The organism is Amycolatopsis sp. lyj-84, assembly GCF_046549075.1.
Lineage (GTDB): Bacteria > Actinomycetota > Actinomycetes > Mycobacteriales > Pseudonocardiaceae > Amycolatopsis.
This window is the reverse complement of record NZ_JAJPWO010000010.1, coordinates 1-57,357: the sequence shown is the minus strand read 5'-3', so window position 1 is coordinate 57,357 and position 57,357 is coordinate 1. Positions and strand designations below refer to the sequence as shown.

The 57,357-nt window shown below is 68.9% G+C and carries 49 protein-coding genes (1 of these 49 only partly in view); 20 read left to right on the top strand and 29 right to left on the bottom strand.

Translation table 11 applies throughout. The annotated features are described in order from the left end of the window. Positions 1-129: the 5' portion of a CbtB domain-containing protein gene (locus ACLJRM_RS28325; RefSeq protein WP_101605752.1), read on the bottom strand. It extends 78 nt beyond the left edge of the window; only the first 129 of its 207 coding nucleotides appear in the window; the start codon lies at positions 127-129; the stop codon falls past the left edge of the window. 286 nt (positions 130-415) lie between these two features. Between ACLJRM_RS28325 and ACLJRM_RS28320 the strand changes: the two genes are divergently transcribed. Further along, positions 416-1,309, top strand: coding sequence for an ROK family protein (locus tag ACLJRM_RS28320; protein WP_101605753.1), 894 nt, complete (start codon positions 416-418; stop codon positions 1,307-1,309). On the opposite strand, the gene ACLJRM_RS28315 is transcribed toward ACLJRM_RS28320, so the two are convergent. The 4 genes from ACLJRM_RS28315 to gltB all read right to left on the bottom strand — a co-directional run bounded on the left by ACLJRM_RS28315 (position 1,299) and on the right by gltB (position 10,030). Continuing rightward, positions 1,299-2,084, bottom strand: coding sequence for a DeoR/GlpR family DNA-binding transcription regulator (locus tag ACLJRM_RS28315; protein ID WP_101605754.1), 786 nt, complete (start codon positions 2,082-2,084; stop codon positions 1,299-1,301). The two genes, ACLJRM_RS28320 and ACLJRM_RS28315, sit on opposite strands and share 11 nt — an antisense overlap. Positions 2,085-2,381: 297 nt before the next feature. Further along, positions 2,382-3,794 (bottom strand): Dyp-type peroxidase, encoded by a 1,413-nt coding sequence (locus ACLJRM_RS28310; RefSeq protein WP_101605755.1) that lies wholly within the window; start codon positions 3,792-3,794, stop codon positions 2,382-2,384. 250 nt (positions 3,795-4,044) lie between these two features. Further along, entirely contained in the window at positions 4,045-5,496 is a 1,452-nt protein-coding gene (locus ACLJRM_RS28305) for a glutamate synthase subunit beta (protein WP_101605756.1), read from the bottom strand. After that, positions 5,489-10,030 (bottom strand): glutamate synthase large subunit, encoded by a 4,542-nt coding sequence (gltB, locus tag ACLJRM_RS28300; RefSeq protein WP_410664770.1) that lies wholly within the window; start codon positions 10,028-10,030, stop codon positions 5,489-5,491. Before gltB ends, ACLJRM_RS28305 begins: the two co-directional genes overlap by 8 nt. A 559-nt stretch (positions 10,031-10,589) precedes the next feature. Between gltB and ACLJRM_RS28295 the strand changes: the two genes are divergently transcribed. Further along, positions 10,590-11,264, top strand: a complete 675-nt coding sequence (locus ACLJRM_RS28295; protein ID WP_410664769.1) for a YigZ family protein — start codon at positions 10,590-10,592, stop codon at positions 11,262-11,264. A 239-nt stretch (positions 11,265-11,503) separates the two neighbouring features. On the opposite strand, the gene ACLJRM_RS28290 is transcribed toward ACLJRM_RS28295, so the two are convergent. From ACLJRM_RS28290 to ACLJRM_RS28280, 3 genes are all read right to left on the bottom strand, one after another. Beyond that, complete coding sequence (locus ACLJRM_RS28290) at positions 11,504-12,076, bottom strand: GNAT family N-acetyltransferase (protein ID WP_410603959.1); 573 nt, start codon at positions 12,074-12,076, stop codon at positions 11,504-11,506. Positions 12,077-12,116: 40 nt separating this feature from the next. Further along, positions 12,117-12,386 carry a hypothetical protein gene (locus ACLJRM_RS28285; RefSeq protein WP_410664768.1) on the bottom strand — a complete coding sequence of 90 codons (270 nt, stop codon included), beginning with the start codon at positions 12,384-12,386 and terminating at the stop codon, positions 12,117-12,119. Positions 12,387-12,517: 131 nt separating this feature from the next. Next, entirely contained in the window at positions 12,518-12,997 is a 480-nt protein-coding gene (locus ACLJRM_RS28280; protein WP_076164758.1) for an Lrp/AsnC family transcriptional regulator, read from the bottom strand. Positions 12,998-13,108: 111 nt separating this feature from the next. Here ACLJRM_RS28280 and ACLJRM_RS28275 point away from each other — a divergent pair, with 111 nt between their 5' ends. Next, positions 13,109-14,167: a Glu/Leu/Phe/Val dehydrogenase dimerization domain-containing protein gene (locus ACLJRM_RS28275; RefSeq protein WP_410664767.1), complete on the top strand. Its 1,059-nt coding sequence runs from the start codon at positions 13,109-13,111 to the stop codon at positions 14,165-14,167. Here ACLJRM_RS28275 and ACLJRM_RS28270 read toward each other — a convergent pair. From ACLJRM_RS28270 to ACLJRM_RS28240, 7 genes are all read right to left on the bottom strand, one after another. Next, positions 14,109-15,359 carry an ABC transporter substrate-binding protein gene (locus ACLJRM_RS28270; RefSeq protein ID WP_410603963.1) on the bottom strand — a complete coding sequence of 417 codons (1,251 nt, stop codon included), beginning with the start codon at positions 15,357-15,359 and terminating at the stop codon, positions 14,109-14,111. The two genes, ACLJRM_RS28275 and ACLJRM_RS28270, sit on opposite strands and share 59 nt — an antisense overlap. Further along, entirely contained in the window at positions 15,356-16,513 is a 1,158-nt protein-coding gene (locus ACLJRM_RS28265; protein ID WP_410664766.1) for a branched-chain amino acid ABC transporter permease, read from the bottom strand. Before ACLJRM_RS28265 ends, ACLJRM_RS28270 begins: the two co-directional genes overlap by 4 nt. Then, entirely contained in the window at positions 16,506-17,384 is an 879-nt protein-coding gene (locus tag ACLJRM_RS28260; protein ID WP_101605764.1) for a branched-chain amino acid ABC transporter permease, read from the bottom strand. The genes ACLJRM_RS28265 and ACLJRM_RS28260 overlap by 8 nt, the downstream gene beginning before the upstream one ends. Further along, on the bottom strand, positions 17,381-18,157 hold the full coding sequence (locus ACLJRM_RS28255; protein ID WP_410664765.1) for an ABC transporter ATP-binding protein: 777 nt from the start codon (positions 18,155-18,157) through the stop codon (positions 17,381-17,383). The genes ACLJRM_RS28260 and ACLJRM_RS28255 overlap by 4 nt, the downstream gene beginning before the upstream one ends. Beyond that, positions 18,154-18,963, bottom strand: a complete 810-nt coding sequence (locus ACLJRM_RS28250; protein ID WP_101612982.1) for an ABC transporter ATP-binding protein — start codon at positions 18,961-18,963, stop codon at positions 18,154-18,156. The genes ACLJRM_RS28255 and ACLJRM_RS28250 overlap by 4 nt, the downstream gene beginning before the upstream one ends. Before the next feature lie 179 nt (positions 18,964-19,142). Beyond that, positions 19,143-19,784, bottom strand: a complete 642-nt coding sequence (locus ACLJRM_RS28245) for a response regulator (protein ID WP_174720380.1) — start codon at positions 19,782-19,784, stop codon at positions 19,143-19,145. Continuing rightward, the gene (locus ACLJRM_RS28240) at positions 19,754-20,923 is read right to left on the bottom strand and encodes a GAF domain-containing protein (protein ID WP_101605767.1); all 1,170 of its coding nucleotides are present in this window, start codon (positions 20,921-20,923) and stop codon (positions 19,754-19,756) included. Before ACLJRM_RS28240 ends, ACLJRM_RS28245 begins: the two co-directional genes overlap by 31 nt. Before the next feature lie 86 nt (positions 20,924-21,009). On the opposite strand from ACLJRM_RS28240, the gene ACLJRM_RS28235 reads away from it, so the two are divergent. Beyond that, complete coding sequence (locus ACLJRM_RS28235) at positions 21,010-23,784, top strand: FAD-binding and (Fe-S)-binding domain-containing protein (RefSeq protein WP_410664764.1); 2,775 nt, start codon at positions 21,010-21,012, stop codon at positions 23,782-23,784. 268 nt (positions 23,785-24,052) lie between these two features. Here ACLJRM_RS28235 and ACLJRM_RS28230 read toward each other — a convergent pair whose 3' ends face one another. Continuing rightward, on the bottom strand, positions 24,053-24,598 hold the full coding sequence (locus ACLJRM_RS28230) for a hypothetical protein (RefSeq protein ID WP_410664763.1): 546 nt from the start codon (positions 24,596-24,598) through the stop codon (positions 24,053-24,055). Positions 24,599-24,648: 50 nt separating this feature from the next. Between ACLJRM_RS28230 and ACLJRM_RS28225 the strand changes: the two genes are divergently transcribed. Together ACLJRM_RS28225 and ACLJRM_RS28220 are read left to right on the top strand one after the other, a co-directional pair. After that, positions 24,649-25,209, top strand: coding sequence for a TetR/AcrR family transcriptional regulator (locus tag ACLJRM_RS28225; RefSeq protein ID WP_410664762.1), 561 nt, complete (start codon positions 24,649-24,651; stop codon positions 25,207-25,209). Between the two features lie 76 nt (positions 25,210-25,285). After that, a complete protein-coding gene (locus tag ACLJRM_RS28220) occupies positions 25,286-26,488 on the top strand; it encodes a cytochrome P450 (protein ID WP_410664761.1) in 1,203 nt (400 codons plus the stop codon). On the opposite strand, the gene ACLJRM_RS28215 is transcribed toward ACLJRM_RS28220, so the two are convergent. Then, a complete protein-coding gene (locus ACLJRM_RS28215) occupies positions 26,469-27,383 on the bottom strand; it encodes a phosphotransferase family protein (protein WP_410664760.1) in 915 nt (304 codons plus the stop codon). The genes ACLJRM_RS28220 and ACLJRM_RS28215 overlap by 20 nt on opposite strands. Positions 27,384-27,424: 41 nt before the next feature. Next, entirely contained in the window at positions 27,425-27,991 is a 567-nt protein-coding gene (locus tag ACLJRM_RS28210) for a TetR family transcriptional regulator (protein ID WP_410664759.1), read from the bottom strand. Between the two features lie 113 nt (positions 27,992-28,104). On the opposite strand from ACLJRM_RS28210, the gene ACLJRM_RS28205 reads away from it, so the two are divergent. The 4 genes from ACLJRM_RS28205 to ACLJRM_RS28190 all read left to right on the top strand — a co-directional run bounded on the left by ACLJRM_RS28205 (position 28,105) and on the right by ACLJRM_RS28190 (position 31,760). Then, positions 28,105-29,295 carry a cytochrome P450 gene (locus ACLJRM_RS28205; RefSeq protein ID WP_410664758.1) on the top strand — a complete coding sequence of 397 codons (1,191 nt, stop codon included), beginning with the start codon at positions 28,105-28,107 and terminating at the stop codon, positions 29,293-29,295. A 2-nt stretch (positions 29,296-29,297) separates the two neighbouring features. Further along, positions 29,298-29,513, top strand: a complete 216-nt coding sequence (locus ACLJRM_RS28200) for a ferredoxin (RefSeq protein WP_101605774.1) — start codon at positions 29,298-29,300, stop codon at positions 29,511-29,513. A gap of 53 nt (positions 29,514-29,566) precedes the next feature. Then, positions 29,567-30,787: a GNAT family N-acetyltransferase gene (locus ACLJRM_RS28195; protein ID WP_410664757.1), complete on the top strand. Its 1,221-nt coding sequence runs from the start codon at positions 29,567-29,569 to the stop codon at positions 30,785-30,787. A gap of 67 nt (positions 30,788-30,854) precedes the next feature. Continuing rightward, on the top strand, positions 30,855-31,760 hold the full coding sequence (locus ACLJRM_RS28190; RefSeq protein ID WP_410664756.1) for a nuclear transport factor 2 family protein: 906 nt from the start codon (positions 30,855-30,857) through the stop codon (positions 31,758-31,760). On the opposite strand, the gene mtnA is transcribed toward ACLJRM_RS28190, so the two are convergent. Next, on the bottom strand, positions 31,732-32,697 hold the full coding sequence (mtnA, locus tag ACLJRM_RS28185; protein WP_410664755.1) for an S-methyl-5-thioribose-1-phosphate isomerase: 966 nt from the start codon (positions 32,695-32,697) through the stop codon (positions 31,732-31,734). The genes ACLJRM_RS28190 and mtnA overlap by 29 nt on opposite strands. Before the next feature lie 57 nt (positions 32,698-32,754). Between mtnA and ACLJRM_RS28180 the strand changes: the two genes are divergently transcribed. Continuing rightward, complete coding sequence (locus ACLJRM_RS28180) at positions 32,755-33,153, top strand: RidA family protein (protein WP_410664754.1); 399 nt, start codon at positions 32,755-32,757, stop codon at positions 33,151-33,153. A gap of 478 nt (positions 33,154-33,631) precedes the next feature. On the opposite strand, the gene ACLJRM_RS28175 is transcribed toward ACLJRM_RS28180, so the two are convergent. The 4 genes from ACLJRM_RS28175 to ACLJRM_RS28160 form a co-directional block, all read right to left on the bottom strand. Continuing rightward, positions 33,632-34,096, bottom strand: a complete 465-nt coding sequence (locus ACLJRM_RS28175) for a YfbM family protein (protein ID WP_410664753.1) — start codon at positions 34,094-34,096, stop codon at positions 33,632-33,634. A 3-nt stretch (positions 34,097-34,099) separates the two neighbouring features. Continuing rightward, on the bottom strand, positions 34,100-34,894 hold the full coding sequence (locus tag ACLJRM_RS28170) for a PIG-L family deacetylase (RefSeq protein WP_101605779.1): 795 nt from the start codon (positions 34,892-34,894) through the stop codon (positions 34,100-34,102). A 943-nt stretch (positions 34,895-35,837) separates the two neighbouring features. Beyond that, on the bottom strand, positions 35,838-36,533 hold the full coding sequence (locus ACLJRM_RS28165) for a dienelactone hydrolase family protein (protein WP_410664752.1): 696 nt from the start codon (positions 36,531-36,533) through the stop codon (positions 35,838-35,840). After that, the gene (locus ACLJRM_RS28160) at positions 36,530-37,414 is read right to left on the bottom strand and encodes an arginase family protein (RefSeq protein ID WP_410664751.1); all 885 of its coding nucleotides are present in this window, start codon (positions 37,412-37,414) and stop codon (positions 36,530-36,532) included. The genes ACLJRM_RS28165 and ACLJRM_RS28160 overlap by 4 nt, the downstream gene beginning before the upstream one ends. A gap of 74 nt (positions 37,415-37,488) precedes the next feature. Between ACLJRM_RS28160 and ACLJRM_RS28155 the strand changes: the two genes are divergently transcribed. Beyond that, a complete protein-coding gene (locus ACLJRM_RS28155) occupies positions 37,489-38,841 on the top strand; it encodes a TrpB-like pyridoxal phosphate-dependent enzyme (protein ID WP_410664750.1) in 1,353 nt (450 codons plus the stop codon). Positions 38,842-38,921: 80 nt separating this feature from the next. On the opposite strand, the gene ACLJRM_RS28150 is transcribed toward ACLJRM_RS28155, so the two are convergent. From ACLJRM_RS28150 to ACLJRM_RS28140, 3 genes are all read right to left on the bottom strand, one after another. After that, positions 38,922-40,136 carry a GGDEF domain-containing protein gene (locus ACLJRM_RS28150; protein ID WP_410664749.1) on the bottom strand — a complete coding sequence of 405 codons (1,215 nt, stop codon included), beginning with the start codon at positions 40,134-40,136 and terminating at the stop codon, positions 38,922-38,924. A gap of 139 nt (positions 40,137-40,275) precedes the next feature. After that, positions 40,276-41,487 (bottom strand): MFS transporter, encoded by a 1,212-nt coding sequence (locus tag ACLJRM_RS28145; RefSeq protein WP_410664748.1) that lies wholly within the window; start codon positions 41,485-41,487, stop codon positions 40,276-40,278. An 81-nt stretch (positions 41,488-41,568) separates the two neighbouring features. Beyond that, a complete protein-coding gene (locus ACLJRM_RS28140) occupies positions 41,569-43,422 on the bottom strand; it encodes a VanW family protein (protein ID WP_410664747.1) in 1,854 nt (617 codons plus the stop codon). 288 nt (positions 43,423-43,710) lie between these two features. Here ACLJRM_RS28140 and ACLJRM_RS28135 point away from each other — a divergent pair, with 288 nt between their 5' ends. Continuing rightward, complete coding sequence (locus ACLJRM_RS28135; RefSeq protein ID WP_410664746.1) at positions 43,711-44,214, top strand: metallophosphoesterase family protein; 504 nt, start codon at positions 43,711-43,713, stop codon at positions 44,212-44,214. A gap of 18 nt (positions 44,215-44,232) precedes the next feature. Continuing rightward, positions 44,233-45,225 carry a PHP domain-containing protein gene (locus tag ACLJRM_RS28130; protein ID WP_410603986.1) on the top strand — a complete coding sequence of 331 codons (993 nt, stop codon included), beginning with the start codon at positions 44,233-44,235 and terminating at the stop codon, positions 45,223-45,225. Positions 45,226-45,653: 428 nt separating this feature from the next. Here ACLJRM_RS28130 and ACLJRM_RS28125 read toward each other — a convergent pair whose 3' ends face one another. Then, a complete protein-coding gene (locus ACLJRM_RS28125; RefSeq protein WP_410664745.1) occupies positions 45,654-46,835 on the bottom strand; it encodes a saccharopine dehydrogenase family protein in 1,182 nt (393 codons plus the stop codon). A 19-nt stretch (positions 46,836-46,854) separates the two neighbouring features. Then, complete coding sequence (locus tag ACLJRM_RS28120) at positions 46,855-47,496, bottom strand: GOLPH3/VPS74 family protein (protein WP_101605788.1); 642 nt, start codon at positions 47,494-47,496, stop codon at positions 46,855-46,857. Positions 47,497-47,698: 202 nt separating this feature from the next. On the opposite strand from ACLJRM_RS28120, the gene ACLJRM_RS28115 reads away from it, so the two are divergent. The 6 genes from ACLJRM_RS28115 (at position 47,699) to hrpA (ending at position 56,476) form a co-directional block, all read left to right on the top strand. Continuing rightward, positions 47,699-49,171 carry an APC family permease gene (locus ACLJRM_RS28115; protein ID WP_101605789.1) on the top strand — a complete coding sequence of 491 codons (1,473 nt, stop codon included), beginning with the start codon at positions 47,699-47,701 and terminating at the stop codon, positions 49,169-49,171. After that, the gene (locus ACLJRM_RS28110) at positions 49,168-49,728 is read left to right on the top strand and encodes a GNAT family N-acetyltransferase (protein ID WP_410603992.1); all 561 of its coding nucleotides are present in this window, start codon (positions 49,168-49,170) and stop codon (positions 49,726-49,728) included. Before ACLJRM_RS28115 ends, ACLJRM_RS28110 begins: the two co-directional genes overlap by 4 nt. 49 nt (positions 49,729-49,777) lie before the next feature. After that, complete coding sequence (locus ACLJRM_RS28105; RefSeq protein ID WP_410664744.1) at positions 49,778-50,089, top strand: hypothetical protein; 312 nt, start codon at positions 49,778-49,780, stop codon at positions 50,087-50,089. Positions 50,090-50,130: 41 nt separating this feature from the next. Continuing rightward, the gene (locus tag ACLJRM_RS28100) at positions 50,131-51,348 is read left to right on the top strand and encodes a cation:proton antiporter (protein ID WP_101605792.1); all 1,218 of its coding nucleotides are present in this window, start codon (positions 50,131-50,133) and stop codon (positions 51,346-51,348) included. Between the two features lie 13 nt (positions 51,349-51,361). Continuing rightward, positions 51,362-52,525 carry a lactate 2-monooxygenase gene (locus ACLJRM_RS28095; RefSeq protein ID WP_410664743.1) on the top strand — a complete coding sequence of 388 codons (1,164 nt, stop codon included), beginning with the start codon at positions 51,362-51,364 and terminating at the stop codon, positions 52,523-52,525. Positions 52,526-52,594: 69 nt separating this feature from the next. Beyond that, complete coding sequence (gene hrpA / locus ACLJRM_RS28090) at positions 52,595-56,476, top strand: ATP-dependent RNA helicase HrpA (RefSeq protein WP_410664742.1); 3,882 nt, start codon at positions 52,595-52,597, stop codon at positions 56,474-56,476. Positions 56,477-56,566: 90 nt separating this feature from the next. On the opposite strand, the gene ACLJRM_RS28085 is transcribed toward hrpA, so the two are convergent. After that, on the bottom strand, positions 56,567-56,965 hold the full coding sequence (locus ACLJRM_RS28085) for a hypothetical protein (protein WP_410664741.1): 399 nt from the start codon (positions 56,963-56,965) through the stop codon (positions 56,567-56,569). Between the last annotated feature and the right edge of the window lie 392 nt (positions 56,966-57,357).

Here is a 57,357-nt window from a genome sequence, read left to right as displayed (position 1 = left end):
CGCACCCTGCTCGGCGCTGATGAAGTACAGCGTGATCAGCGAAAGGAGGATGACGAGCACCGCCCAGGGCAGGATCTCGCGGACGGGGATCCGGATCGGGACGGGTACTGCGGCTACCGCTTGGGACATGGCGGTGGGACCTCCTCGGGCTAGCGCGGCCTCTTCAGGGGTGACACGACGGCTCCGGGTCTGGCTTCCCCGAACCGGCTGGTTCGAGGTCACAGTGGCGCGACCGCGCGGAATCTCACCGCGTTCCGGGTGCCGTCGTCTGGCCGGTCGAGAGTAGGTCGCCGCGAAGCGTCCGGTCAATGTGACCGAACCCAATCGGCGCAGGCTTGTTACGGCGACCCGTTACGGCCGGAATCCCTGCCGCCCGCGGCGGGGGGCATGCCAAAATCCAGCCATGACACCTGCGGTGGCGGCACTCGATGTCGGCGGAACGTCCATCAAGGCGGCCTTGTACGACGCCGAGCTGAAAGACCTGGCCAGCTTGCGCGAGCCGACGGCGCGCGGAGCGGACGGAGAGGCGCTCGCGGACCAGGTCGCGCGGATCGTGGAAACGCTGGGCGAGAAGGCGGGCACCGGTACACCGGACGCCGTCGGCGTGGTCATCCCGGGCATCGTCGACGACGTCGAGCGCGTGGCCAGGTTCTCGGCGAACCTCGACTTCCGGAACGTGCCGTTCGGCGAGATGCTCGACAGCAGGCTGGGGCTGCCGTTCGCGTTCGGGCACGACGTCCGCGCGGGCGGGCTGGCGGAGTTCCGCGTCGGCGCGGGCAAGGGCTGCACCGACGCCGCCTTCATCCCGGTCGGCACCGGGATCGCGGCCGCGCTCCAGCTCGACGGGAAGCTGTACGCCGCGGGCGGCCAAGGCGGCGAAATCGGCCATATCGACGTCGGTCACCGGCTGCCGTGCGGCTGCGGCGCGACGGGGTGCCTCGAGGCGATCTCCTCCGCGTCGGCCATCGCCCGCCGCTACAGCGAGCACACCGGGCGTCCCGCCGAAGGTGCCGAGCAGGTGGTCGACGCCGCCCGGCACGGCGACGAGGCCGCGATCTCCGTGGTCAACGACGCGCTCGAGGGGCTCGGCCACGGCATCAAGACCCTGGTCACCTTGCTGGCGCCCGAGGTCGTGGTCCTCGGCGGCGGCCTGTTCACCGCGGGCGACTACGTCCTCGAACCGGTGCGGGCCTGGCTGGCGGCGAACCTGCAGTTCCAGCGGATGCCCGAACTGCGGATCGCGCAGCTCGGCGACGAGGCCGGCAGGCTCGGCGCGGCCCTGCTCGCGCTGGACCGGCTCAAGCCTTGACCACCCGCACGCCTTCCTCCTCGAAGGCGTGCACTCGCTCGGGATCCGCGCGGCCGTCGGTGACGAGCACGTCGACGTCGGTGGTCGCGCAGATCTTCGCGAAGGCGTGACCACCGAGTTTCCCGCTGTCGGCGAGCACGACGACCTGCCGGGCGCGGGCCGCCATCAGCCGGTTCGTGCTCGCGTCGCCTTCGTGGTGCGCCTGCGCGCCGTGCACCGGGTCGAACGCGTCCACCCCCAGGAACACCAGATCCAGCGAGATCTGGTCGAGGAACAGGTGCGACAGCGGTCCGGACAGGTCGAACGACTGCTGCCGGGCGACCCCGCCGGTCACCACGATCTTGATATTGGGCCGCACGGCGAGTTCGTGGGCGATGTTGAGCGCGTTCGTCACCACGGTGAGCAGCGGGCCGCCGCTGGGCTCGCCCATGTCCGGCCGGGTGGCGAGCGCGCGGCCCACTTCGGTGCTCGCCGTGCCGCCGTTGAGGCCGACCACCATGCCCGGGTCGACCATTTTCGCCGCGGCCGCGGAAATCCGTTGCTGCTCCGGGGCGTTGCGCGCGGCCTTGTGCCGTAACGGAAGGTCGTAGGCGACGTTGCTGGCGACGGCCCCGCCGCGGGTGCGGACCACGAGGTTTCGGCCCGCCAGATGATCGAGGTCCCGGCGGATCGTCGCGGGGGAGACCCCGAGTTCGCCCGCCGAGACTTCGACGTCGACTTTCTCCCGCTCTCCGACCATGTCCAATAAAGCCGTCAGCCGTTCATGCCGATTCATCCGAGCTCCCTCCCCGAAGCGCGGCATCGCTTACCGCACCGGACAAAGTACTACGCGTCGCGATACGTGCGGAGAGAAGCGGCAGGTTTGGGAAGCCAGGGAGAAACGGTAAGAGCGGGCGCCGGCCACCCCCAGTGTGACCGGCGCCCGTCCGATGGCCGGTACGCCCAGGACCGGCCCGCCTTGAACGCTATCGTCGCCGACTCCGGACTGATATCCGGTTTGCGTCCATTCCGGTGACGTTTACCGGATAATTCGCCACTCGATCACCGGAATCGGCCACGGTGCGTGAGAAAATCAGCCCTTCCCGCCCAGCCCCCGCAGGAATGCGAGTGACGGCATGAAGAAGTAGTCGCCACCCTTCAGCGTGACCGCCTGCGGGAACGGATCCGCGGTCACCGTCCGCGTGCCCGCCCATTCCTGGGTGTAGGCGGATTCCGGGCGCGGGCCCTGACCGATGACCGGATCGAGGCCGGGCGGCTTGACCCCGTCGGGCGGCACCGGGAACCCCGGGTTGTTCGCCCAGATCGCTTGGGTGAACTCGAACTGGTCGCGCAGTTCCGCGTTGAACGCCATGAACAACAGCCCGACCCCGCCGCTCGGCCGGGCCGACGGCGGCAGGTCGGCGTTCGGGTCGTCGGCTCGTTCGCCGTAGGGCACACCCCGCCGCACCATCAGATGCCGTCGCTCCTGAGGGGGTGGCTCCGCGCCGCCGCTGCCCCGCGGATTCGTCTTCCGGATGTGCGCCTGGAAGGGGCATTTCGCGCCGGCGACGTCACTTTCGTAGTCGAAGTTGTTCGGTACCGGGCTTTCCACACCGTCCTCCCGTTGCGCGGTCAGCGGCGTGCCGTCCTCGAACCGGCCGACGACCATCGCGCCCGCGCGCTCCCGATCTTCTCCGGTGAGGCCCAATTGATCCGCCAAGGCCTCCTCGGCCTGCTTGAATCTCCGCACGTTCTGTTCCAATTTACGGAAAACGAGGTAGCTGCCGAAATGGACGGCGGGATCGGGAGCGGCGTGATCCGGGACGAGTACCCGGTCCAAGGGCGCCGACGGATCCCAAGTGGTGATGCCATCCGTTCCGGATTTCTCCGCGCGAATGTCTTCGACCAGGAAAAGCGGCTGACTTCGGCCGTCGACGTACCCGAAATGTTCGATCCCTTCGCCGTGGGTATTCACCCTGCCGAGTCCGATTTCCTCGGCGACGACGGAAATGGTCGACGGAATCAGCGCGAGAACCTCGTTCCGGCGCAGGGTCATCGGAGCGTCGGCGGCGTCGGCGATGATGACGACGGCGTGGATCTCGTCGTGGTATCCGCTGTCGAAGGTGGAGCGAGGCGGGTCGTTCAGCCTCTCGCGCGTGTCCTGCGAGCGCATGCCGAGGCGGAAGGAATCATCTTGGGGCACATCGATTTTCAGGAACCGGTAGCCCGCCGCCGTCAGTCCGGCGCCGACGTAGGGCGACCCCTTCGCGCCCTCGGCCTTGAAGCGCTCGACCTCGGTCAGATGGGTCTTCGCGGACTTCATCAGCGGGACGAGTGCCGCGAGGAACTTTTTCGCGCTCGCGGACTCCGAAAAACGCAGGAAAAGGGCGGAAAAGTGATCGCGGGCGTGTGCTTTCAGGATGTTCGGCTGTAGCTGGTCGAGCATCTTCGCGGCTTCGCCGGTCGCGGCCTTCCATTCCAAAGGCACGCTCAAGTCAATCGTCATATCAAGGAATCCCCTCGTCGGGAAACCCGTCCGGCGGCCCCGGCAGGTCTTGCCGGTCCCCACCGCCGTGCGGGGTCTTACCCTTGATATAACCGATACCGAAATCGCGCCGACATCACCCGCAAGTACCCTCTTTTGGCGGTTTTATCACCCAAAAGAACCAACGGCACGACTACACCCCGCATTTAGTCCTCTACTTGCGATAGTTGCACGCGCAACCACCGCATCGAGAGGACTAAATGCGGGAGAGTCAGGAGAGGGGCCGGTCGGTCGGGGCGATCGGAGCGGGCAGGACGTCCCGTCCGGTGAGGAACGCGTCGACCCCGGCCGCGGCGGAGCGGCCTTCGGCGATCGCCCACACGATGAGCGACTGGCCGCGGCCCATGTCGCCCGCCACGAACACGTTGTCGACGCTGGTCTTGAACGCCTTGTCACGGGCGACGTTGCCGCGCTGGTCCAGCTCGACGTCGAGCGCCTCCAGCAGGCCTTCCTTCTCAGGGCCGACGAAGCCCATCGCGAGCAGCACCAGCTGCGCGGGCAGTTCCTTCTCGGTGCCCTCGACCGGGACGAACTTGCCGCCCTCGTTGCGCACCTCGACCAGCTTCAGCGCGCGCACCCGGCCGTCGGCGTCGGCGGCGAACTCCTGGGTGTTGACCGAGTACAGCCGCTCGCCGCCCTCTTCGTGCGCGGACGAGACGCGGTAGATCATCGGGTACGTCGGCCACGGGTGCGCGTCGGCGCGCGAAAGCGGCGGCTTCGGCATGATCTCCAGCTGCGTCACCGACTTCGCGCCCTGGCGGTGCGAGGTCCCGACGCAGTCCGCGCCGGTGTCGCCGCCGCCGATGACGACGACGTCGAGGCCCTCGGCGCTGATCGGCGAGACGTCCAGCTCGCCCGCCGCGACGCGGTTGGCGTGCGGCAGGAACTCCATCGCCTGGTAGATGCCCTGATGCTCGCGGCCCTCGATCGGCAGGTCCCGCCACGCCGTCGCGCCACCGGCGAGGACCACGGCGTCGTACGACGACTTCAGTTCCTCGACGGTGAGATCGACGCCGACGTTCACCGAGGTCCGGAACTCCGTGCCTTCGGCCCGCATCTGGTCGAGGCGGCGGTCGAGCCGGTGCTTCTCCATCTTGAATTCGGGGATGCCGTAGCGCAGCAGCCCGCCGATCTTGTCGGCCCGCTCGAAGACCACGACACTGTGGCCCGCGCGCGTGAGCTGCTGCGCCGCGGCGAGTCCCGACGGGCCGGACCCGACCACGGCCACCTTCTTGCCGGTGCGTGCCACCGGCTCCTGCGGCGTGACCCAGCCTTCCTCGAAGGCCCGGTCGATGATCGAGATCTCGACCCGCTTGATGGTGACGGGATCGTCGTTGATCCCGAGCACACACGCCGTCTCGCACGGCGCCGGGCAGAGGGTCCCGGTGAACTCCGGGAAATTGTTGGTCGCGTGCAGCCGCTCGGCCGCCTCGCGCCAGTCGTCGCGCCAGGTCAGGGTGTTCCACTCGGGGATGAGGTTCCCGAGCGGGCAGCCCTGATGACAGAACGGGATGCCGCAGTCCATGCAGCGTCCGGCCTGCTTCTGCAGTTTCGTCGTCGCGAAGTCCTCGTACACCTCGCGCCAGTCCATCAGGCGCAGGTCGACGGGACGGCTCTTCGGCGTCTCGCGAGTGGTGGTCAGAAAGCCCTTGGGGTCAGCCATGTGCGGCCTCCATGATCGCCTCGTTCACGTCGCGCCCATCGCGCTCGGCCTTCGCCTGCGCCGCGAGCACCCGCTTGTAGTCCTTCGGCATGACCTTGCCGAACCGGTCGACGGCGGCGTCCCAGTCGGCGAGCAGCGCACGCGCGACTGCGGACTCCGTTTCGTTGTAGTGCTTTTCGAGTGCCTCGCGCAGGAAGTCCACATCGGACGAATCCAGTGGGTCGATGTCGACCATCTCCGGGTTCGTCCGGTGCGCCGGCAGGTCGAGCACGTAGGCGATGCCGCCCGACATCCCGGCCGCGAAGTTGCGGCCCACCCCGCCGAGCACGACCACCTTGCCACCGGTCATGTACTCGCAACCGTGGTCGCCGACGCCTTCGACGACGGCCAGCGCGCCCGAGTTGCGCACGCAGAACCGCTCGCCGACCTTGCCGCGGATGAAGATCTCGCCGCTGGTCGCGCCGTAGCCGATCACGTTGCCCGCGATGATGTGCTCTTCGGCGTCGTACCGCGCCACCTCGGGCGGCCGCACGACGAGCCGTCCGCCGGAGAGGCCCTTGCCGACGTAGTCGTTGCCGTCGCCGTAGAGCCGCAGGGTGATGCCCTTGGGCACGAACGCGCCGAACGACTGGCCCGCGGTCCCGGTGAAGGTGACGTCGATCGTGTTGTCCGGCAGGCCTTCGCCGCCCCACCGCTTGGTGAGCTCGTGGCCGAGCATGGTGCCGACGGTCCGGTTCACGTTGCGGACCGGCAGTTCCAGCCGGACCTTGTCCCCGGACGACAGCGCGCCCTCGGCGAGCTGGATCAGCGTGTTGTCGAGCGCCTTCTCCAGCCCGTGGTCCTGCACCGTCTGCTGGTGCCGCCGTCCGGCGGGAGCCATGTCGGGCACGTGGAAGATCGGCGTCAGGTCGAGCCCGGCGGCCTTCCAGTGATCGATCGCCTTGCGCTTGTCGAGCATCTCGGCGTGGCCGACGGCCTCGGCGATGGACCGGAAACCCAGCTCCGCCAGGTACTCCCGGACCTCCTGCGCGATGAACTCGAAGAAGTTCACGACGTACTCGGCCTTGCCGCTGAACTTCTCACGCAGCTTGGGGTTCTGCGTCGCGACGCCGACCGGGCAGGTGTCGAGGTGGCACACGCGCATCATGACGCAGCCCGAGACCACCAGCGGCGCGGTCGCGAAACCGAACTCCTCGGCACCGAGCAGCGCGGCGATGACGACGTCGCGCCCGGTCTTGAGCTGACCGTCGGTCTGCACCACGATCCGGTCGCGCAACCGGTTGACCAGCAACGTCTGCTGGGTCTCCGCGAGCCCGAGTTCCCACGGTCCGCCCGCGTGCTTGATGGACGACAGAGGGGAAGCGCCCGTGCCGCCGTCGTGCCCGGAGATCAGCACGACGTCGGCGTGTGCCTTGGACACGCCCGCCGCGACCGTGCCGACGCCGACCTCGGACACGAGCTTCACGTGGATGCGCGCGGCCGGGTTGGCGTTCTTGAGGTCGTGGATCAGTTGCGCGAGATCCTCGATCGAGTAGATGTCGTGGTGCGGCGGCGGCGAGATCAGCCCGACGCCGGGCGTGGAGTGTCGCGTCTTCGCGATCCACGGGTACACCTTCGCGCCGGGCAGCTGGCCGCCCTCACCGGGCTTCGCGCCCTGCGCCATCTTGATCTGGATGTCGTCGGCGTTCACCAGGTACTCGCTGGTGACGCCGAACCGGCCGCTCGCGACCTGCTTGACCGCGCTGCGGCGCTCGGGGTCGTAGAGCCGGTCCGGGTCTTCGCCGCCCTCACCGGTGTTCGACTTGCCGCCGAGCCGGTTCATCGCGATGGCCAGGGTTTCGTGCATCTCCGCGGAGATCGACCCGTACGAGATCGCGCCGGTGGCGAACCGCTTGACGATCTCGGAGACCGGTTCGACCTCTTCGATCGGCACCGCGGGCCGCCGGCCGATCTTGAAGTCGAACAGCCCGCGCAGCGTGTACAGCTTCTGCGCCTGGTCGTCGACGGACTTCGTGTACTCCTTGAAGACCTCGTACTTCCCGGCGCGGGTGGAGTGCTGCAGCTTGAACACCGTCTGCGGGTTGAACAGGTGCGGCTCGCCCTCGCGGCGCCACTGGTAGTCCGCGCCGGTCTCCAGCTCGCGGTGGTTCGCGCGGAACCCGTCGCGCGGGAACGCCCGGCGGTGCCGTTCGGCGACCTCCAGCGCGAGCGTGTCGAAGCCGACCCCGCCGAGCCGGGAAGTGGTGCCGGTGAAGCAGTTCTGGACGACCTCGTCGCCGAGCCCGACCGCCTCGAAGATCTGCGCGCCGGTGTAGGAGGCCACTGTGGACACTCCCATTTTGGACATCGTCTTGCGGACGCCCTTGCCCAGCGCCTTGATCAGGTTCGCGGTGGCCTGCTTGGCGGTGGCACCGGCGATCAGGCCCTGGTCGGCCATCTCCTCGACGGTCGCCATCGCCAGGTACGGGTTCACCGCGGCGACGCCGTAGCCGATCAGCAGCGCGATGTGGTGCACCTCGCGCGCGTCGCCGGCCTCGACGATGAGGCCGACCTGCGTGCGGGTCTTCTCGCGCACCAGGTGGTGGTGCACCGCGCCGGTGAGCAGCAGCGACGGGATCCCCGCGTGGTCTTCGTCGATCCCGCGGTCGGAGAGCACGATCAGCCGGGCGCCCTCGGCGATGGCCGCGGACACCTCGGCGCGGATCTCGTCGAGGCGCCGCACGAGCGCCTCGCCGCCGCCGTTGACGTCGTAGGTGCCCTGCACGGTGACCGACTGGAACTCGGGCAGGTCGCCGTCGTCGTTGACGTGCACCAGCTTCGCGAACTCGTCGTTGTCCAGCACCGGGAACGGCAGCACGATCCGGCGGCACGACGACGCGTCGGCCTCCAGGAGGTTCGGCTCCGCGCCCAGCTGGGTGCCGAGCGAGGTGACCAGTTCCTCGCGGATCGCGTCCAGCGGCGGGTTGGTCACCTGGGCGAAGAGCTGGATGAAGTAGTCGAAGAGCAGCCGCGGACGGCTGGACAGCGACGCGATGGGGGAGTCGTTGCCCATCGAACCGATCGGTTCCGCGCCGGTGCGGGCCATCGGTTCGAGCAGGACGTCGAGCTCCTCTTCGGTGTAGCCGAAAGCCTGCTGACGGCGCACGAGCGCGCCGTGCGGCGGGATCTCGCGCTCACGCTCGGGAAGCCCTTCGAGCGGCAGCAGGCCGTCCTCGACCCATTCGTCGTACGGGTGCTCGGTGGCGAGCTGGTTCTTGATCTCCTCGTCCTCGACGATCCGGCCGGCGGCCGTGTCCACGAGGAACATGCGGCCCGGCTCCAACCGTCCTTTCCGGACGATCGTGGCCTGGTCCAGCTCCAGCACGCCGACCTCGCTGGCGAGGACGACGAGACCGTCTTCGGTGACCCAGTACCGGGCGGGACGCAGGCCGTTGCGGTCGAGGACCGCGCCGATCTGGGTGCCGTCGGTGAAGGACACCAGCGCGGGGCCGTCCCACGGCTCCATCAGCGTCGAGTGGAACTCGTAGAACGCGCGGCGCGCGGGGTCCATCTCCTGATGGTTCTCCCAGGCCTCCGGGATCATCATCAGCACCGCGTGCGGCAGCGACCGGCCGCCGAGATGGAGCAGCTCCAGCACCTCGTCGAAGGACGCCGAGTCGCTGGCGCCGCGCGTGATGACGGGGTGGATCCGCTTGAGGTCGCCCGGGATCAGCTTGGATTCGAGCAGCGCTTCACGCGCGTCCATCCAGTTCCGGTTGCCGCGCAGGGTGTTGATCTCGCCGTTGTGGGCGACGTACCGGTACGGGTGCGCCAGCGGCCACGACGGGAAGGTGTTGGTGGAGAAGCGGGAGTGCACCAGGCCGATGGCGCTGGTGACGCGCTCGTCGGTGAGGTCGGCGAAGAACTTCTCGACCTGCGGCTCGGTGAGCATTCCTTTGTAGACGATCGTCCGCGAGGACAGGCTCGGGAAGTAGACGTCGTCCTCGACGAGCTCGTGCTCGGCGCGCTTGCGCACCACGAACGCGGCGCGTTCCAGCGCCAGTCCGGACAGGGGCTCCTGCCGTCCGGCCAGGAACAGCTGGCTGAAATGCGGCATGGTCTCGGCCGCGCCGGTTCCGACGTGTTCGGTGTGGACGGGAAGGTCCCGCCAGCCGAGCACGCGCAGGCCTTCTTCGGCGGCGACACGCTCGATGGTGGTCATCGCCAGGCCACGCGGTTTTTCGTCCTGGGGCAGGAAAGCCGTTCCGACGGCGTACGCGCCGGGCTCGGGCAGCTCGAAATCGACGACGGCGCGATAGAACTCGTCGGGGACCTGGATCAGGATCCCGGCGCCGTCACCGGTCTCCGGGTCGGCGCCGCGGGCCCCTCGATGCTCGAGGTTCCGCAGCGCGATCAGCGCTTTGGCGACGATGCCGTGATCGCGTTTACCGGAGAGGTCTGCGACGAAGGCGACACCGCAGGCGTCGTGTTCGAACTCCGGGTCATACAGGCCTTCGGGGGCCTTGCTGCCCTTGTAGCTGGCATGGTGGGTCACGGCTGGCCGCCTCCCAAGGCGTCGGCGCGACCGGCAGCACTCCGTTCGGGTGGTTCGGACGTGAACCAGTTAACGAAGTGGTCCGGGACCGCGATGGTCAGTCGAGAGGGAACGATCCTGCCCGCGAAACGGGGGCAGGCCTCGTAGAGCCGCACTGCACTGGGCGGCCGATGCGCTTGTGTGTCTCTTGTGTACTGCCGTGCGCCGGGTGCCGCCAGACCGTTGTGGTGGATGGCAGGCGGGGCGCACGTGTTACTCCCGGGTTCGCCGGTCTTATGACGATAGTGTGAAATCGCTGTTATCGACATACGTCGCTTGGTCGGGGTGGGAAATGCCACGCTGGCGTTGACTTCAAACATCATCTGCCCACTGGCTGGAATGACATGTCCACTGAGTGGAGCACCAGTGCTCTGACCTGCGTAAACGATCGCTCACGTCACTCTATGGTGTGATCTGGATCGCGCATTGGAGTGGGTTTCGCCGGTCTCGCGGTGACCTGGGGTGACCGTCGAATCGCCCGAACGGCAGAGCGGCCCGCCCGGTTTGAGAGGCTTGGCCGATGGCGGATCGTTATCTCACCGTGGCGGGTACCGGGGTCCACGAGATCGAAATCCGGCGTTCACGCTTCCTCTGCGCGCTCGCCCCGGTCACCTCGGAAGAGGAGGCCCGCGCGGTGATCGCGGCCAGGAAGAAGGCGGATCCGGCGGCCCGGCATCACTGTCACGCGTTCGTGCTGGGCGCCGACGGCCGCGCCGGCTCGATGGATTCTCGGCGGGAAAGCGTGCCTCGAATCGAGCGCTCGAGTGACGACGGCGAACCCGCGGGGACGGCGGGCATCCCGATGCTGGAGGTGCTCCGGCGCCGGGAGCTGACCGACACCGTCGCGGTGGTGACCCGGTACTTCGGCGGGGTGCTGCTCGGGGCCGGCGGCCTGATCCGCGCGTACGGGCAGGCCGTCTCGGAGGCCGTCGACGTCGTCGGTGTGCAGGAGTACCGGCGGCTGCGGCTGGTGGAGGTCGTAGTCGACTACGACCGGGCCGGACGGCTGGAGAACGACATCCGCTCGTCGCCGTACCTGCTGCACGCCACGCGGTTCGAGGACGTCGCGCACTTCGACGTCGGGCACGCGCCGGACGAGGGGGACACCTTCCACGCCTGGCTCGCCGACCTCACCGGGGGTGAGGCCCTCACCGAGGACGCCGGGGAGACCTGGCTCCCCACCGGCCGCGTTTAGTCCTCTAAATGCGGTCTGGACGAGCGGGTTGCCGTGAGCGGAAGGTGGCTTTGCCCGCGTGAGATGAGGGCTAGGGGTCCTTCGCCGCATGGCATGAGGGGAAAGGGCCCCGCGGGGTGGACGGGTCGCTGTCGTGAGCGAGGTCTTGAAGGGAACCCTTGAGACGTTCAGCGTCGCAAAGGTGGCCTTCGGGACGCCATGGAGGCCGAGGCCGTCGCCCGCACCCCCACCGGTCGCGTTTAGTCCTCTAAACGCGACCGGGCCTGCCACTCCTCCAGCGTGATGGCGTACTCGACCTCGCCCTCCTCGGTGCCGGGGATCGGGTCGTCGAAGGTCTCGTGATAGGTCCGGACGTGCCGCATCCCGATCTTCTCCATCACCCGCCGGGACCCCAGGTTCACCGCCATGGTCGCCGCCCAGATCCGCCGCGCCCCGAATTCGGTGAAGCCCTTCTCCAGGAGCGCGAGCGAACCTTCGGTCGCATATCCCTTGCCCCAGGAAGATCGGTTCAGCCGGTAACCCAGTTCGGGGTCGTCGGTGTGATGACCGCGCAGCGGGCGGAAATGGAACCATCCCAGGAAAGCCCCGCCGGATTTCTCGATCGCCGCCCAGAACCCGTAACCGGGGAAACGCTCGTAGTAACCGAGAAAGGCGGGAAGGTCGAGGTTTTCGATCTCCGCCCGGTCGGCGGGTTTGCCCCCATTGAGGTACCGCATGACTTCGGGGTCGTCGTAGAGCGCGAACAGGTCGTCGGCGTCGGCGCCGGTGAACTGCCGCAGCAGGAGCCGCTCGGTCTCCAGGAAGACACGCATCGGCACAGCGTGGCGGCCCGGGGGCACCTGGGCAACCTGTTTACGCGGCCACCTCGGGCCTGACGAGACCTTCCAGTGCCACCGCTCCCGCCTCGGTGAGCAGGGCGGGAACGCGTTCGCCCCAGCGGCCGCCCCGGGAGGGTGCCACCAGGCCGAGATGGGCGAGGCGGTGCGCGGTGTGCTGGTCGCAGCAGGCGAGACCGTCGACGAACAGGTCCGGCTCGCAGCTGCAGCTGATCTCGGCGTGGCCCTCGGCCACCGCTCTCAGGGTGGCCCGCTCACGATGGTTCAGCTCTGTCCGAACGTCCATGGCGTGCCTCCTTTCTGTTCCGCTGTGAACAGTCAAACCCATACCCCCGACAGTTTCCGTCTTCTCCGGTGCGAAGTCTTGGATTTCGGGCGTACTCAAGGGTGGTGTGTCGGGTATTCCAGGGTGAAGACCTAGGGGTTGTCACCTGGTATTCGCAGCGGAAGCGATTCCAGCTCGGTCTTGCGCAGATGCCGGAAAATGATCGAACTCCGGAAACCCACGATCTCCTTGCGCTTCGACAAGCGATCCACCAGGAATGAGTGGAGCTGTTCGACGTCCTGTGCGGCGACGTGGATCAGGAAATCGTCGCTCCCCGCGGTGACGAAGACCGAAAGGACCTCCGGCAATTCCGCGACCGAGCGCTGGAAGGAGTCGATCACCTCCCGGCTCAGCGGCCGCACCTGCGCCGACACCATCGCCTGCACGCCGCGGTTGAGGCTCCGCAGGTCGATGTCCGCGTGATAGCCGCGGATGACACCGCGTTCCCGCAGCAGTCGCGTGCGTTCGAGGCAGGTCGACGGCGCGACGCCGACCTTGCGGGCGATGTCGCGGTTCGACTGCCGCGCATCCGCCTGGAGTTCCCGGATGATCGCCGAATCAAGTTCGTCCACACCTGCCCCTTTCTCCGGCATACCGAATATCATTCGGCAAAGCCCCTATTCGCCTGACGAACAGCCTAACTTCGGCGCAACCAGTCGACTAAATGCGCAGGAGGAAGCAAGATGTCCGTACAAGAGCTGGTCGTCCGGCGGGGGCGCCGGTCCGGGGTGACCACGATGGTCGCCGTGCATTCGCGAGTGCTCGGCCCGGCCGTCGGAGGCTGCCGGTTCAAGGTCTATCCGGAGCTGGGCGACGCGATCGACGACGTCCTGAGGCTGTCCGCGGCGATGACCCGCAAATGCGCCGTCGCGGGCCTGGACTTCGGCGGAGGCAAGAGCGTCATCGCACTCGAACGGGTGCCTTCGCCGGAGCAGCGGCGCGACATCCTGCTCGACCACGCAGACCTCATCGCGTCACTCGACGGGGCGTATCTCGCCGGTCCGGACGTCGGCACCGGCCCGGACGACATGCTCGTGCTGCGCGAGCGGACCCCGCACGCGTTCTGCGTGCCCGAAGAGCACGGCGGCACCGGATCGTCCAGCGGGCCGACCGCGGTCGGGGTGCTCGCCGCACTGAGGGCAGGGGCGAAGACCGTCTTCGGTGAGACCTCGATGCGAGGGCGCGAAGTGGTCATCAGCGGCTACGGCTCGGTCGGCGCGCATCTGGCGGACGCCCTGGTCGAGGAGGGCGCCGAGGTCACCGTGTCCGATGTGGACGAACAGCGGCTACTGGCCGCCGCGGGACTGGGGCTGCGCCGCGTCGCGCCGGACCGGGTACTCGGCATCGAGGCCGACGTCCTGATCCCCGCAGCCGTCGGCGGGGTGTTCGGCCCCGCCGCCGAGGTCCGCGCGCCGCTCGTCGTCGGCCCGGCCAACAACCAGCTCACCGACGACTCGGTGGCGGACGACCTCGCCGCCAGGGGTGTCCTGTGGATCCCGGATTTCGTCGCGAGTGCCGGGGGAGTCGTCTACACGCTCGGCCGGGAGAAGGAGAAGCTCACACACGACGAGGCGCTCGCCCGCGTCGAGACACTGGAGGAGACCACGCGAAGGATTCTCGACGCCGCTTCGGCCAACGGCACGACACCGTTGGCCGAAGCGAACGCACTGGCCGAAGCGAGACTCACTTCTGGTGCGGAGCCACGTACTCCTTCGCCTCGGGAGCCTCGAACAGCGGCTTGACATAGCGGACCCCGCCCTCGGCCGACGCGTCCGGTGTCGCCGCGTACACCTGGCGTGTCGCCGGGGTTCCCGCCTTCGAGAAGTCCAGCGCCGCCACCAGGTCCTCCGTGCTCGCCGACGTCGTCTGCTTCAGCGCCGCGGCGATGCCGTCCCGGGTGAGGTCCTTGTTCTCGCAGGCCTTCTTGAGCACCGCGCCCCACACTTCGCCGACCGCGTAGCCGTAGGGGATCCCGCCGTTCGGGGTCTCCTTGTACGCCGCCTTGTACTTCGCCGCGACGTCCTTGGCCTTGGGGAGGTCGGCGGAGAACGGGACACTGCTGGCGACGATCGTCAGTTTGTCCAGCGCGTTCGCCGCCGGGCTCTTCAGCAGCACGGGATCGAACACCGGGTTGTTGCCGAGCACGGGCACGTTCAACCCGAGCGCCTTGTTCGCCGCGAGCGCGGAACCGGTCTGGGCCGGCGTGGTGGTCAGGACGATCGCCTTGACGCCGTCACCCTTGAGCCCGGTGACGATATTGGTCAGGTCGTTGTCGGTCGAGGTGATCTTGACTTCCTTGACGGTCAGATTGTGCTTCTTGGCGTAGAACTGCGAGCCGCGCAGGCCGTTCTTGCCGTACTCGCCGTCGATGTAGACGTGCCCGATCGTGTCGCCGTCCTTCACCAGGCCTTGTTCCTGGAAATAGGAAAGGCCGTCGATGATCTCCAGGTCGTAGGTCGTCCCGACGATCATCACGTACGGGTTGTCGAGCAGCTCCGAAGACCACGACGCGGGTGCGGCGACGGTCTTGTCCGAGGCGATGTTCTGTTTCAGCGCGGCCACCACCGGTGAGCCGAGCAACTGCACGAACCCGAGCACCTTCGGCTCGATCTGCGGGTACAGGGTTTTCGCCGTGTCCGCCTTGTAGCCGTGGTCGACGGTCTCCAGTTTGACCTGGCGCCCGCACGCCCCGCCCGCGGCGTTGAAGTCCTTGGCCCACAGCTCGTTCCCTTGCGTGATGCCGAGTCCGAGGTTCTTGAAGACCCCGGTCTTGTCGGTCATCACGCCGAGGGTGATCTCCGAGGCCGTCACTCCCTTGCCCGCCTTGACGCCCGAACCGTCCGCCCCCGAGGACCCCGAGTCGCCCGCTTTCGTACTGCACGCCGAGAGGACGAGGACCGCCGCCAGCGCGGCGGCCGGATACATGCGTTTCATTTTCCTTGCTCCTCCGGGAGATGACGTTTCTTCGAGGGGGTGATGCGGCGGCCGATCGCGGCGAGCCCGCCCGGTTCGAAAAGCACCACGAGGATGATCGCGGCGCCGTAGACGAACGAGCTGACCAGGATCGGGGTCAGTGCGCCGTCCCCGGTTCCGGAGAACCAGCCGAGATCGGCGGAGTACAGCGAAAGCACCTGCGGCAGCCCGTTGACGATCAGCGCGCCCACCAGCGCGCCGGGCACCGAGCCGAGTCCCCCGATGATCACCATGGCCAGGAAGGCGATGGAGATGTTGATGCCGTACGTGCCGAATTCGCTTTCGTCGGGTTTGAGGATGTCGAACCACAGCACGGTCATCGCGCCCGCGAGTCCCGCGTACGCCGAAGAGACCGCGAACGCGCCCGCCTTGGCCCTCGTGACCTTGACGCCCATCACGGACGCGGCGGCTTCGTTGTCCCGCACCGCGCGCCACGACCGGCCGATCCGGCTGGAGACCGCCGCCCGGGCGATCACGTACGCGAGCACCGTCAGCAACAGGAACAGGTACCAGGTCCGTTCCGCCTGCCGGATCGGCACGCCCATCAGCGCGATTTCGGGGCCGTCGTTGGTGAACGGGAAGCCGAACAGGGAGAACGGCTGGGGCGTGCGCCCGGTCGACGTCCCGCCGGTCAGCGTCTCGGCCGACTGTCCCAAGTAGAGCCCCAGGAACACCAGCGACAGCGACGCGACGCCGAGGTAGATCCCGCGCAGCCGTCCGGAAACGGGGGCGAAGGCCAGTCCCAGCAACGCGGCGATGGCCACCGCGCCGACCAGCGACAGGCCGGGGTCGAGGCCGAGCCCGAACACACGCTCGTCCTCGGCCGGTCCGGAAAGGACGGTGTACCCGGTCGCGCCCGCGAGCAGGAAGAACGCGTGCGCCAGCGACAGTTGCCCGGCCTGCCCGACCAGCAGGGTCAGCCCGATCGCGCCGACCCCGCCGATCATCATGTACTGCCCGGCCTTCAGCCAGGCGGCGTCGAGATACAGCGGGATCGCCAGGAGGACGACGAGCAGCGCGATCCACAGCAGGGCCTTGATCAGCCGTGTCCGATCACGTTTCGCGGGCGGTGCCGGCGGGGCCGGGGCGGGGGATTTCACAGCGGTGTCAGACACGTGTGCTCTCCCTCGTCCCGAACAACCCCGACGGCCGCACCACCAGGACCACGAGCATCACCAGGAAGACCGCGCTCTTGGAGAAGTCGAACGACACGTACTGCGCCGAAAGAGCCTCGACGAGGCCGACGACCAGCCCGCCCACCACCGCGCCCGCGGTCGAATCCAGCCCGCCGAGGATGGCCGCGGGGAACGCCGCGAGCGCGATGGAGTGCGTGCCGCGGGACAGGCCCGCGCCCGAGAAGTCCTGGGTGGCGATGAACAGCACCGCGACCCCGGCGAGCACGCCGGCCACCACCCACGCGGTCGCCGTCACCCGGGAACTGCGGATCCCCATCAGCGCGGCGGCCTCGCGGTTCTCGGCCTGCGCCCGCATCGCGACACCCCAGTTCGAGTACTTGAACGCGAGGGTGAACGCGGTGATCAGCACGGCCGCGACGAGCAGCGCGACCAGATGCGTGCGGAACAGCGTGATCCCGCCGATCTGGAACGGCTGCGCGTCCCAGGCGTCGCCGAGGAACGGCAGGGTGACGCCGAGCCGTCGCACGATCTCCTCGGTGATGATCACGTCGACGCCGATGGTCAGCAGCGCCAGGCTGTTCGCGTCCGCGTGCCGCGAGCGGGACAGCAGCAACCGTTCCAGCAGGAGGGCGAGCAGCCCGGCGGAGACGATGCCGACCAGGGAAGCGCCCGCCCAGCCGAGCGATTCGCGGGTCACCACGACCAGGTAGCCGCCGAAGAGCACGAGTGAGCCGTGCGCGAAGTTGACCACTTCGGTCGCCTTGAAGATGATCACGAAACCCAGCGCCAGCAACGCGAACACCGCGCCCTTACCGAGTCCGTTCACCACGAGTTGCAGGAAGGTGTTCACGCGGTGGCCTCCGTGCCGAGATATGCCCTGATCACGTCCGGATCCGACTGGACCTCGGACGGCGTCCCGTCGGCGATGCGCTTGCCGAAGTCCAGGACGGTGACCCGGTCCGCGATGCCCATCACCAGCCCCATGTCGTGCTCCACGAGCAGGATCGAGATGCCGAGCGCGTCGCGGACGTCACGGATCGTCCCGGCCAGCTCGGCGGTCTCGGTCGCGTTCATCCCGGCCGCGGGTTCGTCGAGCAGCAACAGGACCGGTTCGACGGCGAGCGCGCGGGCGAGGTCGACGCGCTTCACCGCCCCGTACGGCAGCGCCCCGACCGGGAGATCGACGACCGCGCCGATCCCGAGGAAGTCGCAGATCTCCTTGGCCCGCGCGGAATGCCGCCGTTCGGCCTGGGTCGTCCACGGCAGCCGGAGACCGCAGGCGAGGAATCCGCCCTTGGTCAGCGCGTGCCGTCCGAGCATGACGTTGTCGAGCACGGTCGAGCCGGGGGAGAGGGCGGCGTTCTGGAACGACCGGCCGACACCGAGCCCGGCCAGCCGATGCGGCGCGAGTCTGGAAAGGACGGTGTCACCGAGCCGGATGCTGCCCGCGTTCGCCCGGTAAAGGCCGCTGATCACGTTGAAGCAACTGGACTTCCCGGCACCGTTCGGGCCGATGAGCGCGTGCAGCGAACCGGAGGCGACGGTGAAGGAGACGTCGTCCAGCGCCCGGATCCCGCCGAAGCGCAGGGTCACGTTCGTGACGTGCAACTCGGGCGGCGTCATCCGGCCCACCTCGAAAGGCTCCGGCCCGCGAGGTGCTCGCGGGCGTCCGCGGCCTCGGCTTCGGCGGTGGCCTGCGATTCGGCGTGGCCGCCGAGGTAGAGCCGTTGGACGTCCTCGCTCGCGGTGAGTTCGGCCGTCGTCCCGGCCAGCGCGACCCGGCCCACTTCGAGGACGATCGCGTGGTCGGCCACGCGCAACGCCATCACCGCGTTCTGCTCGACCAGCACCACGGCGGTGCCCTGATCGTGGATCTCGCGGATGATGGCGCCGATCTGTTCGACGATCTTCGGCGCGAGGCCGAGCGACGGTTCGTCGAGCAGCAGCAGCCGCGGGCCCGACATCAGCGCGCGGCCGATCGCGAGCATTTGCTGCTCACCGCCGGAAAGCAGGCCCGCGCGTTGTTTGGCCCGCTCGGACAGGACCGGGAAGAGTTCGTCGACGCGTTTCCTCGCGGCGGCGCGCTGCCCGGGGGAGCGGGCGCCGATCCCGCCCGCGCGGAGGTTCTCCTCGACGGTCATCCGCGCGAAGACCTGACGGCCTTCGGGAACACCGACGACGCCCAGCCCGACGATGCGGGCCGGATCGAGCCTGGTCAGCGACTTGCCGTCGTAGCGGACCTCGCCGGCGGAAATCGAGCCGCGGTGCATGCGCAGGGTGCCGGAGACGGTCCGCAGCAGGGTCGATTTCCCGGCGCCGTTGCTGCCCAGGACGGCCAGTACTCCATCGGGTGAAACATCGAGGTCGACCCCGTGCAGTGCGGCCACCGATCGGCCGTACCGCACCTGAAGATCACGGACACTCAGCAAGCCGCCTCCTCCGTCCGTGTGACGCGAGTCACGATCGGTGGCGGTCATCCTGCGTGGGCACCCTCCGCCGCGTTACCCCCACTTGGAGACCCACCCGGCTACAAAACGGACACGGCGCAACTCGTCCTCTGGTTGCGGTAGTTGCACGTGCAAGTACCGCAACCAGAGGACGAAACGCGTCAGAGGAGGCCGGCTTCGGAGGCCTTGCCGATGGCTTCGACGCGGTTGCGGGCGCCGAGTTTGTGCAGCGCGGACTGCAGGTACGTCTTCACCGTGTTCCGCGCCAGCCCGGTCGATTCCGCGATCTCCGGATTCGTCTGTCCCTGCGCGGCCAGCCGCAGGACCTCGTACTCGCGCCGCGTCAGGCCGCTGCGGGCCAGCGCGTCGGACCGCTGGCCGTCGTCGGGGAAGATGCGCGGATCGACGACCCGGTCACCCTTCAGCACCTGCCGCAACGCGGCCACCAGATCCGTCCCGGCGACGTCCTTGAGCAGGCAGCCGTGCGCCCCGGAGTCCAGCGCGGCCCGCACGCCCTGATGGTCGCCGTGCGCGGTGAACACCACGATCCGCCCGGCCGGGTGCACGCGCCGGAGCTCGGCGATGACCTCGGGCGCGAGCATGTCCGGCAGCCGCAGGTCCAGCAGGATCAACACCGGTTTCAGCTCGCCCGCCCGCTGGATCGCGGCCCGGCCGGTCTCGGCCGAACCCACCACGGTCATCGCCGGGTCGTAGCGCAGCAGCAGGCTCACCCCGTCGCGGACCACCGGATGGTCGTCCACGACGAGCACGGTCACCGGCGACGGCACGGTTCCGGCACCCAAGCGCGCAGTGTGCACCCGTCGTCCTCGTCGTGGACCAGGCTGACCCGGCCGCCGAGCCGCGCGGCGCGTTCCGCCAGCGCGCGCAGGCCCATCCCGGTCCCTGGTTCCGGTTCGTCACCACGATGACCGGTCCCGTCGTCGGCGACGACCACCTGCACGCCCTCTTCGCTGGGCAGCAGGCTGACCACGACCGACAGCGCGTCGGCGTGTTTCTCGACGTTGAGCAGGCCCTCCCGGACGGCCGCGACCAGCAGTCCGGTGCGTTCGGCGTCCAGTCGCGGCACCGGTGCGAGCTGGACGAACCGCGCCGGGACGCCGCAGCGGGCCTGGAACGAGCGGCAGTGCTCGGCCAGTTCCACCGGCAGCGCGCGCTCCGGACTCGACTCCGACAGCGCCAGCAGCGACTCGCGCAGTGCCCGCGACGCGGCCGACACGTCGCCTTCCAGCCGCCGCAGCCGCGATTCGAGCGCCGGGTTGTCGCTGATGTCCTCGTGCAGGTTCCGGACCTGGACACCGATGGAGAACAGCAGCGCGCCGACGGAATCGTGCAGCGCGCTCTGCATGCGGAGCCGCTCGGCGGACAACGCCGTTTCGCGGTCGGCCTCGGCGACCGACGCCAGTTTCAGCGCCCGGCCCGCCTCCCCGGCGATCTCTACGAGGGATTGGACGGCGTCGTCGCCGAAGTCGCGCGGCTCGCGCATGGCGGCGTACGCGATGGCGACGGTTTCGGTCCCGTTGACGATCGGGACGGCGATCATCGCGGCGAGACCCTCGCCGCGGACCTGCGCGTCGAACTGGTGGGTGATGCTCGGCGAGCTGACGTAGTCGTTGACCCGCACCGGCCTGCCCAGCGCCAGCACGCGGCCGCCGATGCCCTGGCCGATCGGCACGGCGAGGTCCTGCAGCGCGTCCGTGCGGGTGCCCGACATCCAGCGGATCACCGCCTGTTCGGGTCCGGTCAGCTCGGCGACGAAACCGGAATGCGTGCCGATCGACTCGCGGATCAGCCGGGCGGTGCCGTTGAGCGCCGCGACCCTGTCGAGGGTGGCGAGCAGCGCTTCGCGCTCGCGCAGAAGCCCGCCGAGCACCGCGCTGTGCTCGGCGGCGAGTTCCGTCGCGACCTGGCGTTTCGCCGTCACGCGCTCACGATCGCACACCGGACGTGGTTTCCGACACACCCGTCCGGAGAGGTTCGCCGATGCGTTCTCGCCCCCGGTTGTCTTGAATGGACTCCGTGGAGATCCTGGCCGACGCCGCGACACTGGCTCTGTACACGACCGACGCCTCCAACTACCGGCACGTGCCCCAGGGCGTGGTGTTGCCGCGGAGCGTCGACGAAGTGATCGCGGCCGTCGCCGCCTGCCGGGAGGCCGGGCTGCCGGTGATCGCCAGAGGCGGCGGCACCAGCGTCGCGGGCAACTCGTGCGGGCCGGGCGTCGTGATCGACCTGTCGCGTCACCTCGGCGGGGTCCTCGACCTCGATCCCGGGGCGCGGACGGCGCGGGTGGCGCCCGGGACCGTCCTCGACGACCTCCAAGCGCTCGCCGCGCCGCACGGGCTCCGCTTCGGCCCCGATCCGTCGACGCATTCGCGCTGCACGATCGGCGGGATGATCGGCAACAACGCCTGCGGTTCGCATTCGGTCGCCTACGGGCGCACGGTCGACGTCGTCCGTGAACTGGACGTGCTGCTCTACGACGGCACCCGGCTGACCGTCGGGCCCACCTCACCGTCCGAAGTGGACGAGCGAGCGGCCAAGCCCGGTACGGAAGGCCGGGTCTTCTCGGAGTTGCGCGCGCTCGTCCGGGACAACCTGGCGTTGCTGCGCACCGAGCTGTCCTCGTTCAGCAGGCGGGTGTCCGGGTACGGGCTGGAACACCTGTTGCCGGAGAACGGTTTCGACGTCGCCAAGGCGCTGGTCGGCAGCGAGGGCACCTGCGTCACCGTGCTGGGGGCGACGGTCTCCCTCGCCGAGGTGCCGAAACGCAAGGTCCTCGCGGTGCTCGGCTTCGAGTCCGACATCGCCGCGGCCGACGCGGTCCCGGCGATCCTGCCGTGGTCGCCGCTGACCGTGGAAGGGGTCGACGCGGACCTCGTCGCACTGCTGGAGCCGGGCCGTGCCGACGGACTCCCGCCGGGTGGGGCCTGGTTGTTCGTCGAGATGGAAGACCCGGACAAGGCGCGCGACCTGATCGCCGGGCTGCGGGGCGCGCTGACCGGATCCGCGCTGCTGGACGACGCGGCCGCGCAGAAGCGGCTGTGGCGCATCCGGGAGGAGGGCGCCGGTCTCGCGACGCGGCTGGCCGGTGGCGAGGAAGCCTGGCCCGGCTGGGAAGACGCCGCCGTCCCGCCCGCGCGGCTGGGCGCCTACTTGCGCGAGTTCAAGGAACTCATGCGGAAGCACGGCCGCAAGAGCGTCGTCTACGGCCACTACGGCGAGGGCTGCCTGCATCTGCGGCTGGACTTCGATCTCCTTTCCCCGCACGGGATCGCCGGGTTCCGGTCGTTCCTCGAAGAGGCGGCCGACCTGGTCGCCGCGCACGGCGGCTCGCTGTCCGGGGAACACGGCGACGGCCAGGCCCGCTCGGAACTGCTGTCCCGGATGTACAGCCCCGAGATCCTCGCGCTTTTCGCGCGGTTCAAGGGGATCTTCGATCCGGCGGGCAGGATGAACCCCGGCATCCTCGTCGATCCGAGGCCGGTCGACGCCGATCTCCGGGTTCGCCGGGCACCGCTCGAACTGGAGGACGTCACCGCGCTCGCGTACCCGGAGGATCAGGGGAGCTTCGGGCAGGCGATGCGGCGGTGCGTCGGCGTCGGGAAGTGCCGCAACACCACCGGAGCGGGCGTGATGTGCCCGAGTTATCGCGCCACCCACGAGGAGAAGCACTCGACACGCGGCCGCGCGCATCTGCTCGCCGAGATGGTCAACGGCGAGCTGATCACCGACGGCTGGCGTTCGGAAGAGGTCGCCGAGGCGCTGGATCTCTGTCTTTCGTGCAAGGGCTGCCTCTCCGACTGCCCGGTCGATGTCGACATGGCAACCTACAAGGCGGAATTCCTGCACCAGCACCACAAGGGGCGGGTGCGCCCGGCATCGCACTACTCGATGGGCTGGCTCCCGGTGTGGCTGCGCGCGGCCTCGCTGGCGCCACGGCTGGCGAACACGATGTCGCGCCGGTTCTCCGGCCTGCTGAAGAAATTCGGCGGGATCGCACCGGAACGCGAGCTCCCGACGTTCGCCAGGACACCGTTCACGCGACGCCGCGACGACCTCAAACGCTGGGCGACCGGTCCCCGGCGCGTGGTGCTGTGGCCCGATTCTTTCAACAACTACCTCACGCCAGACGTCCTCGACGCCGCGGCCGAGGTGCTCATCGCGGCCGGCTACGACGTCGTCCTGCCCGATCGCGGCGTCTGCTGTGGCCTCACGTGGGTGTCCACCGGGCAGCTCGACGTGGCGAAGAACGTGTTGCGCCGCACGCTTTCCGTCCTCGAGCCGTACCTGCGGTCGGGGTATCAGGTGGCCGGGCTGGAGCCGAGTTGCACGGCTCTTTTCCGCGGTGACCTGGAGGCGCTCCTGCCCGGTGACCCGGTGGCGAAACTGCTCGCCGCGCAGACCCGCACCTTCGCCGAACTCGTCGAAGACTCACCGCTGGAATTCCGTTCGCTGGACGTCGAAGCGCTCAGCCAGGTCCACTGCCACCAGCACGCCGTGCTCGGCTTCGGCGCCGACGAGGCCGCGATGCGCGCGGCGGGTATCCACAATTCCACAATGGACTCCGGTTGCTGTGGATTGGCTGGCAACTTCGGTTTCGAACGCGGCCACTACGACGTTTCCGTCGCCTGCGCCGAAGACCGCATGCTGCCCGCGATCCGCGCCGCGGCCGAGGGGACCGAAGTGGTCGCGGACGGGTTCAGCTGCCGGACGCAGATCGAGCAACTCGACGGACGCAAGGCCGTGCACCTGGCGGAGCTGCTACGACGCGCGCTGCCGTAGTGCGTCGCAAGGACGGCTCTCTTGAGGGGTAAGCCAACGGTGGCGTGCTCGTGCCGTCCTTCGGCGCCGGTCGCGGGGCAGGTGTTGCGAAAGCCACTTTCGCAACGTTGAAGGTTGCGAAAGTGGCTTTCGCAACACCGTCGGCCCGGGCAGCCCGTGCCTGAACAAGGGCGGGTGCGTCGTTCGTGGCGAAGGGAGCCTTCAGCGCCGGACCGCGTGGGTCGAGTTGGTCGTGAGTGGCGATTCGGGTTCTAACCCGAATCGCCACTCACGACGTGCGTTGCGCCAGAGCGTCGCGTTCGGCGTACTTCTTCAACGTCAGTAACTGTTTCCGCATCATGATCAGGTCGCCCCAGCCGAGCAGGAACTCCTTGAGGCGGCCGCGGAACCCCTGAGAAGTCACGACGATGCGGCACAGCATCCGGCAGGACCGCTCGTCGATCGGCTCGACCGAGTAGGTGGCGGCCACCGGCCCGAACAGGTTCTCGGACTTGGCGAAAGTGCGCCCCGTGAGGCTGTGCCCCCGCTCCACCTCGGTCAGCTCGAACACGATCAGCGTGTCGCCGGGAGCGCGTTCGTCGGCGCCGGGGGTGAGGGTGCGCGGACTGCGCTTGCCCAAGTTGTCGAGCAGGTCGTAGCTGTAGGGCGCGACCGAGATCTGACAGAGCCAGCGGTAAGCGAGCGCGGCGGGCGCGTGCACGGTGACGGCGCGGTCGAAGAGCGCGACGGGGCCGTCGAGCAGGGTGTCCGCCGGCTGCGCGCGCCGTCGTTCGTCCGGGGTCGCGCCCCAGTTCGCGGGTGATCCGAAAGGCATGGCCGCCTCCGTACGGTGCCGTATGGTTTCCGTACGGTAGCGTATGCAAGGTGGCCGGGAAACGGAAGCTCGCCCGTGAAGATTGGGCCGACGCGGCGCTCGAAGCGCTGTGCGAAGGCGGGGTCGCCGCGATCGCCGTCGAGCCCATCGCCGCGAAGCTCGGGACGACGAAAGGCAGTTTCTACTGGCATTTCGCGAACCGGGACGCCTTGGTCGAAGCCGCCGTGCGCCGCTGGGTCGAGCAGGACACCGAGGCGCTGATCACCCTCCTGGACGGGATCTCGGATCCGGTGCGACGGCTGCGCGAACTCTTCGAGCTCGTCTTCGGGGCGAGGGACGAAGAACGGGCCGAGCTGGCTCTGCTCGCTCACGCCGGTGACCCGGTGATCGGCCCGCTGCTCGCCGAGGTCACCGCGCGGCGCGTCGAGTTCATCGTCCGGTGCTTCCGGGAGATGGACTGCCCCGAAGCCGAGGCACGGCATCGCGGCCTGCTGGCCTACACGGCCTTCATCGGGTTGATCCAGGCGCAGCGGGCGAGCGGCGGGACGCTGCTGTCCTCGGTCGAGCGGCCGGATTACCTGGAGTTCCTGCGCGGGATTATCACGCGGTGAGAAGGATCTTCGGCTCTTCGGGCGGGTGATCGGCCGGAGTCTTCCGGCGGTGCTCCCCGCCACTCATCATCGGCCCATGACAGCCACGTATCCCGCGGCCAAGAACCACGCCGCGACCCCGATGGGGGAGATTTACGCGGAGTATCCGCCGATGTCCCGGGTCGTCTTCCCCAGTGGTTGCGAAGGCTGGCTGGTGACTCGGTACGAAGACGTCCGCCTGATCTTCTCGGACACCCGGTTCTCCCGGAATCTGCTCGCGCCCGGCGCGCCGTGTCTCATCGAGCCGGGTGATTTCTCCACCGGTGACCACAGCATCCTGAACATGGACCCGCCGGATCACACGCGGCTGCGGAAGCTGTCGGCACCGGCCTTCACCGTCCGCCGGATCGCCGGGCTGCGGCCACGGATCCAGGAGATCGCCGACGGCCTCCTGCGCGCGATGCGCCGGCACGGTCCTCCGGTGGATCTCGTGGAGATGTTCGCCTTCCCCCTGCCCACCGCGGTCATGTGCGAGATCCTCGGCGTCCCGTTCGAAGGCAAGGAACGGTTCCGCCAGTGGTCGCGGGTGATCGTCACGCCGATGGCGTACACGCCGGCGGAAGTGGCGCAGGCGCGGCGTGACGGTGCGGACGACATGACGGCACTCGTCGCCGTCAAGCGGGCGAATCCGGGCGAGGACCTGCTGAGCGTCCTCGTGCACACCCGCGACGAGGACGGTGACCGGTTCACCGAGGCCGAGTTGATCGACCTGGCCACCCAGCTCCTGCTGGCCGGGCACGAGACCACGGTCAGTCTGATCGCGACCGGGATCGTGCTGCTGTCGGGGAATCCGGAGCAGCTCGCCGCGCTGCGCTCGGATCCCGGCCTGACGGCGGGGGCCATCGAGGAGATCATGCGGTTCGACGGACCGGCCGACGCGTCGCTGCTCCGGGTCGCGCTGGAGGACGTCGAACTGAGTGGCGGCCTGGTCCGGCGCGGTGAGGCCGTGCTGGCGCACACCGGCGCGGCGAACCGTGACGAGTCCGCCTTTCCCGGCGCTTCGCGGTTCGACATCCGGCGCCGGAACGCACCGCAACTCGGCTTCGGGCACGGACTTCACTTCTGCCTCGGCGCGGCACTCGCCCGGCTCGAAGGGGAGATCGCGTTCCGGACACTGCTCGACGGCCTCCCCGGACTGGATCTCGCCGTGCCGCTCGCGGAAATCGCGTGGCGGCCGCCGCTTTCGCTCCGCGGCCCGGAGGCCGTGCCGGTGACCTGGGCTACCACCAAGCGCGGCTGAGGCTCTCCAGCGTCGGTTCTTCCGGGGCCGGGAGAACCTTGAGGTACCACGTGAAATTGCTGTAGACGTGCAAAAGCGCGTACGCGAGGCAGCGGCGCGAGAACTCCTCGTCGGGTTCCGCGCCGTACCCGGCGAGCAAACGCCGCAGGAAGTCCTTGTCACCGCCGGAAACGAACAGGCCGACGGCGACGAAGTCGTACTCGGCCGCGCCGCGCATCGCCGGTTCGAAATCGAAGAGCCCGGTCAGTCGCGGGCGTTCGCCGTCGTGGGCGACCATGACGTGGTCGCGCATGAACTCGGTGTGCAGCGGGACGACAGGAGGCGAGCCAAGGTCTACGGAATCGAGGAACGCCGGGATCTGCGCGATCCAGGCCTCGTCGAGGCCGGTCCGGCGGTGATGCTCGACGGCGTTCGCGCGCTGCTCGGCCACGAACGCGGCCCAGTCCGGCGGATCGAGGACGTCCAGCCGCGGGTCGCGCAGGGAATGCAGCGTGGACAGGGCCTCGCCGAGTTCGGGGGCGAGCCGGTGTTTGTCCTCTGTGGACAGTTTCGGCCAGGCGTCCTTGAGCGTTTCGCCGCGCAGGCGGTCCATGAGCACGTAACCCCAGCCGTCCCGCTCGCCGACGTCGTGCACGGCGGGCGTCGGGATCGGCAGCTTCCCGTGCAGGACTTCGAGCATCGTCCGCTCGGTGGGGAGTTCGTCGAGGTGTACCGGCGGGAACAGTTTGAGGACCAGGTCCTCGCCGACGGCGTAGACCGGCAGCGATCCCTCGGTGAAGGGGACGGCTTCGCCCAGGCCGAGCGATCCGGTCAGTGACGTCACGGCCGGAAGAAGGTCCTGCCTGGTCAAGCAGTCGAACTCGGCTTCGGTGCCGGCGGGCGGGAACGGGATCACGCGACCGACCGTAGAACAGCGGACCGCGGATGGCGACGTGATTACCCGCTGCGCTCCAGCAGCGTCCGGGCCGCGCCGAGGACGAGGCGGCAGACGTCGTCGGGATTCGCGCTGGCCAGGGGCTCCTTGCCGGTGATCTCGCGGACCAGGCCGATCCCGAGCAGCCAGGCCAGGATGAGGTCGGCCCGCAGATCCGCGTCGTCGGCGTCGGTCAGCGTGGCGAGCACCTTCGCGTACTCCTCGCCGAGCTGCCGCCGGACGGCGCCCGCCGCGCTGTCGTGCCCCGTCGAGCGCAGGTAGGCGTCGAGAGTGCGGTCGCGGCCGGTGTCGGACTCCAGCATGCTGCGCAACGCCGTCCCGAGCAGTTCGTCCGGCGGCGTGGTGGCGATCTGCTCGCGTCCGCCGCGTGCCAGGACCTCTTCGAAGAGCGCGTCCTTCGACCCGAAGTAGCGGAACAGCAGCGCTTGATTGGCTCCGGCGAGCTTCGCGATGTCGCGCACGGTCGTCCGGTCGAAACCGCGCTCGGCGAACAGCGCCGCCGCCGCGTCGAGCAGGGCCGCCTTCGTCGCGGCCGCGTCGCGCTTGCGGACCTGCGGTTCTTCCGTCATCGGGCACAGGCTAGCCGGACGTCGCACGGTAGGCGCATTGACGCTCACCGTGATCGTGGTTAGCGTTGTAAGCAGTTGCTTACAAACCGCCGAGCCGGGGGGTTTCCGGACAAATGACCACCACAGACGCCGAATTCATCGCCTACCCGTTCAACCAGGACACAGGACTCGAACTCGACGAGGCCTACGCCACCGCCCGCGACACCAAGGGCATGCTCCGCGTCCGCCTCCCGCACGGCGAGCCGACGTGGCTCGCCACCCGGTACGCGGACGCGCGGTTCGTCCTGGGCGATCGGCGGTTCTCCCGCGCGATGGCCACGGACAAGGACGAGCCGCGGATGGCGCCGGGCAGGCGGCCCGGCGGCATCCTGGCCATGGACCCGCCCGACCACACCCGGCTGCGCACGCTGGTCGCGAAGGCGTTCACCATGCGCCGCGTCGAACTGCTGCGGCCGCGCGTCGCGGACCTCGCGGCGGGCCTGATCGAGGACATGAAGGCCAAGGGACAGCCCGCTGACCTGGTCGAGGACTACGCGCTGCCGATCCCGGTCGCGGTGATCTGCGAACTGCTCGGCGTCCCCGTCGAGGACCGGCCGAAGTTCCGCGTGTGGAGCGACGCCGCGCTGTCGACCAGCCCGTTGACCACCGAAGAGATGATGGCCAACCAGGAAGAACTGCGGGCGTACATGCACGTGCTCGTCGAAGAGCACCGCGCCCGGCCCCAGGACGACCTGATGACCGCGCTGATCGAAGCGCGCGACGTCCGCGACAGGCTGAGCGAACTGGAACTGGTCGACATGTGCATCGGCATCCTGATCGCCGGGCACGAGACCACCGCCAGCCAGATCCCCAACTTCGTCTACGCGCTGCTCGAGCAGCCGGAGCAGCTCGCCCGGCTGCGCGCGGACCTGGACCTGATCCCGGCCGCGGTCGAGGAACTGCTGCGGTTCGTCCCCCTGGGTGCCGGAGCCGGGTTCGCCCGCTACGCCACCGAAGACGTCCAAGTGGGTGACGTGCTGGTGAAGGAAGGCGAGCCGGTGATGGTCGCGATCGGTGCCGCCAACCGGGACGCGCTCCAGTTCAGCTCGGCGGAAACCCTCGAATTCGGCAGGGAAGCCAATCCTCACCTCGGTTTCGGGCACGGCGTGCACCACTGTCTCGGTGCTCCGCTGGCCAGGCTGGAACTGCAGGAGGCGTTGAAGGCATTACTGCGAGATTTCCCCGGACTGCGCCTCGACGGCGATATCGTGTGGAAGACGCAGATGCTGGTGCGGGGGCCCCGCTCCATGCCGATCGGATGGTGAGCATGAGCTGGAAAGTCGAGGTCGATGGCGGTACGTGCATCGGCTCGGGGATGTGCGCCGCCTTGGTGCCGGAGGTCTTCGAACTCGAAGGCGCCACGGCGAAGGCGGTCGCGGGAGAGGTGAACCCGGACGAGATGGTGCTGGACGCGGCGGACTCCTGCCCCGCGATGGCCATCGAAGTGCTGGAAAAAGGCGAGGTGATCGGGCCGCGGCCCTGATGTTCGCTCGTTAATGCGTGGCGGTCGTCGGTGAACAGGCGTAGGACGACTGGGTGAGTGATGACGATTTGACCATCCGAACCCTGACCACCGACGATCTGCCCGCGTTCTCGGAACTGCTCGCGGGCGCTTTTCTCACCGATCTCACTGAAGGATTGAAACACCGCGAAGAGCTGGTGTTCGAGCCGGAGCGTACGCACGGTGTGTTCGACGGTGACGACATCATCGGAGCGGGTGAACTGCTCACTCGCAAGATCACCGTTCCCGGTGCCCGCCAGACGCCGCTGGCCGCGGTGACGTCGGTCGGTGTCGCCCCGGGGCACCGCAGGCGGGGCGTGCTCACCCGGATCATGCGAGCGCAGTTGCACGGTCTGCACGAGGACGGCGCCGAACCGATCGCCGCACTGTGGGCGTCCGAGGCGGTCATCTACTCACGGTTCGGTTACGGCCTCGCGGCGCAGTTCTACCGCGCGAAGGTACGCGCGAAGTCCGTGTTCCGGCCCGGCGTCGGACTCGAAGCCGAGCGGGTGCGCGAAGTCGGGCGCGAGCAAGCGATCCCGCTGATCAGGGCGATCTACGAAAAGGAAGCGCCGCAGCGGGTCGGCGCGCTCGACAGGCCCGATTCGACCTGGGAATTCCTTCTCGACGACCCCGAGTACCGGCGCCACGGCGCGACCGCGCAGAAGTTCGCCGTCCTGCCGGACGGCTACGTGATCTACCGGGTGAAGAACGACTGGAACGAAGAAGGCCCGCAAGGCACGTTGACCGTGCAGGAACTGGTCGCGACCACGCCGGAGGCTTACGCGACGCTGTACCGCTTCCTGCTCGACTACGACCTGGTCGTCACGGTGGAGGCCTTCGCCGCCCTCGACGAACCGCTCATCCACCTGCTCGCCGACCCCCGCAAAATGACCAGATCCGCCGGTGACTCGCTGTGGTTCCGGCTCGTCGACGTCGACCGCGCCCTGGTCACCCGCCGCTACGGCGCTCCGGTGGACCTGGTGTTCGGTGTGCACGACGCGTTCTGCCCGTGGAACACCGGGAACTGGCGGCTCACCGCCGACGCCGAGGGGAACGCCGAAGTCACCCGAGTGGCGGACTCGCCGGATCTCGAACTGGACGTGATCGACCTCGGCGCGATCTTCCTCGGCGGGACGCGGCCGAGCACGCTGGCCGCGGCCGGGCGGATCAAGGAGCGGACCGCCGGGGCGGTTTCGCGGGCCACGGCGGCGTTCGCCACCGACCGCGAGCCGTCCTGTGTCGAATCCTTCTAGCGCGGTATTACCTGGCGGGTAATCGACCCGGTACGGCTTCGCTTGCCAGAGTGACCGAGTGCGAAAAATGAAGAGATTCCTTGGTGCGGCGGCCCTTGTGCTCGGTGCGACGCTGGCGGAAAGCGGGACGGCGATGGCGGGGACGAGCGCGGGCTGTGGCGTCCTGGACCAGCTGGGAGACAGGCTCGAAGGCGCGGTTTCGCCAGGTGCCTGCGCCTTCATCACCCGGCAGACCGAATTCGGGGCGATGCGGTCGGACACGCCGGAAGAGCGGGAAGCCCGCGTCCGGTCGTACGGCCGCATCTTCGCCGCCGACGGCACCTTGGCGGAATCGGGAAGTGCCCCGCCGGTACGCGGCAGGACGAACATCGAGGGCAACCTGCGGACCCTGCTGGGCGCCTTCCCGACCTTCCGGTTCACGCCGGTGAAGATCGTGGTCAGCGGCGAGACCGTGTTCTACGAAGCGGCCAACGAAGCGGTGATCCGCGGCGAGTTGGTGCGCTACCCGGCCGTGTACCGCGTGGTGCTCAAGGACGGCGAAGTCACCCAGGGGCGCCGCTACCACGATCGGACGGAATGGTTCCGCCCCATCGAAAAAGACGCCCTGCGCGAACTGTTCGCCGGTGTCGCCGACGACTGTCCTCGGAAAGGACCGGCCTTCACCGGACCGGGGCTGACGGCGCCGGTGACGGACCCGGCCTGCCACGCCGCCTACCTCGGCAGGCTGGCGGGAGCGATGACCGACGTCCGCCTGAAGCCCGATCAGGCGGCGGCCGGTCCGCGTACGAGATTCCAGGAGTACCGCGGAACCGTGCGGGCGAAGGGACGGACGATCGACTTCGGGATGATCGTGGGCACCGGACCCGGCCTGATCCGCTACTACTTCGACACGCTGCCGCTGAATTACGACGACGCGGAGACGGCGGCCTTGTTCACCGAGCTGCTCACGGGCGCAGCACGCCCTGCTCGGTGACCACCGCGGTGACCAGCTCGAACGGCGTCACGTCGAAGGCCGGGTTGAACACCTCCGCGCCTTCGGGGGCGACCTTCGTGCCGCCGAAGCTCAGGACCTCGCCGGGATCGCGTTCCTCGATCACGATCCCGGCGCCGTCCGGCATCGCGGTGTCCACAGTGGACGAAGGGGCGACGACCACGAACGGGATCCCGTGGTGTTTCGCCGCGATCGCCAGCCCGTAGGTGCCGATCTTGTTGGCGACGTCGCCGTTGGCGGCGATCCGGTCGGCGCCGACGAGGACGCAGTCGACCAGGCCGCGGCTCATCGCGGCGGCGGCCGCGCCGTCGGGCTGGATCCGGTACGGGACACCGGCTTCGGCCAGTTCCCAGGCGGTCAGGCGGGCACCCTGCAACAGCGGCCGGGTCTCGTCGACCAGCACGGAATCGACCAGGCCGCGAGCGTGCAGGTGCCAGACGACGCCGAGCGCGCTGCCCCAGGCGACCGTCGCGAGGTGGCCGGCGTTGCAGTGGCTGAGCAGCCGCAACGGCCGTCGCCCGCAGTGTTCGAGCACCACCGCGGCCGCCAGCCGGGAAGCCTCGTGATTGATCCGCTCGTCCTCGTCGAGGATCGCCAGCGCTTCGGTGAGGACGGCTTCCGCCCCTTCCGGGAGCTTCGCGAGCGCGCGGGAGACGCCCCAGCTCAGATTGACCGCGGTCGGGCGAGCCTGGGCGACGCGCTCCGCCGCTGCTTCGACGTCACCGCCCGCGCGGGTCGCGAGCACCACGCCGAGTGCCCCCGCCGCGCCGAGCGCCGGTGCCCCGCGGACCGCGAGCCGCTGGACGGCGTCGACGAGTTCGCCGACCGTGCGCAGTTCGAGCACGCGGTACTCGCCGGGAAGCGCGGTCTGATCGATGATGGTGACCGCGTCGCCGGTCCAGTCGATCGTCCTGCGCATGGCTCCCCCGTGAAATCCGGTTGTCCGGCCGCGGCCGTCTCGGTGAGGATGCGGCCCGTGACCATTCAACGCCACCATCCGCCCGGCCTGCATCCCACGCCCACCTACCACCACGTGACCATCGTCGAAGGCCGCCGGGACGTCCACCTCGCCGGCCAGTGCCCGCTCGCCGAAGACGGCAAGGTCGTCGAGGGTGACGTGCTCGCGCAGGTCGACCAGGTGGTCGCCAACACCGCCGCCGCGCTCGCCTTCGCCAAGGCGACCCCGGCCGACGTCGTGCGCACGGTGATCTACGTGGTGACGCCGGACGCCGACGTGCTTTCGGCCGTGTGGGACCGGTTCGTCGAGTCGGAGATCGGGGAGGCCTTCACGACCGCGAGCACCCTGCTCGGCGTCGCGCAGCTCGGGTACCCCGGCCAGCTCGTCGAACTCGATGTCACCGCCGCCACGGCCTGAGCGTCTCCTCAAGTGGGTCGTGAGTGGCGCTTCGGGTTCTAGCCAAGGGTGCCGTAGGTGCCTGCTGGATTCTGCGTGCGAGTGTTCGCGAGTTCGTGCTGCCCAGGGGTCGTGTCGCGAAAGCCACTGGCGCGGCCCTCGCAACGACTCGACCCACCACGCCACTGTCGCCCAGGCTCTCCTCTGCGGTACATGAAGGCCCCCTTCCTTGCGCCTAGGTACAGGAAGGGGGCCTTCATGTACTGCCGAGGGAAGTGGCCCTTCACGCGCCGCCGCCCGTGACTGCTGGGCTGGCGCCGCCGCCCGAGGCTGCGGAGGCGATCACGTAGTCCGTGAAGGCCTCCTTCACTACCTTCAGGGTAGGCAAGGAGGCCTTCACGGACCTGCGACCAACTCCTGCCACAAGCAGCAGGTCTTCGGCTCTAACCCGAATCGCCACTCACGACCCCTGCTCACCGGGGCCTGGGAAGCGGCGTCGTCAGGTGACGATCGTGACGACCGGATCCCCGGCCTTCGCGGCTCCGGCGAAGAAGGTCACGAGCTCGTCGTAGTAACCCCGCACGTAGTCCAGCGCGTCGGGCTCGTCCCAGATCGACGGGTAGATGCCGTTGGCCTCGAGAGCCGAGAGCTCGACACCCCGCGAAAGCTGCTCGAACCCGGTCCGCGACAGCTCCGCGCCGACCTTCCCCACCTCTTCGGCCGTGAAGTACCGCGCCGGTCCGTCGCCGCCCTCTTCCCCCAGCAGCGTTCCTCCCAGTACGAAGTCGACCTCGATCCCGGCTCGCTCGGCCAGGAACCACAACGCGTGCCACGCCTTGTCGATGTCCACGGCCCGCTCGGTGTCCCTGGTCTTCTCCGCGTAGTCCCAGTACCGATCGGGCTCCTCGATCAGCTCACGCAGTTCATCGGACGTGACGCGAAAGTACGCACCGCACATGCCCATCGGTCAGAGACCCGCCATCAGATCGGTCTCGGTGATACCCGGTCCCTGGCCCGCGCGGATGAACCACTCGATGCCGAACGCCTGCGCGAAACCCTCGTCGGGCATCGCGAGGAAGAACGAGTCCTCGCTGATCTGACTGGCGTGCGCGCGCATCGCGGCCCGCTTCTGGGGCAGATACTCGTGGACATCGACCCTCGCGGTCAGCACCGCTTCCGGCTTGCCGAACTCCGCACCGTCGTCGAAATCGGGAAGATCTTCGGCCTTCAACTGCCCGGTCCGCACCGCCTCCTCCATCCCGCGGCGCATCTCGTCACTGTTGCTCGTCGCCTCGTAGACCCGCGGCGTGCCCGCCAGCTCGGCCGCGCGCATGCCGACGCGGTGCACCTGGATGTGGTCCGGATGCCCGTAGCCGCCGTTGTCGTCGTACACGGTCAGGACGTCGGCCTGCTCCTCGCGCAGGATCTCGGCCAGCCGTTGCGCGGCCTCCTCGACGTCGGCCTGCCAGAACGTGCCGGGCACGTCGTTACGCGGCTCGCCCATCATGCCGGAGTCGGTGTACCCCAGGAACTCCACGCGCTTGGCCCCCAGCACCTCGGCCGAAGCGTGCGTCTCCTGCACGCGGCGCTGCCACAGCTCCTCTCCGTCGTCGAGGAACCCGTCCGGCACCTCGCCGACCTCCCCCCTGGTCGCGACGACGAGCACGACACGGTGGCCTTCCTCGAAGGCCTTGCGCATGACGCCGCCCGCGACGATGCACTCGTCGTCGGGGTGGGCGTGAAAACTCACCAATGTGGCCATGGTGGGGAAACTACCCGGGGGCACCGACATATTCCGGTGTGCGCCCGTCCGAGTAACAGTTGACTATCCGCTTGTTGCGGATCCGGCCGTTCACACGACTCAAGCAACACGGACAACGGGGGTGGAAAGGGTGGCCGGCTTTGGTGGGGATCGACGATTGGTACCTGGACCGTGCGCATCGGTGCGAGGTGAGGTCGGAATACAGCCCTGACGACGACATCCCGGATCCGGATGTTTTCGGAGAGTCACCGGCTCAGGGGTGGATCGTCGTGAGAAGTGGGCGACAGCCACGGCACAAGAAGCCGGTCCCGGCGCCCGAAGCTCCGCGCAAACTGCCACGTGCCGTCTCCGGAGGTAAATGGCAGTCAGCCGCCAGGAAGTGGCTGACTGACTTTCCACAGGGAACCAACCGTGAGTGTTTGCGCGCCTTGCGACTGGCAGGCCACAAGAACGCGACGACTCAGCTGATCGCACGCTTGCGGGTCAAGTCGGCTGCGGCCGTCCAGCCTCCGGCCGTCAAGGTGACAGCCGGTGGCGGCCAACCGGCGCGAGCCAAGGAACACACCCGACGGAGCACTTCGGGAAACAAGCGGCGCCGGGCCAACGGCGCCGTACCGTGGCACAACTTCGCCGTTCAATGGCTGAGAGCTCATCCGGGCGCGAATGACCGTAAGTGGAGGGAAGCGGTTGCAGAGGCAGGGTTCGCCGGTGTCACCGCCCCGGCGATTGCAGCGCTCCGTCGTGAGGTCCGACCCAGCAGGGCGAAGCCGCTTCATCGACCGGTTGCCCGTTCGACGCCGGCGCTCGTCAAGGTCGACTACTGCGCCGGCTGCGGTATCGCGGTCCGCGACGATGGTCTTTGCCGCTGCTAACCGCGATAGGTCCGTGAAGGCCTCCTTCCCTACTCTGAGGGTAGGGAAGGAGGCCTTCACGGACCGGCCAGCTAAGCCTGGGCAGGGAACACCCGCCCCAAGAATTCCAGCGTCAGTGCCCAGGCCGCCGCGGCCGGCTCCGGCTGGTGGAACATCGGCGCGACATGGTTGTGGAACGCGTGCCCCGCGCCCTCGTGGACGTGGATCTCCGCGCCGTCGTGAGAAGCGACCGCGTCGGCCAGGCGACGCACCCCTTCGACGGGGATGTACGGATCCGCCCCGCCGAACTGGAACTGAACGGGGCAACTGATCTTGTCCAGCAAGGGAAGCTGGTCCGGCACCCGCGATCCGTAGTACGACACGGCGACGTCCGGGTCGCCCTCGGCGGCGGCCGCGTAGGCCATCGAGCCGCCGAGGCAGAAGCCGAAGACGCCCGCGCGGCCGTCGGTTTCGGGCAGGGAGCGCAGCGTCGCGAGGGTCGCGAGGACGTCGGTGACCGCGCGTGCCGGGTCGAGTTTGCCGGCGACCTCCATCGACGCCGAGACGCCGGCTTCGTCGTGGGTGGCCGACCAGCCGGGGGCGATCCGCCAGAACAGTTCGGGTACGGCGACGACGTAGCCGAGCGCGGCCAGGTCGGCGGCGACCGACTTGAGATAGTCGTCGAGACCGAAGATCTCCTGGATCAGCACCAGGCCCGGGCCGGAGCCGGATTCGGGCAGCCAGAGCGGGGCGTCGAACGAGCCGTCGGCGACGGTCACCTCGGTCATCGGGTTCCTTCCAGTGCGCGCACGAGACAGTCCGCCACCAGGGCGGCCTGTGTGCCGTCGGGGTCGAGGTCGGGATCGAAGATGGTCAGCTCCAGCCCGGCGGCGCCGGGGATCGCGAGCAGACCGCGAAGAAGTTCGACGAGCCTGTCCGGGCTGAGCCCGCCGGGATCGGGACTGTCCACTGCGGACACGAACTCCGGGTCGAGGGCGTCGATGTCGATGTGGATCCAGAAACCGTCCAAGGGCGCGAAAATCTCGCGCGCGGCGGTCAGCGCGCCGTCGGTGCCGGACGCCATGATCTCTTGGCTGGTCACGATGCGAAGCCCGGCTTCCCGCGCCTCGGCGGACTCTTCCGCGCGAACGCCGAGCACGAGGACGTCCTCGTCGCGGACGTAGGGCGAAAGGCCGTCCACATCGGCCAGTTCCGGAGCGCCGCGGCCGGTCACGACGGCGAGCGCCTCGCCGCCGACGTTGGCGACGAAATCGGAGTTGCCCAGGTGTCGGAAGTCGTCGTGACCGTCGAAGTAGACGATCCCGAAGCGTCCTTCGCGACGCAGGGTCAGCATCGCGGCGAGCGCGATGGAACAGTCGCCGCCGAGGACGACCGGAAATCCGCCGTCCGCGCGGATCTTCGCGAGACGACCGGCGAGGGCCGCCGTGTAGTCCGCGATACCGGCCGCGTTCCGGACGCCGCCGTCCGGCGACCAGCCGGGCAGATACCGCGGCGGAGTGACGACGCCGCCGTCGGTCGCGCCCAATCGAGCGAGCAGGCCGTGATCACGCAGCGCGCCCGGCGCCTTGTAACAGCCCGGGACCACTCCTTCGGCGGGCGGACGCAGTCCGAGATTCGACGGCGCGTCGAGCAGTACGAAATTCCCCATGCCCACACCGTAGTAGCGATCCCTGGTGCCGCGCCGTCCGTCCCTTTAGGTTGAAGGGAGACGGAGGAGGCTCAATGGCGGAGCGGACGAAGTACATCCTCGACGAAGCAGACCTGCCGACCCGGTGGTACAACGTCATCCCGGATCTGCCGGAGCCACCACCGCCGCCCCTGCATCCGGGCACACGCGAGCCGATCGGCCCGGACGATCTCGCGCCGCTGTTCCCGCAGGCGCTCATCGCCCAAGAGGTCACGACCGAACGGTACGTCGACATCCCGGAAGAGGTCCTGGACGTCTACCGGCTCTGGCGTCCGTCGCCGCTGTTCCGCGCGAGGCGGCTGGAGAAGGCGCTCGGTACTCCCGCCCGCATCTACTACAAGTACGAAGGCGTCAGCCCGGTCGGCTCGCACAAGCCCAACACCGCCGTGCCGCAGGCGTTCTACAACGCGGCCGAGGGAGTCACCAGGCTGACCACGGAGACCGGCGCCGGGCAGTGGGGGAGCGCGCTCGCGTTCGCCTGCGCCACCTTCGGGCTCGAATGCGAGGTGTGGCAGGTCCGCGCTTCGTACGACCAGAAGCCGTATCGCAAGCTGATGATGGAGACGTTCGGGGCCACGGTGCACCCCAGCCCGTCGACGCTGACCGAATCCGGCCGCGCGATCCTGGCCGCCGACCCCGCGTCGACCGGGAGCCTCGGCATCGCGATCAGCGAGGCCGTCGAGCAGGCGGCGCAGGCGGAGGACACCCGCTACGCCCTCGGCAGCGTGCTCAACCATGTGCTGCTGCACCAGACGATCATCGGCGAAGAGGCGCTGAAGCAGTTCGAACTGGCCGGGGACACCCCGGACGTGCTCGTCGGCTGCACCGGCGGCGGCTCCAACTTCGGCGGGCTCGCCTTCCCGTTCTTGCGCGAGAAACTCGCCGGGCGGATGGACCCGGTGATCCGCGCGGTCGAACCGGCGGCCTGCCCCACGCTCACCCGGGGGAAGTACGCGTACGACTTCGGGGACACCGCGGGGCTGACGCCGTTGCTGAAGATGCACACCCTCGGTCACGATTTCATTCCCGACCCCATCCACGCAGGTGGCCTGCGCTACCACGGGATGTCACCGCTGATCTCGCACATCTACGAACTCGGGCTCATCGACGCGATCGCCATCGGGCAGGAGGACTGCTTCGCCGCGGGTGTCCAGTTCGCCCGCACCGAGGGCATCATCCCGGCACCCGAGCCGACGCACGCGCTCGCCGCCTGCATCCAGGAAGCGTTGCGATGCAAGGAAACCGGTGAGGAGAAGGTGATCCTGACCGCGCTGTGCGGCCACGCGCACCTCGACCTCCCGGCGTACGGCGCGTACCTGGCGGGCGACATCGTCGACAACGCGCTGCCCGACTCCGTCCTCGAGAAGTCCCTCGCCGGCCTTCCGTAACCCCCAAAGCGCGCTATGAAAGGCCCGTTACTTGCAAAATTTGCAAGTAACGGGCCTTTCATAGCGCGCGCGACCCAGTGTCAGCCGGTGACTTGGTAGCCCGACGTCCGGTTCCGCCCGGTGTTCTTGGCCTCGTAAAGCGCCCGGTCCGCGACGGCGATCACCGCGTCGAGGTCGGTCACGCCCGGCCGGTCGGCCAGCCCGATCGACACGGTCACGTGCTCCGGCAGGTCATCCGCCCGGCCCGCGATACTCGACCGGATCCGCTCCGCGATCGCGTGGGCGTGCACGGCGGGCGTACCGGGCAGCAGGACGACGAACTCCTCGCCGCCGAACCGCCCGACCAGATCCGTGCCGCGCACCTCGGTGCGCAGCGTTTCCGCGATGGCGGCGAGATACCGGTCGCCGACCAGGTGCCCGTGCCGGTCGTTGATCAGTTTGAACCGGTCGACGTCGAGCATCAGCAGGCTGGTGTGCCGTCCCGCGCGCCGCGCGCGGTCGAGTTCGTCGGACGCGGCCTCGCGCCACGCCTTGGCGTTGAGCAGCCCGGTCTTGGCGTCGCTGCGCGCCTGCCGTTTCAGTTGCCGCAGCAGCACGCCGCGGTGCAGCACCAGCGTGATCCCGACGACCAGCAGCAGCACCACCGGCCAGTCCCGCAGCGCCCACGCGACGATGATGCCGAGCGCGATCGTCGCCGTCTCGAGCGCGTACTCGAACGGCTTCGCCAGCGCCTCGCTCAGCCTTTCGTGCGGAGTGCCGTAGTACACCGCGATCGTCATCAGCACGGTGTTGACCAGCAGGAACACCCCGCCCGCCGCGACCACCAGCCCGAACGAGCGGAGGTCGCGGGGGAGGACGTCGAACGGGACCGCGTACCGGGCGAGGAAGGCGTTGGCCGCGAAGCCCGAGAGCACGGTCGCCGACGTGGAGAACGTCCGCCGGAACAGCGGATTCGGCTGGCCCCGGAACCAGCGGTAGAAGAACGACACCGCGATGACCAGCGCGGCGAGCCCGGGGTGCACCAGGAGCACGGCGGCGAAGGTCCAGACACTGTCGAGCGAGATGTGCGGCGTGCCCGCGAACCGTTCCCTTACTCGCTCCACCGGCCGCGACAATTCCGTGTACAGCACGACGCTCGCGATCAGGATCGCGAAGGGGAGGGCGTCACCCGGGGTGAACGGGACGAGGAGAAAAGACCAGGCGGATCCGGCGATCGCCGCGACGTCCACCAGGAGGACGAAGCCGATCAAACCTCGATTGGGCAGCCGCCACAGCGCCCAATTCGTTAGCGCCACGGTGACGAACGTAATCGGTTGGATACTAGGTGTCACTACGCTGTATGGGTAGGCGTGGGTGCACCACGCGTGACCGGGATCGGGACTCGGAGGGGGTGAGCTCCATGCGCGGGCAGAACTGGTGAATACCCGGTTCCGGTCAAAGGGGGTGAAGAGGGGCCACGTGGCGCCAAGCCCGGGTGGCCGGAACAGCCACTACGAGACCGGCGAGTGCGATGACCGAGACCGTCGTCGCGGGTGAACCGAGTACGCCGACGAGCAGGCCGCCGGCGATCAACCCGATTCCCTGCACGGCGATGAGTCCCGACCCGGCGAGGCCGAACGCCTGGCCTCGTTCGGTGTCGGGGACCAGCCGCATGAACGTGGTGCTCGCGGTGACCTGGTAGGCCGCGCACATCCCGGACAGCACGAGCAGTCCGGCGGCGTAGGGGAGCGACGGCCGGAACCAGAACGCCGCGAGTGGCACGATCGCGCCCAGCGCCAGTATCCCGACCATCCGCAGCCGGACTTCGGGACGCACGAGGCGGCCCAGCACGAACACCCCGAGCACGATCCCCAGCGGATGCGCGGCGAGCAGCAGACCCGCCGTCACCGCCCCGCCGCCGATCTCCGCGGCGTAGGGCACGGCGAGCCCTTCCGGCACGATCACGAACCCCGCGAGCCACGCCAGCCCGACCAGCGCGCGCAACCGGCGGTCGTGCCAGATCGTGCGGGCGCCCGCCGAAAGCCGCCTCAGGGTCGACGTCGCCGGTCCGGCGGCTCCCGTCGCGGGCCGGGCGCGGACACCGAGCCGCAGGACGATCGCGGAGACAGCGAACGTCACCGCGTCGATCGCGAGTCCCCGGCCGGTCCCGACCGCCGCGATCACCGCGCCGCCCAGTGCGAATCCGGCGAGCTGGCCGACCTGGTTGGTGATCTTCAGCAACGACTGGCCGAGCACGTAGGAGTCCCCGCTCAGCACCGACGGCAGGACGGCGGCCTGTGCGGCGGTGAACGGCGCGTTCGCCAGCTGCACCACCACCAGGACGGCGGCGAGCACGGGCAGCGGGATGCCGGGAATGGCGAGGACCGCGACCAGGAGCGCCCGGACGACGTCGGAGCAGACCATCACCGCGCGGCGCGGGAACCGGTCCGCGAGGCCGCCGAGCAGCGGTCCGCCGATCAGGTCGGGAAGGTAGGTGAGCGCGTAGGTCAGCGCGGGCCAGGTCGCCGACTGGGTCCGCTGGAACACCAGCACCGACAGGGCGACCCTGGCCACCTGGTCGCCGAGGATGGACTGGAGTTCCGCGAACCAGATGGCCCGCAGTTCACCGACAGCGAGGATCTGCCGGAAGGTCGCCTTCGAGGTCACGAGGTGGCCACCCCCGTTCAGTCGGGTCGGCCACTGAGCGTACCTCCCCGGACGCGCTCGGTGAACGCGTCCGGGTGAAAATTACTCCGTACCGCAGGTGATTTTCGGCTGCGGGTTGTAGTGCACGTTCCGGGTGTGGCGCCGGACCTCGCGGCCGCTCGCGGCGTCCTTGATGACCCGGGTGTCCGAGGTGGTGAAGCCGGGCGCGCCGTTGCTGGGCTTGCAGTTCTCGGCGGGACCGGGCTTCGTCGGCGGCTCGGACGGGTTGGTGCGGCCGCCCGGGATCGACTCCACGGTGTACTTCTTGGTGCCCCACAGCCGGATCGTGATGTCCGAGGGCGACCAGATGGTCTGGATCGCGACGCCGGTGTCACCGTCGTTGGTGAACTTCAGGTCGATCACGCTGCCGCCGCCGTGGTTCTGGAACACCGTCGCCTCGCGCGCGGCGGGGTAGCGGCTGATGTAGTAGCTGTGTTCCTTGTGCTCGGTGTCCTTCATGCCGGCGAAGTACGAGGCGTTGTACAGCGTGGTCGCGAACTGTGAGATCCCGCCGCCTACCTCGCGGCCGGGCGCGCCGTCCTTGATGACCCCGGCCTCGACGTAGCCCTGCGCCGCACCGCGCGGCCCGGTGAACCCGTTGAGGCTGAACATCTCGTTCGGCTTCACGATGGCGCCGTTGACCTTCTGCGCCACGACCCGGATGTTCGTCCCCGAGTCCGCGGCGAACCCGCCGGTCTTGAACTCGCTGACGACCTCCTTGATGCCGAGCTGGTTCGCCTGCTCGGTGGTCACCTTGGCGGGGGTCTTCTTGTAGGTCACCGGCAGGTCGCGGGCACCGGTGCGCTTGAGCACGTCGAGCACCGGCTTCAGGCTCGGCTCCCAGTCGACGACGTTGGCGTCCTCGGAGGGCTGGACGGTCGGCTTGCCGCCTTCGAAGACGATCTGCGCGTCCTTGCCCTCCTTCTCGGTGGACTTCAGCTGCGGACCCGCGGCCTCGATGATCTTGTTGTTGTCGACCTTCGGGTTCAGCACGCCGCCGTCGACGGGCTCGAAGGTGAGCGCGCCCGCGATGGCGTCCGGCTTGACGATCGCGTCCTTGCCCTCGCCCTTGATCACGATCGGCGCCGCCACGGCGGGCTTCGCGACCTGCTCGAGAGCGGCGTGGACGGCTTCCGGCGAGACCTTGACCGGGGTCTGGGTGACCGCGAGGGTGAGCGGCTCGCCGCTGGCCCAGCGGTCCAGGATCGTCTGCTTGGCGGCCTCGACGTCGAGCTTCTGCCCGGTCTTCGGTTCGACGGCGACCGGCCTGGCCTCCTCGAAGCGGACGGTGCCCTCGACGGGGTCGCGGTCGATCTTGTCGCGCAGGTTCTCCAGCGCGGGAGTGAGCTTGGCGTCCTCGGTCTGCGTGACGACGCCGACCTCGGTGGTGGTGAAGAACGACGCGACCCGCGTGAACGGGTTCAGCGGCTGATCGCCCGCCTGGTCGAGGGTGGCGGGCCAGTCGAGGCGGAGGCCCGCCGCCGTCGGCGCCAGCGACTCCTCGGTGTCGCCCGCGACGACCTTCACCGGCCGGGTCAGCCGCGGCTCGATGCCGCCCCTGAGCTCCTTCTCGGCGGCCGCGCGGTCCATCCCGCCGACGTCGACCCCGGCGACGGTGACGCCGCGGGGGACGCTGCCCTGGGAGACCAGCACGTCGAGGGCGTACGCGACGACCAGCAGGCCGAACACGCCGCCGCCGATGAGGGCGGCCTTGCGATAGCTGCGACGGCGTTTCGGTGGCGCGGGCTCCTGCGGCGTGGCAGACTCCGCGAACCCGGGCGTGACGACCGGGAGAATGTCCGTCTGCTCGGCATGGGACTCGGGCCAGCGCGGTTCCTGCGGCAACTCTCCACCCTCCACGGTCCGGCGAGCACGCCGGACGTCGTGATCGAACATCCGGGCCTTCCACGCGTTCCGGACGTACGTTCAAGATACGGGGCGCGTTTTGTGGGCTTGCAACTCGCCCGGTTGGGTGAGCGGTCACTCCGTCGGGTGGTCACTGGGTGTCAGGTTCCGGGTTTTCGCTCACTCTGGCGAGAAAGTCGAAGTCACGGCCCTGGTCCGCTCGCGTGATGTGTTCGGCGCACAACACGCCGTAACCTCGTTCCCCGGTGACGCCGAGCGCGGGGTCCAGTGTGGACGCTCCAATTCGGACAGTTCCTCGTCACCGATCGGAGACGAATGATGCGCCTGCTGCTCATCGCCGACACGCACCTTCCGCCGCGGGCGAAGGTGCTGCCGGATCAGGTCTGGCGCGAGGTCGACGCGGCGGACGTCGTCGTCCACGCCGGCGACTGGGTCGAGGTCGCTCTGCTGGACGAACTCGAGGCCCGGAGCAAGCGGCTCATCGGGGTCTACGGCAACAACGACGGCGCGGAGCTGCGGGCGCGGCTTCCCGAGGTCGCGCGCGCCGAACTCGACGGCGTCCGCCTGGCGGTCATCCACGAAACCGGCGGCAAGCAGGGGCGCGAGCGTCGCTGTGACGAACTGTTCCCGGATACCGACGTCCTCGTTTTCGGGCACAGCCACATCCCTTGGGACACGGTCACGCCGAAGGGGCTGCGGCTGCTGAACCCCGGCTCGCCGACCGATCGGCGCCGTCAGCCGTTCTGCACGTATCAGACCGCCGAGATCCGCGACGGCGAACTGTGCGACGTCGCTCTGCATGAGCTGCCTCTTCGCCGCTGACGGGGTAGACAGGTAGCCATGGAACCGGCGCAGGCGTTGAGGGAGATCGCGTTCCGGCTGGAGCGCGCGGGCGAGCCGACCTACCGGGTGCGCGCCTTCCGGCAGGCGGCCTCGGTGATCGCCAAGGTCAAGCCGGACGACCTGCGCAAACGTGCCGAGGCCGGGACGCTGACCGCGTTGCCGAATATCGGCAAGGCGACCGCGGCCGTCGTCGAAGACGTCCTCGCCGGGCGTCGTCCCGCGTACTTCGAGAAGCTCGGCGAGCCGAAGCTGCCCGACGGCGGTCCGATGCGGGCGGCGTTGCGCGGCGACTGCCACACCCATTCGGACTGGTCCGACGGCGGGAGCCCGATCGAGGAGATGGCCGAGGCCGCCCGCACGCTCGGGCACGAATGGATGGTGCTGACGGATCACTCGCCGCGGCTGACCGTCGCCAACGGCCTCTCGCCCGAACGGCTGCGGCGGCAGATGGACGTCGTCGCGGAACTGAACGAGACGATGGCGCCGTTCCGGATCCTGCACGGCATCGAGGTCGACATCCACCTCGACGGCACGTTGGACCAAGAGGAAGACCTGTTGGAGCAATTGGACTTCGTCGTCGCGAGCGTGCATTCGAAACTGCGGATGCCCGCGAAGGAGATGACGCCGCGGATGCTCGCGGCCGTGCAGCACCCGCGGGTGCGGGTGCTGGGGCACTGCACCGGGCGGCTGGTGATGGGGGCGCGCGGGAAGCGGCCCGAGTCGGAGTTCGACGCGGAGGCGGTGTTCACCGCGTGCCGGGACAACGGGGTCGCCGTCGAGATCAACTCGCGTCCCGAGCGCCGGGATCCGCCGACGCGGCTGCTGAACCTGGCCGTGGACCTGGGCTGCGAGTTCGCGATCGACAGTGACGCTCACGCGCCGGGCCAGCTGGACTGGCTGGTTTACGGCTGCGTTCGGGCCACCGAGCTGGGGATCGAGCCGGACCGGGTGATCAACACGCGGACCGCCGAGGACCTGCTGGCCTCGTGAGTGGCCAGGACGGTTCTATTGAGGGGTAAGTCAAAGGTGGCGTGACCGAGCCTCTGCGATGAAGGACTCCTTCGCTGGCTTCAAGGCTTCCTCAAGTGTCACGGGGGCACTCTCTGACGGCTGAATGTCCGGTTGATGGCTGTACGTGCGGTTTTCGAGGGGGGTCGTGAGTGGCAAAGAGGGTTAGAACGCGCATTGCCACTCACGACCCCGCTCGCAAAGCGTGCAAATAGGCATCAATCAGACATTTACTCGCAAAAGGTGTCCTTTGTAGACAGTCAGGGTGGGGCCGGCTCTCGTCGGACGGCCAGATCCGCGACGCTGGAGGCTCGGCGCGACCCGACCGCGAACACGACACGTTTGCCCTTCTCCTCAATAAAGGATGGCGGCCCGGGTGTCCCGGCGGCGCGGATAGGGCGGAGCCCCCGTCAGGCAGCGCGGTGGGGCAGGGTCGCGAAGCGCAGGCCGGCATCGCTCAGCCTGTCGATCAGCGCCTGCCCCATCGCGCTCGCCGTGGTCACCTGCCCGGCCGTCACGGGCAGGTCGTCCAGCGCCAGGCAAAGGGCGGATTCGCCGAGCATCTTCGCGGTCTCGCCGTAGCCCGGATCGCCGCCGGACACCTCGGTCACGACGCGCTCACCGCCGCTCTCGGCGTGGAACCGCACGGAGAACCAGGACCGGGCCCGCCTGGCCTCGTCCGGGCCGCCGCCGGGCTTCAGCAGCTTCGACAGCGCCCGCCGCGCGGGCGGGATCTGGGCGGCGCCGAAGACGAGACCCAACCCGGCGGCACCGGCGGCCACCATCGGAAGCCGTTTGACCGCCGCGTAATGCCGGTACGTGAAGTCGGGGCCGTACGCGGGGAGCGCGGCGGCGGAGCGTTCGACGATCATCGGGTCGATGGTCGGCAGCGGTACCGCCCAGAAACCGTCGGGGCTGCGATGCGGGGTGCCGAGCGGGGCACGCGCCCGGCGGTCCACCGGCCGCGGTTCGGCCGCGGCGCGATCCCTGGCGGCGCGGAAACTCGAAGGCAGCCGGGAAAACGCGGTCAGCGCGGAAAGGAACGTGCCGCCCGACGGGAGCGCGCCCGCGCGCACGTAGCCGTCGATCCGGATCGGTTTCCCTTGGGGCAGCCGGGAAACCGTGAAGAGGACGCCGAGGTCGTGCGGGATCGAATCGAAACCGCACGCGTGCACCAGCCGCGCGCCCGTCTCGGCCGCGCGGGCGTGGTGGGCGACGTACATCCTGTCGACGAACTCGGGCTCGCCGCACAGATCCGCGTAGTCGGTCCCGGCGTCGGCACACGCGGCGACCAACGGCTCCCCGTAGTGGACATACGGGCCGACCGTGGTGGCGACGATCTTCGTGGATTCCGCGACCTTCCGCAGCGAGTCCACATCGGAGACGTCGGCCCGCAGCAGTGGCAGAGCGCCGAAGTCCGGGTTGACCGAGAAAAGCTTTTCCCGCAACGCTTCCAGCTTGCCGGGATCGCGTCCGGCCAAGGCGAGGCGCAGGCCGGGTGGCGCGGCGCGCGCGAGGTACTCCGCTGTCAGGCCACCGGTGAACCCGGTGGCGCCGAACAGCACGACGTCGTGATCACGGCCGGTGGGCATGGCGTCACCCTACCGCCGGTCACCGCCTGTCGCCGGTGTAGACGACCGCGGCCCCCACCGCGTCCACTCCCGAGATCAGCTCGGCGAGCGCCCTCGGGAGCTCCCGGTGCGTGGCCTCGGCCCAGGCCCGCAGGCCGGCGCGGTCGAGTTCCGGTTCGCAGAGATCGTCGAGACCGATGGTCCAGGCCAGCAGGGCCAGGCAGACCGAATGCGGATCCGGCCGGTCGGTACCGAGTACCGCGGCCCTCGCCTTGCTGCGAGCGGCCGTCGACATCAGCAGATCCCGCGGCGGGTACCGGTGATTTTTTCGCATGAGCACACGGTCGGTCTCGCGGTTGATCACTCCCGCGGTGAGCAGATTGTTCGCGACCGTTTCCCCGAGATCCTGGCGGAGGTGGTCGACCCATTCCCGGACGGTGTGCCACTCGCGCTCGCCGAGGATTTCCGAGAACACCCGATCGAGTGCGGGATGGGCGAGGCCTCGCCGCGTCAGTGGCCGGATTCGCTTGCGTTCCACGGTGATCCGCTCGGCGAGGAGGAGATCGCAGAGCGCGGAACCGGCCATTCCGATGCCGAGTCCCGTGCGGCGCAGCGCGGGTTTTCCGGTGAACTCGTCGTGGGCGAGGAAGAACAGGGAATCGACCAACGTCAGCCGACGCATGAATGGCACGCCCTCCGGCGTTGTAGTGCGGGACGGCCAAAGTAGCGGTAGCCGGTGGACCACTGCGACCCGAGGTCCGTTTTTAGCCTGAACGGACGTACCTAGCCGGGTTGCCCGGCCCTAGGGTGGGATGGCTTTGACAAGATCAAGAACGCGGATCGAACGCGTTCGCCGCCAAACCGACGTCCGGGGGGACGGGTTCATGGGTACGCACAGACCGCGGCGCGGTCTCGGCCATCGGCGGCTCGGAGCCGCCCAGATCGTCTTCTTCGTGGTGGCGGCGGCAGGTCCGCTGTTCGCCATCGCGGGCGGGGTCCCGACGAACTACGCGGTCACCGGCAGTGTCGGTGTCCCGCTGTCGTTCCTCCTGCTCGCTCCGATCCTGGGGCTGTTCGCGGTGGGGTACGCGGCGATGAGCCGCTACATCACCAACGCGGGCGCCTTCTATCCCTATGTCGCCAACGGTGTCGGCAAATCCACCGGCGCCGGGATCGCGTTCGTCACGCTGATCAGCTACAACGCCATCCAGATCAGCATCTACGGCCTGTTCGGCTGGTCGGTGTCGACCTGGCTCGGCACGCTCACCGGGTCCCCGCCGCCGTGGTGGCTGTGCGCGCTGGTGATGGTGGTGATCGTCGGCGCGCTCGGGGTCCTGCGGGTCGATCTCAACGCCAAGGTGCTCGGGGTGGCGTTGTGCCTCGAGGTCGCCGTCGTCGCGATCGTCGACATCGCGCTGTTCGCGAATCCCGCGGGAGGAAGCGTTTCCTGGGTGCCGCTGGAGCCGTCGAGCCTGTTCACCACCGGTGTGGGCGCGGTGTTCGCGTTCTCCGCCGCCGCGTTCATCGGCTTCGAGGGCGCGGCGACCTACGGCGAGGAGACTCGCGAACCCAGCCGCACGGTCGGCCGGGCGACGTTCGCCGCGATCGGTCTCACGGCGGTGCTCTACGTCGTCTCGTCGCTCGCGCTGGCCGTGGGCGCCGGACCCGACGTCATCGTCACCACCGCGGCCGCACAGGGCCCGGATTTGCTGTTCAATCTGGCGGGCCAGCATCTCGGAGGCACGTTCTCCGACATCGCGTACACGCTTTTCGTGACCGGTCAATGCGCGGCGCTGCTGAGCTTCCACAACGCCGTCGCGCGGTATTTCTTCGCGCTGGGCCGGGAGGGGCTGCTGCCGCGTTCGCTGGCCAAGACCAGCAAGCGCACCGGCGCCCCGGTGGCCGGTTCGCTCGCGCAGACCGCGCTCGGGCTGGTGGTGGTGTCGTTGTTCGCGATCGCGCAGCGCGACCCGGTGACGGAACTGTTCACGTGGCTCGGCGCGACGGCGTCGACCGGTGTCGTGGTGATCATGATCGCCGTCTCGCTTTCGGTGATCGGCTTTTTCAAACGGCGCCGCGACGCCGAAAACGCCTGGCGCCGCTGGATCGCGCCGGGGCTGGCGATCCTCGCGTTGTCGTCCGTCCTCGGGCTGATCCTGATCAACTTCGATCTGCTGCTCGGGCCGGCGGGGACTTTCCTGTTGCGCTGGGGCCTGCCCGGCCTGATCGTCCTCGCGGCGTTGGTGGGTTTCCTGCGTGCGGAAGTGCTGCGGACCAGGGATCCCGAGACGTACGCCGCGATCGGCGGCCCGCTCGAAGACGAGGAAGAACCCACCCGGCTGAGGTCCGGACGATGATCGTGCGCGCCGCCGAACCGTCCGAAATGGACACTGTGGTCGACGTGCTGTCCGAGGCCTTCCACGAAGACCCGGTCAGCGTGTGGGTCTTTCCCGGCGACGAGCGCCGCGCGGTGGCGTTGCCGATCTTTCATCGCGCGATCATGCGCGGGACGCTGGCCGCGGGCGGCCACGTCGACGTCACAGGCGACCTGTCCGCCGCCGTCCTCTGGACGCCCGGCGGCGAGGAGGACATGGACGGTGACGCGTTCGCCGGGCTCACCGGGGAAGAACTGGGCAGGCTCGCCGCGTTGTCCGAGTTGATGGAGAAGCACGCTCCCGGCGGCGAGTACCACCACGCGCAGTTCATCGGCGTCCGCAAGAGGGCTCAGCGCCAGGGGATCGGCGCACGGCTCCTTCGGCACGGATTCGACCGCAACGGCGCGGTGCCCGCGTACCTGGAGGCCAGCAGCCAGGAGAGCGCGAACCTGTACCGGCGATTGGGTTTCCGTGATCACGGCCGGGCTTTCTCGGCCGAGGGAGGGCCACCGATGCTGCCCATGTGGCGGGACCCGTGACAGATCTCTCGTCGATTTGTCTATAAAGGACTGGTAAAGTGGCGGTCAGATGACGAAGAACCGTGCCCCCGCCCCACGGCACCGTTCCGTCTTCTTTCTGCTGATCTTGCTCGCCTTCGCCTTCGTCACGCCCACCGTTCCCCACGGGCACGGCCGCGTGGCGAAGGAAGACCCCGTCGCCGTCTTCGCGACCCATCCTCTGCCCGCCTTCCACGGCGGCCAAGCCGTTCCTCTCGCCGACGTGCCCGCCGAGACGGCGACCGTCGAGCTCCTCGATGCCGGACCCGCCCCTGAGCAGGGCGAATCCGTCGTCATCAGCCGTGCGGTGCCCCAGGCGCCCGCGCGCGCACCTCCGCGCTGATCCGGTCCCCATAGCCGCATCAGCCACCATCGGAGGTCTCCATGAGTTCCGGTCATGCCTTGCTGGCCGTCGGCGGGGCGTTCCTCGCCGCCGGTGTCATCGCCAGAGCCGGCGCCCGCATCGGGCTGCCCACCATCCCCCTGTTCATGCTGGCCGGATTCGTCTTCGGCCCCAACACTCCCGGACTGTCCCTTGTGGACGATCCGAGCGAGCTCGGTGTGCTCGCTGGTCTCGGTCTCGTCTTCCTCCTGTTCTACCTCGGCCTCGAGTTCTCCCTCGACGACCTCGCCAAAGGCGGGCGCAAACTCGTCTGGTCCGGGCTGATCTACCTGATCCTCAACATCGGCGGCGGGCTCGCCTTCGGCTTCCTGCTCGGCTGGGGGACCAGGGAAGCGCTGGTCATCGCCGGTGCCATCGGTATCTCGTCGTCCGCGATCGTCACCAAACTCCTGCTCGAAGCGCGCCGGATGAACAACCCCGAATCCCGGCTGATCATGGGCATCATCGTGATCGAGGACCTGTTCCTCGCGCTGTACCTGGCGTTGCTGCAGCCGGTGCTGTCCGGTGCCGGGACGTTCGGCTCGGCCGCGGCCGACTTCGGCAAGGCCTTCGCGTTCCTGATCGTGATGGCCGCGCTCGCCCGCTGGGGCGGCCGCGTGGTGTCGAAGCTGTTCGGTTCGGCCGACGACGAGCTCCTGACCGTCTGCTTCGTCGGTGTCGCTGTCATGGGCGCCGCCGTGGCCGAAGAGGTCGGGGTGTCCGATGCCATCGGCGCGTTCATGGTCGGCATGATGCTCGGCGGCTCCAAGGTCGCGCCGCGGATCCACAAACTGGTGCTTCCGCTGCGGGACGCGTTCGGCGCGCTGTTCTTCTTCATCTTCGGGCTCAGCATCGACCCGAACGCGGTCGGTTCGGTGGTCGTGCCGGTGCTGATCGCCGTGGCCCTGACGATCGTGCTGAACCTCGGCGCGGGCGCGCTGGCCGCGCGGCTGCACGGGTTCGACCGCCAGGCCGGGGTGAACATCGGGCTGACCGTGCTCACCCGCGGTGAGTTCTCGCTGGTGCTCGCCGCGATGGCGACCGCCGCCGGGCTGGATTCGCGGGTCGCGCCGTTCGTCGCGGGCTATGTCCTCCTGCTGGCCGTGATCGGTCCAGTCGCGGTCATCCGCTCCGAGAAACTCACCTGGTTGCTACCGGCGAGTATCGTCCGGAGGGGTTCGACCCGCCGAGGCCGCGAAGAGGTGGCACGGGCGACGTGACGAGGAGGCCTGGGTGACCGAACGGTTCGGCGGCTACCAGAACGAGATCTACCTGCAGGGGCTCGGCGGGATCTTCCCGCCGTGCTCCACCGACGCCACGAAGCTGGAGGACTCGGCGCGGGAGATCCTGGAGCCCGGGCCGTTCTGGTACGTCGCGGGCTCGGCCGGTTCGGGCGCCACCGCGCGCGCCAACCGCGAGGCGTTCGACCGCTGGCGCCTGGTGCCCCGGATGATGACCGGTTCGACCGACCGCGACCTGTCGACGACGGTCCTGGGGACCAGCCTGCCGGCGCCGGTGCTGCTGGCGCCGGTCGGCGTCCAGTCGATCGTGCACGAGGGCGCCGAGCCGGCGGCCGCGCGGGCGGCGGCGTCGGTCGGCCTGCCCTACATCATGTCGACGGCGTCCTCGACGAGCATCGAGGACGTCGCCGAGGCCAGTGGTGACGGGCCGCGCTGGTTCCAGCTGTACTGGCCGACCGACAACGACGTCTGCGCGAGCATCCTGGCGCGGGCGAAGGCCGCGGGGTTCACCACGCTCGTGGTCACGCTCGACACCTGGACCCTCGCGTGGCGCCCGAACGACCTCGACCACGCGTACCTGCCGTTCATCAAGGGCGAGGGCCTCGGTGTCCCGCTGAGCGACCCGGTGTTCCGCGGCCTCCTGGAGAAGACGCCCGAAGAGGACGCGCCCACCGCGATCCTGCGGTGGATCTCGATGATCACCGGCACTGACAGCACGTGGGACCGGCTGCCGTTCCTGCGCGAGCACTGGGACGGCCCGATCGTGCTCAAGGGGATCCAGCACCCCGACGACGCGCGTCGCGCCGTCGAAGCGGGGATGGACGGGATCGTCGTGTCCAACCACGGCGGACGCCAGGTCGACGGCGCCGTCGGCTCGCTCGACGTGCTCCCGGAGATCGTGGCCGCGGTCGGCGACCGGCTCGAAGTGCTGTTCGACTCCGGCATCCGCACCGGCGCCGACATCGCCAAGGCGCTCGCGCTCGGGGCGAAGGCCGTCCTGGTCGGACGGCCGTGGGTGTACGGGCTCGCGCACGCGGGGGAGGACGGCGTCCGGCACGTGCTGCGGAGCCTGCTCGCCGACCTCGACCTGACCATGGGCCTGTCCGGTCACCGCACCCTCGCCGACCTCACGCCGGGGTCGCTCACCCGGTCCTGACCAGCTGGATGTCGCCTCCGGCATATTCGGAAGCCCTGATCGTCACGCACGGCTATCCTGGTGCCGGTCATGGCTTCCACAACTTCCCCGCTCGGCGCCCTGCGCGCTCGCCTGCCCGAACTCATGTCGCGCGACGAGCACCGCCTCCGGCGCCGGCTCGACGGTGCCCGGAAAGCGCGGAACGCCGAGGACCTCGCCGCCCGGATCGAGGCCGACATCGAGGCCGCGGAACTGCGGGTCACCCGCCGCCGCGACGGCGTCCCGAGGATCTCGTTCCCCGAAGAGCTGCCCGTCAGCCAGCGCAAGGACGAGATCGCCGCCGCCATCCGCGACCATCAGGTGGTGATCGTCGCCGGCGAGACCGGGTCCGGGAAGACGACCCAGCTGCCGAAGATCTGTCTCGAACTCGGCCGCGGGATCCGGGGCCAGATCGGGCACACGCAGCCGAGACGGCTGGCCGCGCGCACGGTCGCCGACCGTATCGCCTCGGAACTGAACACCGAACTCGGCGAGGCCGTCGGCTACAAGGTCCGGTTCACCGACCAGTCCGGTCAGGACACGCTGGTCAAGCTGATGACCGACGGCATCCTGCTCGCCGAGATCCAGACCGACCGGATGCTGCGGCAGTACGACACGCTGATCATCGACGAGGCGCACGAGCGCAGCCTCAACATCGACTTCATCCTCGGCTACGTCAAACAGCTTCTGCCGCGCCGACCCGACCTCAAGGTGATCATCACTTCGGCGACGATCGACCCGGAACGGTTCTCCCAGCACTTCGGCGACGCGCCGATCGTCGAGGTCTCCGGCCGGACGTATCCGGTCGAGGTCCGCTACCGGCCGATCATCGACCCCGACGACCCCGACGCCGATCAGGACCGCGACCAGACGCAGGCCATCTGCGACGCCGTCGACGAACTCCAGCACGAAGGCCCCGGAGACATCCTGGTGTTCCTCTCCGGGGAGCGGGAGATCCGGGACGCGGCGGACGCACTGTCCAAGCAGGACCTCAGGAACACCGAGATCCTCCCGCTGTACGCCCGGCTCTCGTCGTCGGACCAGCATCGGGTGTTCCAGCGGCACACCGGGCGCCGCGTCGTGCTCGCCACCAACGTCGCCGAGACGTCGCTGACCGTGCCGGGCATCAAGTACGTCGTCGACCCGGGCACCGCCCGGATCTCGCGCTACAGCCATCGCACCAAGGTGCAGCGCCTGCCGATCGAGCCCGTCTCGCAGGCGTCGGCGAACCAGCGCAAGGGCCGGTGCGGGCGTACCTCCGACGGTATCTGCATCCGCCTGTACTCCGAAGACGATTTCGACGCGCGGCCCGAGTTCACCGATCCGGAGATCCTGCGGACCAACCTCGCGTCGGTCATCCTGCAGATGACCTCGCTCGGGCTCGGCGACATCGCGGCGTTCCCCTTCGTGGAGCCGCCGGATCGCCGCCAGGTCACCGACGGCGTCCAATTGCTGCAGGAACTCGGCGCCTTCGACATGAGCGACGGCAAGAAGCTCACCGAGACCGGCCGCAAGCTCGCTCTGCTCCCGGTCGACCCGCGGATGGCGCGGATGGTCCTGGAGGCCTCGCGCAACGGCTGTGTCCGCGAAGTGATGATCATCGCCGCCGCACTGTCCATTCAGGACCCCCGTGAGCGGCCGGCGGAGAAGCAGCAGGCGGCGGACGAGCAGCACGCGCGGTTCGCCGACAAGACGTCCGACTTCCTGGCGTACCTGAACCTGTGGGAGTACGTCAGCGAGCAGCAGAAGGCGTTGTCCACCAACCAGTTCCGCCGGTTGTGCCGCAACGAGTACCTGAACTACCTGCGCATCCGCGAATGGCAGGACATCTTCAGTCAGCTTCGTCAGCTGGCCAAACCGCTCGGCATCACCCTCGAGACCACCGGCCCGGCCGATCCGCAACGTGTGCACACGTCGCTGATCGCCGGGCTGTTGTCGCATGTGGGGCTCAAGGATCCGGCCAAGGGCGACTACCTCGGCGCGCGCGGGGCGCGGTTCTCGGTGTTCCCGGGTTCGGCGCTGTTCAAGAAGCAGCCGCGGTTCGTGATGTCGGCCGAACTGGTCGAGACGTCGCGCCTGTGGGGCCGGGTCAACGCGCGGATCGAACCGGAATGGGTCGAGCCGCTCGCCGGGCACGTGGTGAAGCGGAACTATTCCGAGCCGCACTGGGAGCGCAAGCAGGGCGCGGTGATGGCGCTGGAGAAGGTGACGCTGTACGGCGTCCCGCTGGTCGCCGACCGCCGCGTCAACTACGGCCGGATCGACCCGGAGATGAGCCGCGAGCTGTTCATCCGGCACGCGCTGGTGGAAGGCGACTGGGAGACCAGGCACCACTTCTTCCGCGAGAACCGCGCGCTGCTCGACGAGGTCGAGGATCTGGAGAACCGGGCCCGCCGCCGAGACATCCTGGTCGACGACGAGACGCTGTTCGACTTCTACGAGCAGCGCGTCCCGGCGGACGTCGTCTCCGCGCGGCATTTCGACAGCTGGTGGAAGAAGGCGCGGCACACCGAGCCCGATCTGCTGAGCTTTGAGAAGACGATGCTCATCAACGAGACCGCGGGTGGCGTGCGCGAGGCCGACTACCCCGACTTCTGGACCCAGGGCACGCAGACCTTCAAGCTCACGTACCAGTTCGAGCCGGGTGCGGACGCCGACGGTGTCACCGTGCACATCCCGCTGCCCGTGCTGAACCAGGTCACCCCGGACGGCTTCGACTGGCAGGTCCCCGGCCTGCGCGAAGAACTGGTGACGCAGCTGATCAAGTCGCTGCCCAAGGCGATCCGGCGCAACTTCGTCCCGGCGCCCGATCACGCGAAACTGGTGCTGTCCCGGGTCGGCCCGGCCGACGGGCCGCTGCTGCACGCCGCCGCCGACGAGCTGGAGGCCTTGCGCGGGGCGGTGATCCCCGACGACGCCTGGCAGCTTTCGGCGGTACCCGAGCATTTGAAGATGACCTTCCGCGTGGTCGACGTCCGCGGGAAGAAGGTGTCCGAGGGCAAGGACATCGAGGCGCTCAAACGGGATTTGAGCGGCCAGGTGCGCGCGACGATCTCCAAGGCCGCCGACAGCATCGAGCGCCAAGGCCTGACGACGCCCGCGTTCGGCGAGCTGCCGAAGGTGTTCGCGAGCAAGCAGCGCGGGCACGACGTCAAGGCGTATCCGGCGCTGGTCGACGAGGGCGGCACCGTGGCGGTGCGGCTGCTGGACACGCCGGGGCAGCAGGAACAGTCGATGTGGGCGGGTACGCGGCGGATGCTGCGGCTGAACCTGCCGTCGCCGATGAAGTTCATCACCCGCAACCTGGGCAATTCGTCGAAGCTCGTGCTGAACCGGAACCCGCACGGTTCGGTGGCGGCGTTGCTCGAAGACTGTGTCGACTGCGCCGTCGACGAACTCGTGGCCGACAACGGCGGTCCGCGCTGGGACGAGGCCGGTTTCGCCGTCCTGCAGGAAAAGGTGCGCGCCGGGCTGAACGCCGGGGTGCTGGACGTGCTGACCAACGTCGAAAAGATCCTGCGCGCGGCGAACGACGTCGAAACGCGGCTGGCCGACACCCGCGGCCCGGCGGATTCGCTCGCGGACATCCGGGCGCAGCTGGACGGGCTGGTGCACAAGGGTTTCGTCACCGAGACCGGGCAGAGCAGGCTCAAGCACGTCGTCCGGTACCTGCGCGGGATCGAACGGCGGCTGGAGAAACTCCCGACCGAGCCGACCCGCGACCTCCAGCGCACCGGCGACATCGCGTGGCTCCGCAACGAGTATCAGACCGCGCTCGACGCGGTGCCGCCGGGGACGTCGTCACCCGCGCTGCGGGAGATCCGGTGGATGATCGAGGAACTGCGGGTCAGCTTCTTCGCCCAGACACTCGGGACGGCCCATCCGGTCTCGCTGAAGCGGGTCATCAAGGCGCTGGACGACGCCGCCACCTGATCACGCCAGGGGCTGAAGGGGCCTTTCCCCGCATGTGACGCGGTGAAGGACGCTTTCACTGCATAGGACGCGGGGAAAGGCCCCTTCAGCTCACTTGACGATCAGGGTCATGGTCGCGGCAGACGCGGAGAGCATGGCGGCGAAAGCCGAGAAGGTGGCAGCCTGGCCGCCGACGCTGCTGAACACTCGTTTCGTCAACTTGCTCCAGTACTGCTGCTTGATCGCCATCGTGAGTTTCTGCCATTTGTGTTGTCGAATATGGCAACCGAGAAGGATTCCGTAGGCGTTATTGCGGCAGGGCTTGTCATTCCGTGTTTCGGCGCAGCACCACATCGGCGCTTGGAACAAGCAGTAGAGCACTACGAATCCGGAAAGGATCGCGATCGCGCCGAGGCCGATGGAAGGGATGAACCAGAAGCACGCCACGGCGGTCAGCAGAAGATATCCCCAGAGACTCGCCAGCTTCTTCTTCGTCGTCCGTTTCGCCATTCGTCGGAACTTACCCAGTGACCGGTGTCGATCGATAGCGCTGGCCGGTCTATTTGGTCCTGCCGATCAGCCTGCCACGGTCTACTGAAAGTGATGAATCCGATAACGACAGGGTCGGTTCGTACTCTATGTGGTCATTGAGCAAGTTGTGGATTCGTGGGTCGTGAGTGGCGTTCGGATTGTCGAGTGGCAGGGCAAAGGTGGCGTGTTCGCGGCGGGGCCGGTGACGGGATGAAGGGGTCCTTCGCCGCGTCCGATGCCGAGTGGCCGTGTCGCGAAAGCCACTTTCGGGACGTCTGATGTCCCGAAAGTGGCTTTCGCGACGTGATCCGTCTCTGAGCACGTATGATCGCCGCCCGAACACACCGGGCGCCAGTCCGTTCACTGTGGAC

Bases quoted from the DNA above. Each gene is read 5' to 3' on its own strand.
- mtnA (WP_410664755.1), bottom strand. From the start codon at position 32,697: ATGCGCAGGACGATCGACTGGACCGGCGACGCGGTCACCATCATCGAT.
- ACLJRM_RS28310 (WP_101605755.1), bottom strand. From the start codon at position 3,794: ATGACGATTGACTTGAGCGTGCCTTTGGAATGGAAGGCCGCGACCGGC.
- ACLJRM_RS28155 (WP_410664750.1), top strand. From the start codon at position 37,489: ATGGCGGAGCGGACGAAGTACATCCTCGACGAAGCAGACCTGCCGACC.
- ACLJRM_RS28140 (WP_410664747.1), bottom strand. From the start codon at position 43,422: ATGTTCGATCACGACGTCCGGCGTGCTCGCCGGACCGTGGAGGGTGGA.
- ACLJRM_RS28170 (WP_101605779.1), bottom strand. From the start codon at position 34,894: ATGGCCACATTGGTGAGTTTTCACGCCCACCCCGACGACGAGTGCATC.
- ACLJRM_RS28275 (WP_410664767.1), top strand. From the start codon at position 13,109: ATGTCCGTACAAGAGCTGGTCGTCCGGCGGGGGCGCCGGTCCGGGGTG.
- ACLJRM_RS28085 (WP_410664741.1), bottom strand. From the start codon at position 56,965: ATGGCGAAACGGACGACGAAGAAGAAGCTGGCGAGTCTCTGGGGATAT.
- ACLJRM_RS28125 (WP_410664745.1), bottom strand. From the start codon at position 46,835: ATGCCCACCGGCCGTGATCACGACGTCGTGCTGTTCGGCGCCACCGGG.
- ACLJRM_RS28290 (WP_410603959.1), bottom strand. From the start codon at position 12,076: ATGCGTGTCTTCCTGGAGACCGAGCGGCTCCTGCTGCGGCAGTTCACC.
- ACLJRM_RS28115 (WP_101605789.1), top strand. From the start codon at position 47,699: ATGGGTACGCACAGACCGCGGCGCGGTCTCGGCCATCGGCGGCTCGGA.
- ACLJRM_RS28295 (WP_410664769.1), top strand. From the start codon at position 10,590: ATGGCGGATCGTTATCTCACCGTGGCGGGTACCGGGGTCCACGAGATC.
- ACLJRM_RS28135 (WP_410664746.1), top strand. From the start codon at position 43,711: ATGCGCCTGCTGCTCATCGCCGACACGCACCTTCCGCCGCGGGCGAAG.
- ACLJRM_RS28110 (WP_410603992.1), top strand. From the start codon at position 49,168: ATGATCGTGCGCGCCGCCGAACCGTCCGAAATGGACACTGTGGTCGAC.
- ACLJRM_RS28270 (WP_410603963.1), bottom strand. From the start codon at position 15,359: ATGAAACGCATGTATCCGGCCGCCGCGCTGGCGGCGGTCCTCGTCCTC.
- ACLJRM_RS28130 (WP_410603986.1), top strand. From the start codon at position 44,233: ATGGAACCGGCGCAGGCGTTGAGGGAGATCGCGTTCCGGCTGGAGCGC.
- ACLJRM_RS28160 (WP_410664751.1), bottom strand. From the start codon at position 37,414: ATGGGGAATTTCGTACTGCTCGACGCGCCGTCGAATCTCGGACTGCGT.
- ACLJRM_RS28230 (WP_410664763.1), bottom strand. From the start codon at position 24,598: ATGCCTTTCGGATCACCCGCGAACTGGGGCGCGACCCCGGACGAACGA.
- ACLJRM_RS28305 (WP_101605756.1), bottom strand. From the start codon at position 5,496: ATGGCTGACCCCAAGGGCTTTCTGACCACCACTCGCGAGACGCCGAAG.
- ACLJRM_RS28105 (WP_410664744.1), top strand. From the start codon at position 49,778: ATGACGAAGAACCGTGCCCCCGCCCCACGGCACCGTTCCGTCTTCTTT.
- ACLJRM_RS28190 (WP_410664756.1), top strand. From the start codon at position 30,855: ATGAAGAGATTCCTTGGTGCGGCGGCCCTTGTGCTCGGTGCGACGCTG.
- ACLJRM_RS28235 (WP_410664764.1), top strand. From the start codon at position 21,010: ATGGACTCCGTGGAGATCCTGGCCGACGCCGCGACACTGGCTCTGTAC.
- ACLJRM_RS28315 (WP_101605754.1), bottom strand. From the start codon at position 2,084: ATGAATCGGCATGAACGGCTGACGGCTTTATTGGACATGGTCGGAGAG.
- ACLJRM_RS28165 (WP_410664752.1), bottom strand. From the start codon at position 36,533: ATGACCGAGGTGACCGTCGCCGACGGCTCGTTCGACGCCCCGCTCTGG.
- ACLJRM_RS28205 (WP_410664758.1), top strand. From the start codon at position 28,105: ATGACCACCACAGACGCCGAATTCATCGCCTACCCGTTCAACCAGGAC.
- ACLJRM_RS28200 (WP_101605774.1), top strand. From the start codon at position 29,298: ATGAGCTGGAAAGTCGAGGTCGATGGCGGTACGTGCATCGGCTCGGGG.
- ACLJRM_RS28255 (WP_410664765.1), bottom strand. From the start codon at position 18,157: ATGACGCCGCCCGAGTTGCACGTCACGAACGTGACCCTGCGCTTCGGC.
- ACLJRM_RS28285 (WP_410664768.1), bottom strand. From the start codon at position 12,386: ATGGACGTTCGGACAGAGCTGAACCATCGTGAGCGGGCCACCCTGAGA.
- hrpA (WP_410664742.1), top strand. From the start codon at position 52,595: ATGGCTTCCACAACTTCCCCGCTCGGCGCCCTGCGCGCTCGCCTGCCC.
- ACLJRM_RS28175 (WP_410664753.1), bottom strand. From the start codon at position 34,096: ATGGGCATGTGCGGTGCGTACTTTCGCGTCACGTCCGATGAACTGCGT.
- ACLJRM_RS28210 (WP_410664759.1), bottom strand. From the start codon at position 27,991: ATGACGGAAGAACCGCAGGTCCGCAAGCGCGACGCGGCCGCGACGAAG.
- ACLJRM_RS28220 (WP_410664761.1), top strand. From the start codon at position 25,286: ATGACAGCCACGTATCCCGCGGCCAAGAACCACGCCGCGACCCCGATG.
- ACLJRM_RS28120 (WP_101605788.1), bottom strand. From the start codon at position 47,496: ATGCGTCGGCTGACGTTGGTCGATTCCCTGTTCTTCCTCGCCCACGAC.
- ACLJRM_RS28100 (WP_101605792.1), top strand. From the start codon at position 50,131: ATGAGTTCCGGTCATGCCTTGCTGGCCGTCGGCGGGGCGTTCCTCGCC.